Genomic DNA, 57,671 nt, shown 5'->3' with positions numbered 1-57,671 from the left:
GGAACCGGTGAGGCGATAGTTCTCCAATTCGCCGGCCACTCGGGTGTAGTAGGTCGAGTAGCACGCTCCTATGAACACTCCGGTGTCACTGCCGTGCAAGGAGGCCGGGTCAATACCCGCGTCTTCCAACGCTTCCCAGGACGTTTCCAGCAACTGACGTTGCTGCGGTTCCATTGCGGAGGCCTCCCGGGGTCCGATACCGAAGAAACCGGCATCGAAATCGCCTGCGTTGTCGAGGAATCCAGCGCGACGGGCGTAAACAGTGCCGGGTTTATCGGGATCCTCATCGAACAACCGTTCCAGATCCCAACCACGATCCGACGGATACTCACTGGTGGCATCAATTCCCGAAATGAGTAGATCCCACAGGTCGTTCGGCGATTTCACACCCCCGGGGAGCCGGCAACCCATTCCCACGATGGCGATCGGCTCGTCGGCTTGTCCCCGGCGCACCGTTTTCACGACCGGATCACCTACCGGCTTCGGGTCCGGCTCGACACGGGAGGCCACCAGTTGCGCCACTGCCGTGGGGGTCGGATAGTCGAACACCAGTGTGGAGGGCAACGGCACACCGGTGGCCTTGGCCAGCCGGTTGCGGAACTCCACCCCACCCAACGAGTCGAAACCGATCTCGTCGAAGCGCTGATCGGGCCGGATGTCAGCAACCGAGTCATGCCCCAACACCGCCGCCGCCTGCGCCAGCACTGCTTCCAATACCACCCCACCGCGTCGAGCTTGCGGCACCTGAGCCAACTGAGTACCCAACACCCCCGCCGCCAGACCCGCTGAAGGCTCTCCCGCAGCCCGCACTGGACGGGTCGAACGCGCCATGAACCCGCGCAACACGGCGGGGACCATATCGGGGTCGCAGGTGCGAGCCAGTTCGCTCGCGTCGAACCGGATCGGCGCCAGCTGTGCATCGGCACCGGCGAGGGCGTCGTCGAAAAGACGCACACCGTCGGCATTCTCCAGTCGGCCCAGTCCCAGCCGACCCCACCGCGCCATCGCCGCGTCTCCCAGACCGCTGGTCATCCCGCTGTCCTGGTTCCACGGCCCCCACGCCAGCGACGTCGCGGGCAGCCCCGCCGCGCGGCGCCGCTGCGCCAACGCGTCCAGGAAGCCGTTCGCCGCAGCGTAGTTGCCTTGCCCGGACGACCCGAGCACCCCCGCGATCGAGGAGAACACCACGAACGCCGACAGATCGCGGTCCCGGGTCAGCTCATCCAGATACCACGCTGCGTCGACTTTCGGCGCCAGCACCCGATCCACCTGCTCACCGGTCAACGACTCCACAAGGCCGTCGTCGAGCACCCCGGCGGTGTGCACAACAGCGGTCAACTCGCTGTCGGAATCGATGGCGTGCAACAGCTTGCGCACCGCGTCACGATCGGCGACATCACACGCGACCACCCACGCGTCGGCACCTGCCTGCGCCAGTTCGGCGACCAACTCGCCCGCACCGGCCGCCGCCGGTCCCCGCCGCGAAGCCAACACCAGCCGGCGCACACCGTGCTCGGCGACGAGATGGCGAGCGAACAACGCACCCAATCCACCCGTACCACCGGTGACCAACACCGTCCCATCACCCAACGACGACGGCACGCCGGTGTCGTCGGGCGCGGATGCGCGCCTCAACCGGGGAACCAGAATTTGCGGACTCCGCACCGCGACCTGCGGCTCACCCGTTGCCAGCACGGCCGCGATCCGGTCGGCATCCAGCGGCGCGGCCGGATCCTCATCCACGAGAAGGAACCGGCCCGGATGCTCGGACTGGGCACTACGCACCAACCCCCACACCGCGGCCGCAACCAAATCCACTGCAGCCGTGTCTGCGCAGCGACCCGACAACTCAGCGTCCCCAGGCAGCCCTGCACCACCCGTGGTGACCACCATCATTCGGACATCGGACAGATGTTCTTCGGCAAGAAAGGATTTCAGCGTGGCCAGCGTGGCATGCACGCTCGCGCGCACCACTGCTGGATCGTCGGGGGCCTGCTCGGTCGCTCGCCACACAACGACGTCCGGAACACCGTCGGCAGCAACGATTTCAGCGACCGACGCATGAGAGTCCTCGATCCCCGACACCGTCGTGTCCGCTAGCACTGCAATGCGGGGTGCGGGCTGAGCGGCGTCCACCGCCAGCGATTCCGCGGTGGGCTCCCAACCGACCTGATACAGGCCGGCTTCGTCAGTGGACAGCGTGCGCCGGAATTCCTCGACATCGTACGAACGCAGCAACACCGCATCGACCGACAGGATCGGGGTGCCGTCCTGATCGACAGCCGCGACGGCCACGGTGTCGGCTGCGGTCTTGACCGCGATGACCCGAAGCGATGTCACCCCCGCCGGCCAGCGTCCCTGCCCGCCGTCGGCCTCAGACATCGGTTTGTGGAAACGCGCGCCACCCCACCGGAACAGCAACCAGCCGGTGTCCGGATCGGTATCCACCTGGCGGAAAATCAGCCGGGACAGTCCCGCGTGCACCACCAGCTCCATCAAAGCTGGATGCACCTCGTGGCGGCCGGATTCCGCCACCGCGTCGGTGTCCAACACGACCTGCGAGAACACCGTGTCGTCGCGTTGCCACACGGCACGCACACCGATGAACGCCCGACCGTACTGCAGCCCGGTATCTTCTGTGATCTGCTCGGCAAGCCTAGTACTGTCGAGGTCGACGAGTTCGGCATCGACCGGCGGCCAGTCCTCAGCCTGCAGCCGCGACATCAATCCCGAATCACCAGCCCACCCATCGCCCGACCACTGCCCCACGGCAGGTTCCGCATTGTTACGGTGCGCCGCGAGCGCACCGGTCGCGTTGCGCACCCATTCGGTGGCGGAGGGCTTGCGGTAAAAGCACTCGAACGAACGTCGCCCGGACTCGTGCGCCGCTTGCACCAACACCTGCAGCTCGACCTCGTCGTCACTGGGCCGGATCGGTGACTGCACAATGAGTTCCTCGACCACCTCGCAACCGATCCGGCCACCTGCGACGAGAAGGAATTCCAGCAACAACACCCCCGGCACGACCACCACACCATGAGCCATGTGGTCGGCGATCCATGGGTGGGTGCGTAAGGAGAATCGGCCGGTGAACAACCATTCGTCGGTTCCTGCCAACCCGACCACACCGGTCAGGATGGGGTGGTCGGTTGATGACTGCGATGTGTCGCTGCTGGGCTGGAGCCAGTACCGGCGACGCTGGAAGGCATATGTCGGTAACGGAATTCGGCTCATTCCACGACCGGTGAGCAGCGGCCTCCAGTCCACCGGCACTCCCGCGACGTGGGTTTGTGCCAGGGATGTGATGAATTGTCTCACCTCATCGGCCGAACGCCGGGAGGCCGCCGCCACGGCCGCCACCGACTCGACCTCAGGGTTTTGTGCCAGGCACTGGCGGGTCATCGCGGCCAGCACCGCGTCTGGTCCCACCTCGACGAATTTGCGCACACCCTCTGTGATCAGTGTGTCCACACCGGGAGCGAACCGGACACAGTTCCGCACCTGCGTGATCCAATACTGTGGGTCGCACACCGCGTGACCAGCGAGCTGACCGGAGATGTTCGACACGATCGGCACGCTCGGCGGCTGGTAGGCGACACTTTCGGCTACCGCACGGAACTCGGTCAGCATCGGATCCATCCGAGCGGAATGGAAAGCGTGGCTGACCTGCAACCGACTCGTCTTCACTCCAGTGGCCGATAGTTGCCGCTGGATCTCCTCGATCGCATCGATATCCCCCGAGAGCACTGTCGAGGATGGGCTGTTCACCGCCGCGATCGACACCCGGTCACCGAAACCAGCGACGACATCCACCGCCCGTGCTTCGCCGATCGCCACGGCCAGCATCGCTCCACCCGCCGGCAATCCACCCATCAACCGGCCCCGCGCCGCCACCAGCACGCACGCATCCGGCAGCGACCACACACCGGCCGCATACGCCGCGGCCAACTCCCCGATCGAATGCCCGGCAACGACGTCCGGTGTGACACCGAATGATTCGATCAGCCGGAACATCGCCACCTCGAACGCGAACAACGCAGGCTGGGTGAACTCCGTGCGGTCCAACAACCCTTCGGTGTCGGCGAACATCAACTCTTTCAGCGACCGCCCCAACAGTGGGTCGAACTGGGCGCACACTTGGTCCAACGCCGCCGCGAACACCGGGAACACCCGATACAGGTCGGCACCCATCCCGGCGCGTTGGGCTCCTTGGCCGGTGAACAGGAACGCTGTTTTCCCGGAACCGGTGTATCCCTCGATCGCGGCTGGCGCACCGGCCGCCAACTCGGCCAGGCCGGCCAGCAGGTCGCCCCGGTCACCTCCCACGACCACACCACGCCAGTCCAGCAGTGCCCGCGACGACACCAACGAATGTGCGACATCCCACACATCCGCGTCGGGTTCACCGATCAACCACTGCCGCAACCGATCCGCCTGCGCACGCAAAGCTTCGCTCGACTTGGCCGATATCACCAGCGGCGCGACCCGCGACGCGATGGGCTCCGTAGCAGTCACCCGGTCGGCCTCGCCCAGGGTGGTCTTGTCCGGGGACTCGCCTCCGGACTCCGCCGCGGCGGTGACCGGTTCGGTGGGTGCTTCCTCGAGAATGAGGTGGGCGTTGGTGCCACTGGCCCCGAACGATGACACAGCCGCCCGTCGCGCCCGTTGCCCCGCCGGCCATGGCTCGCTGTCCTGCAGCAGCCGCACCGTACCGGCGGACCAATCCACGTGCGGGGTAGGCGTATCCACATGCAGGGTCTTCGGTAGCACGCCGTGTCGCATCGCTTGGACCATTTTGATCACGCCACCGACTCCCGCCGCTGCCGAGGTGTGACCGATATTCGATTTCAGCGAACCCACCCGCAGCGGCCCGTCCGCACGCCGCTTCCCGTAGACACTGATCAGTGCCGACGCCTCGATCGGATCCCCCAGCATCGTGCCTGTGCCGTGCGCCTCCACCGCGTCCACATCCGAGGGCTCCAGACCGGCGTTCGCCAACGCCGCCGCGATGACCCGTTCCTGGGACAGACCATTCGGCGCGGTCAAACCGTTGCTCGCACCGTCCTGGTTGACCGCGCTGCCACGCACCACCGCCAGCACGGTGTGGCCGAGGCGCCGCGCGTCCGACAACCGCTCCAACACCAGCATCCCCAGCCCCTCGGAGAAACCGGTCCCATCAGCCGCTGCCGCGAACGCCTTACACCGCGCATCCGGTGACAGTGCACGCTGACGCGCGAACGCGATCAGCAGCGACGGGTCCGACATCACCGTCACCCCGCCGGCCAACGCCACCGTCGCGTCACCCTGCCGCAACGCCTGGCACGCCAAATGCATAGCCACCAGCGACGACGAGCACGCGGTGTCGACCGAGATGGCTGGGCCGTTGAAACCGAAGGTGTAGGCGATCCGACCAGACAACACACTGTTCGAAACACCCAGATAGGCGTGCCCTTCGGTCTCCGCGGTGATAGCCGGGGACCCGATACGGGGACCGTAGTACTGGTGGATAACCCCAGCGAACACCCCGGTGTCGCTACCGCGCAGCGACACCGGGTTGATCCCGGCATCCTCCAACGCCTCCCACGACGCCTCCAACATCAACCGCTGCTGGGGATCCATCGCCGCCGCCTCACGAGGACCGATCCCGAAGAAACCGGCATCGAAATCACCGATAGCGTCCAGGAACCCGCCCGCACGGGTGTAAACAGTGCCCGCCACATCCGGATCCGGGTTGAACAACCGCTCCAAATCCCACCCCCGGTCCGACGGGTAGTCCCCCACAGCGTCCACACCGTTCGCGGTCACACGCCACAAATCCTCCGGTGACCGCACACCACCCGGGTACCGGCACGCCATACCGACAATCGCGATAGGCTCCTGCGACCGGTCGGTGAGCTCGCGAAGTTGCTGTTTGGTCTCATACAGCTCCTTCGCGGTCTTCTTCAGATACCGGCGTAACTCGTCGTTATCGGCCATCGGTGAAACTCCTGATCGTCTTACTTCAGCTGAGGTGGTCGATGAAATCGAAAAGCTCGCGGTCGTCTGCGTTTTCGAGGGTGTCGGCGTTGCCACCCGGATCGATCTCGCCGGCGTCCTTGCCCTCGAGCTTGCGCAACAACGCGGTCAACCTGCCTGCGATGTCCGAACGGTCCGCGGGCGACAGCTCGGCCGCGGCGCAACTACTTGTCAGCGATTCGATCTCGGCCGCGATCCGCTCCGCGGGGTCATCGACCGGAACGATCTCCTGGCGGATAAAGCCAGACAGCGCCTCCGTGTTCATGAATTCCGCAGTCGCCGTCGAAAAGAACGGAACTGGACCCGCTCTCAGCCGAATGGCCGCCAACTCGGCCAGCACCCGATCCCGAATCGGCGCCACCGCCACCGGCTCCACCCCACCGGCCCGCCACAACCGCGCCCACGACACCAACACCGCGAACAGTGCCGGCAGCACCACATCCATCAGCTTCAGCGACACGGCCTCAGCCGACTCCGCAACACCTCCGTCAACGACCAGTCCACAAACGGCGCAAAAGCCGCCTCGCACTCCGCCGTCGACTCCGCGAACACCCCACCCGACGCTAACAGCGCCGCACCCATCCCCACCCACTGATTGCTCTGCCCCGGAAACACGAATACCGCCCGCTAGGACGCGGCATGACCCCCGACTACAGCACCCCACCACTCCCACGGCATGCGGGAACGGATACGCCACCTCGGCGGCGCGGGCCCCCGGATGATAGGCCAACCACTCCCGCAAACGTACAGCCTGCTCCCGCAATGCCTCCGGACTTTGCCCGGACAACACCCACGCTAGGGGCGTGCCTGCGGTTGTGGCCGCGTCACGTGCCGCTGCCGCAGGTGCTTCCTCCAGGAGCACATACGCATTTGTGCGGCCCGTACGGAACGACGACACCTCCGGTCGGCGCGACCGCGCCTCATTCGGGGCGACACAGAAGAAGGCAGCATCGAATTCCGATGCCGTCTCATCGACTCCTGGACGGTTGTCGTGAGCGGAACCGATAGCATCACGACCCTCGCGCAGCAACTGCCAGAAACTCTCGAGATCGGTACCGCCCGGCATCCGGCACGATATTCCGACAATGGCGATCTTATTCGCTGATTCGACCATGATATTCCGGTATCGCGCCTTATTCGATGCCCAGAATTGCGATTTCGTGCTCATGGACTTCACGGCTCCGGGCTGCTGCGCTCGTCGAGCCAGCGGCGTATCTCGTCCGCCGCGGCCGACGACGCCGATTCAATGATCGAGAAGTGGTCCGCGTCGATCTCGACCGTCTCGCCCGTGTGCATCCACTCGGGCACCCGCTCGACGAGACCCAGCCCGGGCAACGGCGTCGAGGCGCGCAAATTGAACGTCGGCGCAGCAATCGACACGGGTTGCCGTTCATCGAATATCTCCGCGTATTTCGCCATGGCGACTAGGCCGTGATCACCGATTTGCGCCATCTCGTGCCCCAGGTCGAGCACCGAGCCGAGCGCGCTCACCAGTACCCGATGGCCTTGCTCCGCATCATCCGACGAATAGGGGTCGAGCAAAATCACCCCTGCGGGCCCACGCCCGCGATTCTCGAGTCGATGGGCCAGGGCGTGTGCGATCGCACCGCCGATCGAGTAGCCGACAAGCACGATCGGCTGCTGCTCCCCGACGACGGGAGCGGAGCCTGCGGCGCGACCCGACAGCTCTTCCACGCTCATCGCCAGGAAATCCAGCAGCGCATCCCATGATTCGGGCAGCAGTTCTCCGGGACGGGTTCCCGGCAAACGCAGCGCGGTTATCGCGGGGTCGGCGCCGAGCTCCCGCGCCAGCCGAGCGAACTGGTGCGGTCCGGTACCGACCAGAAACGACGGAACGCAGATGAGCGTGGGTTCGGACGTACCTCTACTCAGCGGCATCAGCGCCGGCGCGGCGGGCAACTCGTCGTCGATGGTGAAGGTCTCAGCGAGCTTGGCGCTCGCCATCAGCATCGGAATCGCCGCCCCCACCTGTCCACGCCGGTGGGCGGCCAAAACCAGATCCGTGAGCCCTCCCCGAGCTCCGGATTTCGCAGCCTGTACTGCGGGAGCGGTTTCCGTGAGCTGGGAGTAGAGGTAGTCGGCCAGTGCCCGAGCGTTGGGGTGGTCGAAGACGAGGGTGGAGGGCAGTGTTAGTCCGGTGGCTTTGGCGAGCCGGTTGCGGAACTCGACGCCCGTCAGTGAATCCAATCCCGACTCCGTGAACGGTGCCGCCGGATTGATCATGTCCACGGACTCGTGTCCCAGGACTGCCGCGGCGTGTTCCTGGATGATGGTGAGCACGACACTCTCACGGTCGGGTTCGGGTGTGGCGGCGAGCCGCTTGGCCAACGAACCTGCGCTGCTCGCGCGACGCGGCGCGGGAACGGTGACCAAGGAGCTGAGGACCCTGGGCAGCGATCCCGAAGCAGCCTTCGCCGTCAGTGCCATCATGTCCAGCCGCACCCCGGCGACCGTCGGTACACCGACCGCGAAGGCAGCATCCAGCAACGACATCCCATCGTTCTCGTCGAGCGGGATCAAACCCTCGCGCCGCATCCGCGCGAAATGAATTTCGGTGAGAGTACTCGTCATACCACTAGCCGGGCGCCACAGACCCCACGCCACCGACGTCGCGGGCAGCCCGGCGCGGTGCCGGGCGTGGGCCAACGCATCCAGGAAAACATTGGCCGCCGCGTAATTGGCCTGCCCCGCACTCTCCACCGTGCCAGCGATGGAGGAGTAGAGCACGAATATCGACAGATCCTGATCCTTGGTGGCCTCGTGCAGATTCCATGCCGCATCCACCTTCGGGCGCAACACCGTCGCGAACTGCTCCGGTGTCATGTCGGCCAACAAACCATCGGCTAATACCCCCGCGGTGTGCACGACACCGGTCAACGGATGCTCGGGTGGGATCGCCGACAACAGCCCATCGAGCGCTTCCCGGTCGGCCACGTCGCACGCGACCACGTCCACCTGCGCACCCAACGCGGTCAATTCGGCTGCTAGGTCCGCGGCACCGTCGGCGCCGAGACCACGCCGACTGGCCAACACCAGCCTCCGCACCCCGTGCTCGGTGACGAGATGTCGAGCCGTCACCGCACCCAACCCACCGGTACCACCGGTGATCAGCACTGTGCCCTCGGGTCGCAGCGGCGACGGGATGGTGAGCACGTTCTTGCCGATATGCAAGGCCTGACTCAAGTATCGGAGCGCTTCGGGCGCCTGCCGCACATCCCACCCGGTCACCGGCGGGGGCACCAACACCCCGGTGTCGAACAAACCGACCAGCACACTCAGAATCTCATGCAACCGGTCGGGACCGACCTCGTTGAGATGGTAACCCCGATAGTGCACGCCCGGATGCTGCTCGGCGACCTCGCGGGGGTCGCGGCGATCGATCAATCCCATCTCGAGGAACCGTCCACCGCGCGGCAACAGTCGCAGCGACGCGTCCACGAATTCACCCGCCAGCGAATCCAACACGATATCGACACCACGACCATCGGTGGCCTCGAGGAACTTCCGCTCGAAGTCCAGGGTTCGCGAATCACCGATGACCGCGTCGTCGAACCCCATAGCCCGCAACACATCCCATTTCGGCCGACTCGCCGTCACCAACAACCGCAAACCAAAGTGACGCGCCAGCTGCACCGTGGCCATACCCACACCGCCGGTAGCTGCATGCAACAACAACGTCTCCCCGGGTTTCGCCTCGGCTAGGTCGACCAAGCCGTAATACGCGGTGACGAACACTGCCGGCGCGGCGGCGGCCTGCGCGAACGACCAACCTCCCGGCACCCGAACCAACAATCTGCTGTCGGTCACCACGACCGAACCGATATCCGGAACGAACCCGAAAACCCGATCACCAGGGGCGAATCCGGTGACATCCGACGCCACCTCCAACACCACACCCGCACCCTCGCCGCCTATCGTGGCATCAACGTCCGGATACATGCCCAAGGCGATCAGCACGTCACGGAAGTTGAGGCCTGCCGCGCGCAGAGCTATCCGAACCTGCCCGGGCCCGAGCGGCCCCAGCGTGGCGGGCGTTTCGACCAGAGCGAGGTTGTCGCCGGTCAAAGTACCCTTACCGAGCTGGGCCAACGCCCACGCCGGGGTTCGGACCACATCACTCGCACCGACCACATCACCGCCGACACCACGGTTCAGCCGCGCTGCGTACGGCAGGCCGTGCCGCAGCGCCAGCTGAGGTTCGTCCGTGATGGCTACTGCGGCGGCGACGTCGGCACGGTAGTCCTGCCAACGGTCCACGTCGATGATCGCGATCCGGCCTGGATTCTCGTTCTGTCCGCTCCGCAGCAGACCCCACACCGCCGCGCCGACGAGATCTACCGGTTCGCCGGCCTCCACCGCCACCGCGCGCCTGGTCACGACGGCGATCCGTTCATACTCCGTGAGCAGTTCCCGCACCCGCGCCGCTATCTCGACAAGCCGACGGTGAACCGCACCCGGCACGTCCCCACCCGCACGCGCGTCGTCGACTCGTAACACGGCCACGGGCCTGTGGTCGACAATCACTGTTTCGCCGGCGTCCGTGCTTGCCCAATCCTGGTCCGTGACGAGGTCGCTGGGTTCGGGGGCGGGTAACGGGACCCAGCGTAGCTGGTGCAGGTCGCTGTTCGGATGTGAAGGGGCGCCGAGGGCGCGGAGAGGGATCGGACGCAGGGTCACCGCTCCGACTTCGGCGACCGGTGCGCCGTGAGAGTCGGTGAGTGTCAAAGTGATCCGCTGATTCTCCGCTTCGGGCGCAGCGGCCCGCAGCTGGACTCGCACCGATGCTGTTCCGACGGTGTGTAGGTCGATGTTCTCCCATGAATAGGGCACCAGAATCTCGCCTGGCGCGGCGGGTTCGGCCAACCCACCGAAAGCGATCGCGTGCAAAGCCGCGTCCAACAACGCTGGGTGTATCCCGAACCGGTCCGTCGATGACTGCGCCTGCTCCGGCAAAGCCACCTCCGCGAAAACCTCGTCACCGCGCCGCCACAGCGCGGTCAACCCTTGGAACAGTGGTCCGTAGCCGTAACCACGCTCAGCCAACTCCGCGTACACGTCACCGACCTCCACCGGCGACGCCCCAACCGGCGGCCAACTCGTCGTCAGCGACGGCCCGACCTGAGATGGTGACTGCGCAACAATAGTTCCGGTCGCGTGGCGAACCCACTCCGCCTGATCCGGTTCACCGCTACGTTGCGGGCGCGAATACACCGACACCACTCGCGAACCCGCGTCATCAGGTCCGGCCGTCATCACCCGCAGCTCGACCGCACCCACCGACGGCACAACCAACGGCGCGGTAACGACCAGCTCGGCCAGCCGCGGGTTGCCGACCATCGCCCCGACATACAGCGCCAACTCCACGAACGCCGTACCCGGCAACAGCACAGTCCCTCCGATCATGTGATCGGCCAACCACGGGTGACTCGACAACGACAACCGGCCGGTCAGCGCCACCTCGGAATCCGGCAACCACACCGCCGCGCTCAACAGCGGATGGTCCACACCATCCAGACCCGACGTCCGGACATCACCCCCACCAGCAGCGGCGGCCGCCAACCAATACCGTTGGTGCTGGAACGCATACGTCGGCAAAGTGACCCGTCGCACGTCACGGCCCACAAACAACGAGCCCCACTCGACCTTGATCCCCCCGTTATGGACTTGCGCGAGGAACGTCACGAACTGCGCCACATCATCGACATCACGCCGACCCGCAGCCGCCACCAACGACCTCGACTCAACATCCTCAGGCAGACATTGCCGAGTCAGCGCCGAGAGCACGCCATCAGGACCGATCTCGACAAACCGCCGCACGCCGGCGTTGACCAGGGTGTCTATTCCGGCTGCGAACTGGACACATCCACGGACCTGCTGCACCCAGTAATCCGGATCGGTCAACTCCGCGCCGACGACGCCACCGTGGAGGTTCGACACGACCGGAACGTTCGGCGGATGGTAGGTCACACTTTCGGCTACCGATCCGAACTCGGCCAGCATCGCATCCATCCGCGCGGAATGAAACGCGTGGCTGACGCGCAGTCGGTTGGTTTTGTGGCCGTTGGCGGTGGCGCGTAGTTCGACTTCGTCGATGGCGTCGATATCTCCGGACAACACCACCGATGATGGACCGTTCACCGACGCGACCGACAGCCTGTCCCCGTACCCGACGATGATTTCGGCTGCGTCGGCTTCCCCGACGGCGACTGCCAGCATCGCCCCGCCCTCCGGTAACGCTCCCATCAGCCGACCGCGCGCGGCGACCATGCGGCAGGCATCCGGCAGTGACCACACCCCGGCTGTATACGCGGCGGTCAGCTCACCGATCGAGTGTCCGATCAGCATGTCCGCTGTGATGTCGAACGATTGCATCAACCGGAACAGTGCCACCTCGAACGCGAACAAGGCGGGTTGGGTGAATTCCGTTCGGTCCAGCAACACTGCATCGTCGTCTCGGGCGAACACCAGATCTTTCAGCGACCGGCCGAGCAACGGGTCGAACGCAGCGCAGACCTCGTTGAATGCTGTCGCGAACACCTCGAACGAGTCGTAGAGGTCCGCGCCCATCCTGGCACGTTGCGCGCCCTGCCCGGTGAACAAGAACGCCGTCCTACCCGACCCCACAACCCCCTGTACGACTCCAAAAGACACCGCATCCGACGCCAAATCCGCGAGACCGGAAAGCAACTCCTCCCGATCCGCACCAACAACCACGCCCCGAAATTCCAGTTGGGCACGAAAACTCGCCAGCGAGTACGCAATGTCCCACACACCCGCATCAGGATTGCCGACCACCCACTCCCGCAACCGCTCCGCCTGCGCCCGCAAACCCGACTCGGATTTCGCCGATACCAGCAACGGAACGAAACCCGAGCCCGCATAAGCATGCCCCGGCGTTTCTTTGGCCGGGGCAGATGCGCTGGGCTCCGCAGACACCGTCTCCTCGGAATCGACCCGCGCCGTATTGCCCCCGAAAGCTCCGGACAACCCTACGGCGGGTGCTTCCTCGAGGATCAGGTGGGCGTTGGTACCGCTGACCCCGAAGGACGACACTCCCGCTCGCCGGACCCTTTCCCCCGCGGGCCATCGCTCGCTCTCCTGAAGCAGCTGCACCGTGCCCGCCGACCAATCCACGTGGGGAGTAGGGGCATCCACGTGCAGCGTCTTCGGTAAAACGCCGTGCCGCATAGCCTGGACCATCTTGATGACACCCCCGACGCCCGCCGCGGCCGAAGTATGGCCGATATTGGACTTGAGCGATCCCAGAAGCAACGGCGCATTCTCGGGCCGCGAACCGTAGACGCCGATCAGTGCCCGCGCCTCGATCGGATCTCCGAGAGTCGTGCCAGTACCATGCGCCTCCACCGCGTCGATATCCGACGGAGCCAGGCCGGCATTGGCCAACGCCTGCCTGATGACACGTTCCTGCGATGGACCATTCGGAGCGGTCAATCCCTTGCTCGCGCCGTCCTGATTCACCGCGCTCCCGCGCACGATCGCCAGCACGGTATGGCCGAGTCGTCGGGCATCCGACAACCGCTCCAACACCAGCATCCCGACGCCTTCGGAGAAACCGGTCCCGTCAGCGGCCGCCGCGAACGCCTTGCAACGCGCATCCGACGACAGCGCACGTTGGCGTGCTAGCCCGATCAGCACGGACGGATCCGACATCACGGTCACCCCACCGGCCAACGCGAGCGACGTATCCCCCTGCCGCAACACTTGACACGCCAGATGCAGCGCCACCAGGGACGACGAGCACGCGGTGTCGACCGAAATCGCCGGGCCCTTGACGGCGAGGGTGTACGCTATCCGACCGGACAGCACACTCATCGAAACGCCGAGGCCGGCATGGCCTTCCGCCTCCGCCGTCAACGTCGGGGAGCCGACGCGCGGACCGTAATACTGGTGGAAGACTCCGGCGAAAACGCCGGTATCACTGCCACGCAGCGACACCGGATCGATACCCGCATCCTCCAACGCCTCCCAGGACGCCTCCAACATCAGACGCTGCTGCGGATCCATCACCGCAGCCTCACGAGGACTGATTCCGAAGAAGCCCGCGTCGAAATCACCCGCCGAATAAAGAAACCCGCCCTCACGGGTGTAGACCGTGCCCGGCACATCCGGATCCGGGTTGTACAACCGCTCCAGGTCCCACCCCCGGTCGGTCGGAAACTCGCCGACCGCGTCGGTACCGGAGGTGACCAGATCCCATAGTTGCGCAGGGGATTCCACGCGACCCGGATAGCGACAGCTCATACCGACGATCGCGATCGGTTCCCGCGCGCGCTCCTCCAACTCCTGGATGTGACGGTTGGCAGCGCGCAGGTCTCCGGCGAGTTTCTGCAGAGACCGGGTGACTCGTTCCTCGATGCTCATGCTCGACCGAACTCCTCATCAATCAGATCCAATAGCTCGCTACCGGAATGCGCGGAGAAGTCGTCTCCTCCGCTCTGCCGTCGGTCGCCGAAGCGGGACCGAAGACGGTCGCTGATGCCGAGCAGTGCGGTGGCAGTCGCGTCGTCGTCGCCCGCCACAGCGAGAACGCGTTCGACCATCGCCTCCAAGCTAGCTAGATTGTCGGCCGCGGTCGCGACAGCGGACGGTTCAGCAGGCGTCCTCAGCGTCACTATCTGCTCGTGCAGATAGCCCGCCATGTCGACCGCATTGGGGTAGTCGAAAATCAGCGTGGAAGGCAGTTCGAGGCCGGTGGCTTTGACGAGCCGGTTCCGAAGTTCAACCCCGGCAAGCGAATCGAATCCGAGTTCATCGAATCCCTTCTCCTGTCTGATGTCGTCGGCGGACGAGTGGCCCAGCACCGCGGCAGCCTGTTCGAGGACGATGTTGAGCAGAGCGTGCTCCAACTCGGCCTCTGGTATCCGGTCCAGTCGCCGCGCCGGCGCTGTCACGCTGTCGGCGCGACGTGTCGTGGCGGTGACCAGGGAGCTGAGCGTTCTGGGTAACAACCCGGCGCCTGCCTGCGCAGTGAGCGCAGTGGTGTCGAAACGCACGCCTACGCTCGTCGGGCAACCGGCGGCCAACGCGATGTCGAACAGCGACATCCCGTGCTGGTCGTCGAGGGACACCAGGCCGTTTCGTCGCATTCGCGCGAAGTCGACGTCCCTGAGGGTGCTCATCATTCCGCTGCTGACGCGCCAGGGACCCCACGCGATGGACGTCGCGGGCAGACCGTTGCGGTTCCGGTGCTGAGCCAACGCGTCAAGGAAGGTGTTGGCGGCCGCGTAATTGGCTTGGCCCGGGCTGCCGATCGTGCCGGCGATGGAGGAATAGAGCACGAACATCGACAGGTCCAGATCCTTTGTCGCCTCATGCAAATTCCACGCGGCATCGACCTTGGGCCGCAACACTGTCTCGAACTGCTGCGAGGTCAGGTCGGTGAACAGGCAATCGGCCAACACCCCCGCCGCATGTATCACGCCGGTCAACGGATGCTCCGGCGGAATCTTCGACAACAACCCGTCGAGCGCCATTCGATCGGCCGCATCGCAGGCGACCACGTCCACTTCTGCACCGAGCGCGGTCAACTCGACCACCAAATCGTCGGTGCCGGGCGCGGCGGGGCCGCGCCTGCCCGCGAGCACAAGCCTCCGCACACCGTGCTCGACCACCAGATGCCGCGCCGTCACCGCACCCAACCCGCCGGTGCCGCCGGTAATCAACACCGTGCCCTCGGGCCGCAGCGACGACGGAATGGTGAGTACGTTCTTACCGATGTGGCGGGCCTGGCTGAAGTACCGGAAGGCTTCGGGCGCCTGCCGCAGATCCCATCCGGTAATCGGAAGCGGTGCCAACATACCGGTGTCGAACAGCTCGATGAGCACGCTCAGAATCTCACGCATCCGGTCGGGTTCGACCTCGCTGAGATGAAATCCGCGGTAATGCACGCCAGGATGCCGCTCAGCGACCTCGCCCGGGTCGCGACGATCGGTCGATCCTATTTCGAGGAACCGTCCACCACGTGGCAATAGTCGCAACGACGCGTCCACGAACTCACCCGCCGCCGAATCGAGAACAATATCGACCCCGTGACCGTTGGTCACTTCCAGGAACGTCCGCTCGAACTCGAGTGTGCGCGAATCCCCGATAACCCCGTCATCGAATCCCATCTGCCGCAGTACATCCCATTTCGGTCGACTCGCAGTCACCAACAGGCGCAAACGTAAGTGACGCGCCAGCTGCACCGCAGCCATACCCACACCCCCGGTCGCGGCATGCAATAGCAACGTCTCGCCGGGTCGCGCCTGCGCCAGGTCGACCAGGCCGTAATACGCCGTGACGAACGCCACCGGCACGGCGGCGGCCTGAGCGAACGACCAGCCTCGCGGCACCCGCGCCAGCAATCTCCGGTCCGTCACCACAACCGAACCGATATCGGCGACGAACCCGAAAACCCGGTCACCCGGCGAGAACTCGGTTACATCGGGTGCCACCTCCAGCACGACGCCCGCGCCCTCGGCGCCGATAGCGGCGTCCGCCTCCGGATACATTCCCAACGCGATCAACACATCGCGGAAGTTGATACCTGCCGCACGCAAACCGACCCGAACCTCACCAGGCCCCAACGTTCGCAACGCAGCCGACGTCGTCTCCATCAGGACAAGATTGTCCCCGGTCAAGGTGCCCTTCCCGAGCTGAGTCAACGCCCACGCCCGGGCACCCAACAGCTCACCGGCTCCCACGGTGTCCGTCTCCCCGCGACTCAACCGAGGCACAAACGGCACACCCTGCCGCAACGCCACTTGAGGCTCCTCCGCGATGGCCAAAGCCATGGCGACGCCGTCACGGTAGCCGTCCCAACGATCCACATCGACGATCGCGATGCGGCCGGGATTCTCGCTCTGACCACTACGCAACAAACCCCACACCGCCGCGCCGACCGGATCCACCGGCTCACCCGCATCCACAGCAACCGCATACCTGGTCACCACCACAACACATTCATGCCGCGCCAAAAGTTCGGCCACCCGCAAAGCCACATCGGCGAGCCGACTATGAACCGAAGCCGGCACATTCACCTCTTCAGACGCATCCTCGAGGCGAATCACGGCCACCGCCCGGCCGTCGACCGTCACCGTCTCCTCCGCCCCCGTGTCCGCCCACTGCGCATCCGCGACGAGATCGCCCGGCTTCGCCGCAGACGACGAGACCCAGCCGAGCCGGTGGACATCGCCAGCAGCCACGGAGGACCCCAATGCCCTCAGTGAGATCGGACGCAGAGTCAACACCGCGACCTCGGCCACCGGTACACCTTGCGAATCAGCGAGCGTCAACATGATCCGCCGACTCTCCGCCCCGGAAGAACCAGAGTCGGCCGTGGTCAGCCGAACCCGCACCGACCCCACACCGACAGCATGCAAGTCCACGTTCTCCCACGAATAGGGCGCCAGAACCTCACCCACGGCAGGCGGATCGGCCAACGCGCCAGGAGCGATCGCGTGCAAAGCCGCGTCCAACAACGCCGGATGTACCCCGAATCGATCCGCCGACGACTGCGCTTGCTCCGGTAGATCGACCTCCGCGAAAACTTCGCCGCCTCGCCGCCACAGCGCGGTCAATCCCCGGAACAAGGGCCCATAGCCGTAACCTCGCTCTGCCAGCTCCGCGTAAACGTCACCGATTTCCACCGGCACCGCACCCGCCGGCGGCCAACTCGCGTCGGTCGGCCCGACCTGGGCCGACTGTGATGACGCGACAATCCATCGCCGACGCCTCACGCGGACCGATCCCGAAAAACCCCGCATCGAAATCGCCGACATTTCGCAAAAATCCGCTCGCCCGTGTGTAAACCTTCCCGAACCGGTCAGGATCGGGATCGAACAATCCCTCCACGTCCCAACCCCGATCCACCGGAAACTCGCTCACGGCATCCGAACCGGATGCGACGAGATCCCACAAACCCTCTGGCGACTCGACGCCACCTGGATACCGACAACTCATACCGACGATCGCAATCGGCTCGTCGATCCGCTCGCGCAGCTTCGTCAGATCGTTGCGAGTCGCCATGAGCTCGACAGTGACCTTTTTCAGGTACTCCAACCTGAGTTCGGACGAATCGTCAGTGCTTGTGTCCACGTTTCACATCCAAGTCCAGCGTATTTCGGGTTGTCGAACAAGCCCGATGGCGCGAGCGGCGATCCGGGGCCATCGAGCTACAGATATCGTTCGATCAGGTGTCGGCTACGAGGCGGCGAGTTGGCCGGCGATTGCCATTCGACCGAGAAACCTTGTTGAGGAACAGGTGCTCGCCCACGCACTTCGACAGGAACAGGTGGCTCGACCGCCACCGAGATGCACGCCATGCGAACGTTAACTTTCTCTGCCAAGCAAGCAGCGACAGATTGGCCCACGTCGCCTGCTGGGCAGCAGCCTGCCAGCGGTATCGCGTTCTCGCAACTCGAGAATCGAGTCTTCTCATTCGAGCCGATCTTGTTGTGTCCATCATCGGAAGCCGACCTCGGAAACACCACGGCACTTCGGGTTTATCTGGCCCACTTGATGTCTCACTCCTGGAGTATGTGGTAAGCCTGGCGGTACGACATCGGAGCATCACCGAGCAGCGTTGATGACAGCCGAGCTGTCGGGGTAATCGTGGGCATGGCGGGCCAGCTCGATCGCCTCACCTCGCCGACCGCGCCGGCGCGCACGTGCGCGACCGCCGTGCCGCTCCACCGGCTGCGCAGTGCTCCGGAACCGTGCACCGCTCACCGATAGTGAGGCTGGCGAATGTCGTGCCGTTGACAGGATGCTCCGTACGCCCTTGGCGGCAGCTGGAGATAGTCCGTCAGCGCCGTCAAATCCATGCGCCCTGAGTCCTGGAACGACGAAGCACGGCCATGACAGGTGAAATGAGCATGCGCTCGGCTATGCACCAGCCTCCCACGACATCGGCAGGCCGCCGGCACCCGCAGCCGATCCAGCCTACGACCGAAAACCTGAAGGCGAATCGCCGCCCAGGATACTGAACCTACTGCAGCTCATCTCCTTTGCGGGCTTGTTTGTCGGTGTGGCGCGCTACGGTTGCTTCGTCACTTCGGGTGCCATCGAGTAGGGGGATACAAACGTGGCCAGACGGCGACGTCACCGCTCGGACCGCGCGGGTCTGGTGCTGATGGCCGCTATCGCCGGTGTCATCATCCTGGCGCCGCTGGCGCGATTCGTCCGCGACAACACCACGACAGTCGCCGCCATCGTGATCAGTGTCATCATCGCGGTGCTGCTGGCGCTGGTACTACGCGCGCGTCATCGACGTCGGCGCGCCGAGCACGAACAAGACCGTCTGCGTGCGGTTCTGGCGTTCCATGACATGAACGACAAACAGTTCGAGCATGCGCTGGCCGCACTGTGCCGGGCCGGGGGCTGCCGCGAGGTACAGGTCTGCGGCGGCGCCGGTGACCGCGGTGCCGACGTCACCGCGGTGACACCGGACGGGCGAAGACTCATCGTGCAGGCCAAGCGATACAACATCAGGCGCCCTGTCGGCGACCGGGAGATGCAACAGCTGGCGGGAGGATTGCTCACCTGGCACCAGTTCGACCTCGCGGTCCTCGTCGCGACATCCACGTTCACCAAAGCCGCCCGCGAAACCGCCGCCCGCAACGGCATCCGACTCGTTGACAACAAGACACTCGCAGCGTGGAACTCCGGCACCGGCCCCGCCCCCTGGAACTGACCCGATCCCGGGACCGAACCGAACATCGCGCGAACGCTATGCGTCGACCGCGTTCGGTCGAATGATCCGTCCTGTGGGTCGAGGGCTCGGTGTTGGGGACGACGAAGACGCCAGGTCTTGCCTGGACGACAGTGAGGTTGACGAGCCGCCGACACCGAGATCCGCGCCACAAGCGCGCCGCGGACGAAAGGCGAGACCTCCAGGACACGATTGCCCCTGACATGTGCGATGGCGGTATACAGTCGAAAGGCATTGCGTGCCGGTCAATTTCATCAGGAGTGCCCGTGTGGTCGTGGCGACATTGCTTGGATGCAGCAGGCGTGCGAAAGGGCGTGGTGCGTGCCGACTATTCCGCCGCAGCACGGTATCTCCAGCGCAGGGACTTCGTTGGCTGGGTGCCAGGGCGGGTCCTGGCTCCACCGCAGAGCCAGCCGCACATAGTCGCGGCAACGGCGTTGGCGCGCTATACCGATGACCTCATCGACCGCGGCCCTGTCGGAGAGCGGACACAACGGTTCGAGGAATGGGCCGGTCAGGTGGGGACGGCGCTGGATACCGGCAGTTCGGGGCATCCGCTGGTCCGTGCATATTTGCACTCCGCCGTTCTGCTGAACCTGTCCCGTGAGTGGATCGACACATATCTGGCCGGGACTCGCGTCGACCTGGAGTTCCCCGGATTTGCTCAGGAGGCGGACTACCAGCGTTACGTCGATACAGTTTCGCTGCCGTCTATGTTTGGCCTGAGGGTTGTACCGCGTCTGGTCTCGGAGCAATCCTTCACATCCTCCCTCCGCTTGTTTGCGGACGGGGCGCAGCGGACGGACTGCCTCACCGATTTGTTCGAGGACCTGCGGGACGGGCGGCTGTGCCTGCCGGTCTCCGACCTCGACCGACACGGCGTGGCACGTGCGGATCTGGAGCAGGGACTGGACACCCCCTGGAGTGCGGGCGTTGATATCGGCCACAGCGAGTTCCGCGCGTGCCTCACTCGTGGAAAGTGGACGGATCCTCGGTGAAATCGCCGCCGACTACCGCCCGGTGCTTCGTTTTCTGATCGGCGTGTTCCACATGCGGTTGGACGATGTCGGGACTCGTGGGGCTGCCATCATCCGTCGCCCCTATCAGGACCGCCCGGTGGCGTGCCTGTCCCTGATGATCCGTTCCCGTCATATGGGTGCATCGACCAAGGGTGCGGCTCCTTTGGAGGGACGGGCTGATCTGCTGAAATGTGGTCTGGGGCTGTCGTGGTGGCGGGGTGGGCGCTTATCGTTGGGGTGGGGGTTCGGTGGTGGAGGCGGCGATGGGCTCGTGGATGGAGGAGCTGGAGCGGCGGCAGGCTGCGGCCCAGGAGCGGGCTGAGGAGCTGCGTGGGCGGATCGTGGAGTTGTCGGAACAGCTTGCTGCCGAGGAGCAGCGGTTGTCGCGGCTGGAGATCACCCGGGAGACGATGATCGAGATCCTCGGCGCGGCAGGCGAAGCTGTTGTGGCGGTGCCGCAGGGCGGCATGGGTGAGAATGACATGGAAGCGGAAGGCGTGAATCGGGAGCCGGTTTCGCGTGGGAGTTCGCCGGTCGGGGTGATGCTGGTGCCGCAACGAGGTCCGGGTATGGATGTGTCGGTGCTGCCGCAGGATTATCGCGACATCCTGGAGGTGCTCGCCGATGCGGGGCGGGGGTTGCGGGCCGGGCATATCGCCGCCGCCTTGGGGCTTTCGGTCCGGTCGCGACGACCGCGATCGTGGTCCCGCCGCGGGCCAGGACCGCGCGGTGAGTGGCGGCATCGGCGCCGAACGCACCACCGCTGATGATGCGCCAGCCGCGATCGGTCAAGTCCGCGGCGATGTCGGTCGTGACGCGGATGCCATAGTCGCTGGTGGCGCGTGCCCCGACAACCGCGACGTGCAGTTGCGCGAACAGATTGACGCGAGCGGGTCCACGCACCCACAACGCGACCGGCCCCACATCAGCAACATTCGGCGCGTCGAGGTCGTACAACCTGATGCCGGGCCAGCCGCGTCATCCCGGGTCAGCAGCCGCGCACCGAGCTCGGCAGCACGGTCGAGGTCGCGGGCGGCTGATAGTCGCGGATCGTCCCTGTTCAAGGGGGGCGGCAGTCAGGGCGATGATGGGTGGTGGACCATGTCCCCGACCGGATGGGGTATGCGTCTCAGAGCAGTTTGTCGATGGTGATCGGCAAAGAGCGGATACGGCGCCCTGTCGCGTGGTGGACGGCGTTGGCGATGGCCGCCGCCACACCGACCAGGCCGATCTCCCCGATTCCCTTGGTGCCGACCGGCGTGGCCCGGTCGGGTCCGCCGACGAAGAGCACCTCCATGTCGGGAATGTCGGCGTTGACGGGCATCAGGTAGTCGCCGAAGGTGGCGTTGGCGATGCGCCCGGTCCCGCGATCGGTGGCAGTGTCCTCGAACATCGCCTGACTGATTCCTCCCACCGTGCCGCCGATGATTTGACTTGTGGCGGTCTTCTCGTTGAGGATGCGCCCGCCGTCGATCGCCGATACCACTCGTGCTACTCGCAGCAGGCCCAGGTCGGGATCCACGCGTATCTCGACGAACTTGGCTCCGAAGGCTCCCGCGGTGGCCATCCCCGCTCCACCGGGCTGAGGCGGCGTGCTCCGGCCGTCGGCGCTGAGCTCTTCGAGGCCGTGGCGGGCCAGGATGTCGATATACGACTCGCCCTGTTCGGGAGCGCCGACGCGGTGGATGCGCCCTTCGGCGACCGTGACATCGCCGAGTGCAGCTCCGCGCAGCGGCGAGTCGAGGTCGTCGCGGACCACGTCGAGGAATTCCTGCACGAGGTGTTGGCAGGTGGCATGGACTGCGTTGCCCAGTGCCCCGGTGAGGCCGGATCCGCCGGCCTGCGGTGAATAGGGCATGTCGGAGTCGCCGAGGTCGAAGCGTACCTGGGTGGTGGGCAGGCCGAGGAGTTCAGCCGACAGCTGTGTCATGACTGTGTAGGTGCCTGTGCCGATGTCGGTGGCTGCGCTGCGTACGTTGGCCGACCCGTCGCGGTGCACGGACGCACGGGCCTGGCACGGGACCTGGTAGTGCGGGTAGGAGACCCCGGCCATGCCGTAGCCGACCAGCCAGCGGCCGTCGCGCATCGAGCCCGGTTGCGGGCTGCGGCGTGACCAGCCGAACCGCTCGGCTCCCCGCAGATAGCATTCCCGCAGGGCCTTGCTGGACCAGGGGAGGCCGAGCAGCGGGTGCTCGTCCGCGTAGTTCCGCAGGCGCAGTTCGAGGGGGTCGATGCCCAGTTCGTGGGCGAGCTCGTCGAGGGCGGACTCCAAGGCGAAGTTGCCCTGTCCCTCGGCCGGAGCGCGCATGGAACCCGGACAAGGGATGTTCACTCGTACCTGCCGGTCCCGAGTTACGACGTTGGGGCAGGCATACGAGAAGGCCGAGCCGGCGGAAACGGGTTCGTAGTCGTCGTCTTCCATCGCCACTGTCGATACGCCCTCGTGCTCGATGGCGGTCAGCTCCCCGGCACGGGTGGCCCCGATTCTGAGGTGCTGGACGCTGTTGGGCCGATGCCCCACTGCGGTGAACATCTCGGGCCGGGTGAGTACCAGTTTGACTGGTCTGCCCACCAGGCGCGCGGCGAGCACGGTGAGGATCACATGTGGCCACACCCGCAGCCCGGCGCCGAAGCCACCGCCGACGTAGGGGGCAAGGACCCGGATCCGACTCTCCGGGATCTTGAAGACCGCGGCGAGTGAGGTGCGAACGTTGTGGGGCCACTGGGTGGAGTCGTGGACCGTGAGCGAGTCACCGTTCCAGGAGGCGATCGTGGCCATCAGACCGAGCGGGTTGTTGGTGTTGTCCGGGGTGGTGTAGTTGTCCCCGACAACGACGTCGGCCGCAGTGAATCCGGCGTTCACGTCGCCACGCTCGGAGTCCAGTCCCCATGGGTTGGTGAGGACCTCCGCCCGGGGGTCGTCGATGTCGAGCAGGGCCTCAGTCGGGTCGTACTCGGCTCGCACCAGTGTTGCGGCGTGGCGTGCCTGCTCCGCGGTGGTGGCCACCACGATGGCGACATGCTGTCCGTAGTGGAGGATGCGGTCGTCCTGGAGCGGGGCCGGTGGGGACGGGCCCAGCAGCGTCATCGGCGCGCGTTCCAGCCTCGGCGCGTTCAGAAAGGTGATGACGGCCAGCACACCCGGGGCGGCGTGAGCCGAGGAGGCATCGATGCTGCGGATGCGTCCGGCGGCGATGGTGCTGCGCACCAGGGCGGCGTGCACCAGGTCGGGGTAGCTGAAGTCATTGGGGTAGAGCGCCCTGCCGGTGACCTTCAGCGGCGCGTCCACTCGGTCCAGGCCTGGACCGACAACCCGGGGGACTTCGCGGGTTGTCATGATTGCGCTCCTGCCACGCTTTCGAGGGTGCGCACCAGGGTGCGCTGGGCCAGCTCCACCTTGAACGCGGTGCCGGGCAGCGGGCGGGCCCCCGCAAGGGCGGCCCGGGCCGCGGCGCGGAAGGTGTCGGTGCTCGCGGGCGCTTCGCGCAAGATGTCCTCGGCGTCCCACGCCCGCCAGGGAACGGTGCCGACTCCGCCCAGCGCGACCCGCGCCTCCTGGATGAAGCCGTCCTTCTGCACCAGGGCCACCCCCGCCGACGTCAACGCGAACTCGTACGACACCCGGTCGCGGACCTTGATGTAGAGCGAACGTGCCTCGCGGGGGAGCAGCGGGATCTCGACCGTAGTGATCAGCTCGCCATGCCTCAGCGTGTTCTCGATGTGCGGGGTGTCACCGGGTGGGAGGTAGAGCTCGGTCAGCGGGATGCTGCGTGCACCGCTCGCGCCCTGGATATGGACGAAGGCGTCGAGAGCGGTCAGCGGCACGGCGAGATCGGAAGCATGCAGCGCAATGCAGTGTTCACTGGTGCCCAGGATGGCGTGCATCCGGTGAATACCCGTGATGGCGGCGCACCCGGAACCGGGAGTGCGCTTGTTGCACGCCTCGACAGTTGGGTCTCTGAAGTAGCGGCACCGGGCCCGTTGCAGCAGATTGCCCCCGATGGTGGCCATGTTGCGAAGCTGGGTCGAGGCGCCGAGCAGGAGGGCATCCCGGACAAAGGGCAGCCGCTCTCTCACGACGGGATCGGCGGCGAGCTCCTCCATCGTCGTCAGCGCCCCGACTCGGACAGCCACGTCGGTGTGCGTGATGCCGCCCAGCGGCAGCCTGCTGATGTCGATGAGCCGGTCAGGACCCAGTACGCCGTCCTTCATAAGATCCAACTGAGTGGTGCCACCGGCGAGATACGAGGAGCCCGGATCGGCGCTCACGGCGGCCACGGCTTGGTCGGCGTCGGTGGCCCGAATGTATTCGAACGGGCGCATCGTCACTCCTCCCCTGCCACTTCGCGAATCGCCGCGCGAATGTTGGGATAAGCGCCGCAGCGGCATATGTTGCCGCTCATGAACTCGCAGATGTCCTCATCCGAACTCGCTCGTCCCTCGGCAAGAAGCGACATCGCCGACATGATCTGCCCTGGAGTGCAGTAACCGCACTGGAACGCGTCATGCCTGGCGAATGCGGCCTGGATGGGGTGCAGCTCGCCGTTCTCCGAGAGGGATTCGACGGTGACAACCTCCCGCCCCTCGTACTGAGCGGCCAGCGCCAGACACGACACCACACGCTTCCCGTCGACCACTACCGTGCAAGCTCCGCAGGCGCCCTGGTCGCATCCCTTCTTCGCCCCGGTCAGGCCCAAATGGTCACGCATTGCGTCGAGCAGGGTGACACGAGCGTCGAACCGTAACCGATGGTTCGTGCCGTTGACGTTGAGGGTGACCTCCACCTGAGGAACTTCGGGTGATACACCGGCGGACGGACTCACCGCGACCTCACCGGGGTTCATGGCGCCTCGATTCCGGGTTATCCGATCAGACCCTGCTCACCGAGCAAACTGTCCGACAACACTATCGTTCCAGGTCACCTAGCACAATGGCGGACTTCGGCGGGCACTTGGCAACACGCCGAATCGCCGGCAGAAGTAGCCACCACATTCCACTGTGGCGATCAGTGAGAGCCGAGACCGGCGGGAGTGTGAAACCCAGCCACGGCACGGACCGCGCAAACTCCTCGAGAACTGCACAGGTCGCAGCATTCACCGACACAGGGAAGCGGCGTCACGGTCAATGCCGCGGCGACAGTTGGAGACACTGAGCGAGCGCGATGCAATAGCCGCACACGGTGTTGGATGACCACAGGAGCCGGTGTGTCTCCACCCATTCCTCGGTCGGCCCGACGGTACGGTGCGAACAGTTGAGCAGCGTCCAGGTGCACAGCCCTGACGAGGGCCGTACCGCCAAGACATGCGCCACGCGCGATCCCTGTCTTGTCGAATAACCCGCTTGTCAGGATGGGCAACAACGAGGCGAAAGATTAACCAGCACGATCAGTGATTCAGGTCAGCGCCGAGCTGACAGCGAGTCGCGGCTCAGCGCATCACGCCGTCGGAGATGGTTCGCGGTAGCTGCTTGCCATAGGCGATGGGTGCAGCTTGTCTGTTGATCAGGCGGCCACCTGGTGGTCGTTCGGGTGGATGCGTTGGTGTTCTCGGGTGAGGTGGTATTGCCAGTAGGTTTCGAGGTCTCCGTTGTTGATGAGGGTGCGGAGGGTGAGGATGGCTTCGGCTCCGGTCAGTCCCCATCTAGCACCGGTGATTTCGAGGCGGTCGGCGACGATGTGGCGGGCTGCGCCCTCGATCACCCCGGTGGCGATCGGCCAGCCGCGGGCCAGAGCGATGTCGTAGCACAGGAATTCGGCGTGGCCGCGCAGGTAGCGGACGGCTGCGTCGGTGCCGCCGCGCCTGTCCGGGGCCAGGGCGGCAGCGTCGGTTTCGGTTTGGATGGTGTCGGCGGCTTGAAGGGCGTGCCCGGCGAGAATTTGTAGCGCGCGGGCGGCAACCCAGTCCTCGGCGGCAGGGTCGGCGGCGGTGTGCAAGCACCAGGCCGCGGTCCACAAATACTCCAGCACGTGTACCACGTCCAGCACGATATGGACAGCGGCCCGGCGGCGGGCGGCTTCGGCTCGGACGCGCTCGATCTGGTGGTGGTCACCGTCGACCAGCACGATCCAGGTCCGCTCGTGGCTGGGGTCGCGGGCGTCTGCCTGAGCGAACGCGGCCTCGATCACCGCACCGGGGTTCTTCACGATCGACCCGGTCAGCCAGGTGTTGACCGCCTGCGGGCCTGGGCGGGGTTTCCGGTCGCCGACGCGTCCGCCGGGGACAGCGATCACGTCGTGCGGTCGCCGGGGCGCGGGTTGCGCGTCGTAGACAGCGGCGAGGGTGGCCACTTGCGGTGCGGTTTCTCGCCCGGGGCGAGTCGGGTGCGGAACACCGGTGCCGCCCGGGCAGCTGCCTTGCGGGTGGATTCCCGCAGCGAATCCGGCCGCATCACAATGCCTTTGCCGTCGGCGCTGAGTACCAGCAGCGTGTGCGAGGTGGCAGGGGCGGGGATCCGCGCAGTGTAGAAGGCGTCGATGTCGACCGACGCCGCGGCGACGAGCTGTTCGAGCTGGCGTTTGCCTGCGACCGGGCCGCAGCGGCGCATGATCGCGTCTTTCGTGGTGTCGTAGGAGGAGCGCACCGCTTCGGTCACCGCCTGTCTGCGCAGCCCGTGGCTGTGCCGGCCAGCCGGCAGCGACAACACCGCATCGGCGGGATAGATGTTCGGCTCGCCCGGAGCGCGCAACGCGCAACAACGCACCGTGACCGGGCCCACCACCGTCGCCAGCAACCGGGAATGCCCGCGCTCCAACCGATTACGGCCCGAAGGGCGCTCGCCGCGACGCAACCGCGCGGCCAGGTCGGCCTCCTCGGTCGCAGCCGCTCCCGATTCACGCCTTCCGCTTCCATGTCATTCTCACCCATGCCGCCCTGCGGCACCGCCACAACAGCTTCGCCTGCCGCGCCGAGGATCTCGATCATCGTCTCCCGGGTGATCTCCAGCCGCGACAACCGCTGCTCCTCGGCAGCAAGCTGTTCCGACAACTCCACGATCCGCCCACGCAGCTCCTCAGCCCGCTCCTGGGCCGCAGCCTGCCGCCGCTCCAGCTCCTCCATCCACGAGCCCATCGCCGCCTCCACCACCGAACCCCCACCCCAACGATAAGCGCCCACCCCGCCACCACCTCAGCCCCAGACCACATTTCAGCAGATCAGCCCGTCCCTCCAAAGGAGCCGCACCCATCGACCAAAGCCCTGCCTGATCACGCGGGACCTGGCACCCGGCAGTGCGGCCGTGCTGAGTGGTCGGCAACCGCGACCGCTCCATCCTCGCGTTGGCTGAGGAAAAGGGGCCGCTGTGGACGGGGTTGCTTTGATAGGAACGGCCAGTGATTTCCGCGGCCGACACGACCTGACGGTCGGAAGCTTGGGAACGCGATACGGCACCGTGTTGCATAATGCGGGAAGTGGTATCAGCTGACCCGGAGCTTCTTGCTGGCCTTCCACACCACCTGTGTGAAATGTCCGGTCTTCGTGGAGAACCCGGGGTTGTCGAAGTCGTAGTCCTTGATCTCGTCGTACCACGCCTTGGTCGCTGCGACGCCGGTGGCCTGACCTCCCATAGTATGAAATAGGTTCTCCCCCGTAGCCGGAGCCTTGCGAGTACGCGAAATTGATCGTGCTCGCCAAATTGTCCGCCCGCTTCTGAGCGGTGTCTGTCACCGTCCGGTCGAGGACCAGTGGTGTCGCTTGAAGCCGCGACCGGAACTGGTTGTGGGCGGAGTGCAGATCGTTGACGAACGACGTACCGCAGCACGTCGTGCTCGGCTGTGCGGTGGCCCCGCCCACCCGGCTGACAGCCGCCGCCACCAAGCACGGCGGCACCAACCGACAAGAACCGTTCAGGATTCCTATCAATCTCCCGAATAGGTGGGCGGGACAACGCGAAACGGAGAAACACACCCACCAGCAAAGCCGCCGGGCATTGAGATGTTCGCGATCAACATACCTTGGCTGCCCTGCCCCGAGCCTGAACCAGCTCAGCGTGGCCGGCAGTAAACTGCGGCGGGCGGCTAGGGCACCAGCAGATACCATTCCGTGAACGTGCCTTGAATCGGCCAGGTATCCGCCATGATCTTGGCCGGACCCATCCCCACCCACAGGTCCACGGTCACGGTGTCGCCCGGCGCCGCATCGGTGTGCACATACACGTCTTGGGCCCGCCCACCCGCTGAGCCTACCCACCCCAGCATTACGTGATTGCCGCAAGGCCCTCGCTGATAACCCAGTGGTGTCACGTGTGCCAGCACGTGGCCGGGCATATGCGGCGCGGCCTCCAGCACCACGCCGATCGCCCCAGCACAGAAATTCGCATCGCCGAAGGTGTAGAGCGTGGTGCCCAACGGCGCCCATTGCGGTAGTGGATCCGCTTGCGCAAGCGGCGCCTGAATTCCGCACACCAACGCCCCGATTCCTGCCGACACCACGACACCCGCCGCCATTCGCCGCACTGTTATCAATCGATGTCCTTCCCGCGTAACGTCACTCGCAGCCGTACTACCTAATCCAGCAGTACGCCCGACAGATCCCCGACATCGCAGCAGCGTGTAGTGGGAGTCGTTCCGTCAGTTAGCGTATCGAACCGGCTCTGCCGCGGGGGACGTTCAGACGGTTCTCGCAGCCCCTCCGGGAGCACGGCAACCATCTTGCCGAGACCTTTTGGCCGGTATCGGTTCTGCCCGAGACCGGTGTCGTCGACGGACACGCAGCCATCTTGGCGCTGCTCTCAACGTGCTGGGCCGTTATAGGTTCCGTGCGTCCATCCCGGCTGGCGGCGGCCTGCGGCTCTGCGCGACCCGGCCGCCGCCGAAGATGACCGCTTCGGCGGGAGCTTGTCCGCCCACAGTGGACTAGAAAAGGTAAAGGCAAGGAGCTACCCACTCCCTGCCACTCTCAACATATAGCCCACCGGGGGCCTTGCCGCAAGACCCGGGTCGTGCCGCAGAATCTCCAGCCGAAGCCAGAACCTGCGCGAATCAGGGATTCGCAAAGTATGAGTGCTTGTCGCCGTATGGGTCTCGCGGGACGCCCAACCGCCGGTGGGACGCGCTCTGCGGTGGCACGCACTCGAGCCCGGAAATGCGAGTGCGCGCGCCGCCGGACTGTGCGGATCAGCTGGCCGAAATGCAACATTGTCGAATGAGGGGTTTTCATGATTGACGTGATCGTTTCCGGCGGAGGACCGACCGGCTTGATGCTGGCCAGCGAGCTGCGGCTGCACGGCGTGCAAACGCTCGTGCTGGAGAAGTTGGCCGAGCCGACCGAGCAGTCCCGCGGACAAGGCCTGCACGCGCGCAGCGTCGAGATAATGGACCAGCGCGGCCTGCTGGACCGGTTCCTCGCGGTCAGTGCGAAGTTCCAAGTCGGCGGTCTCTTCGGCGGCATCGTCAAGCCGTGGCCGGATCGCTTGGAAACAGCGCACCCCTACGGCCTCGCCACTCCACAGCCGATCACCGAACGGCTGCTCAACGAGCATGCCCTCGAACTCGGTGCCGAGATCCGGCGCGGCTGCGAAGTGGTCGGGTTGAGCCAGGACGAAGACGTGGTAACCGTCGCGTTGGCGGACGGCACGCACCTGCGCTCGCGCTACCTCGCCGGGTGCGACGGTGCCCGCAGTACGGTGCGCAAGCGGCTCGGCGTCGGCTTCCCCGGCGAGCCCGCCAGGGTCGAGACGCTGCTGGGTGAGATGGAGGTGACCGAGGACCCGGCAACGATTGCCGCCATCGTCGAGGAAGTCCACAAGACCCACAAGCGGTTCGGCGCCATTCGCAGCGGGGACGACGACGGGGTGTATCGCATCGTCGTGCCCGCCGACGGGGTGGCCGAGGACCGTGCGACCGCACCGACCCTCGAAGAGTTCAAACAGCAGCTTCAGGCGTTCGCCGGCACCGACTTCGGCGCGCACTCGCCGCGCTGGCTGTCCCGGTTCGGCGACGCCACCCGGCAGGCCGAGCGCTACCGGGTCGGCCGGGTGCTGCTGGCCGGCGACGCGGCGCACATCCACCCGCCGACCGGCGGTCAAGGGCTCAACCTCGGCATCCAGGACGCGTTCAATCTCGGTTGGAAACTGGCCGCCGAGGTCAACGGCTGGGCACCAGAGGGACTGCTGGACAGCTACCACGCCGAACGGCACCCGGTGGGCGCCCGCGTGTTGGAGAACACCCGTGCGCAGATCACGCTGATCGGAAACGATCCAGGTGCGACCGCACTGCGGGAGCTGTTCTCGAAGCTGATGGACTTCGAGGAGGTGAACCGGTACGTCACCGAGATCATCACCGCGGTCGGGGTCCGCTACGACTTCGGTGACGGCCATCAACTACTCGGCCGGCGGATGCGGGACGTGGTGCTGAAACAGGGCCGCCTCTACGAGCTGATGCGCGGCGGCCGAGGGCTGCTGCTCGACCAGACCAGCCGGCTTTCGGTGGCGGGCTGGGAGGATCGGGTCGACTACGTCGTTGACGTCAGCGAGGAATTGGATGTGTCGGCGGTGTTGCTGCGGCCGGACGGACACGTCGCGTGGGTCGGTGAAGATCAGCAGGATCTGCTCAGCCAGCTGCCCAAGTGGTTCGGCGCTGCCATCGGCTAGCGCTCGCAGGTGAGCCCATCGAGGTCCGCTCCGCTGGTAGTGCCTCTGCTCGGGTGGTCGCGGAGACCTGGCCGCTGTGTCGCGGCAGGATCTGGGTGAGCCGGTCGATCGCGGTTGGCGGGTGCGGCTTCAGACATCGCGGGCACTACGCCTTCCACCTGCCCGACCTCGGCGGAACCGGCAGCCCGCTGCGCGATCCCGACGCCCGCGACGACGACTGATCTCGCGTTTCAGGTATGGGGTACTCGTCCGGGGCGGGAGCGGAGCCCGTCGAGGATGAGCTTGGCGATATGCGCCGAGCGTGTCGGGCTGGTTTGAGCATTGGCGTGGTGGATCGCGGCGAAGGCTCCGGCAACCAGCGCCATCACCTCGTCGGCGGTGACGTCGTCGCGCGCGACACCGGCCGCGCGCGCACGATCGAGCAGGTCGGCGACATGACCGGTCAGATGTTCCGCCACACCCGGCGCGACGGTACGCAAGTCGAACTCCGCCGCGGTGAGCGCGATTTTCACCGCGGCGTTCTCGGCACCGTTGGCAATCATCCGAGACACCAGCGTGAACACTGCGGCGGGGTGGCCAGGTCATCCGTGGTTGGACTTGTTCGATCAACCAGGCGATGCCCTGGGAGGAGTCGCGTGAGGCATAACAGACATCCTCACCAGCAGAACCATCGAGGAGGGTTGTGGTCATCAAAGGCTCCTGTTCGAAATCCAAAATCACTGTCGCTATAGAATGCGACTCTTCGGCATCGGAGTCCGAAAGGTGGAAGTCGGCGGCTGATTTCGCGATCACCCTGGCCGATCGGCCTTAAGAAATTCTTCTCGTCAGCTAACCCCGGATCGGCCGACGAGCGCGACCTGATCACCTCCCAGCCGTAAACGACACGTTATCGAGACACCGCACGACGGCTCGTAGGAGAAGGACAGGTCGCGAACTTCGACTGTGCCGGTCGCAGCGGTGCGTGGTTACTCGGCGCAAGTTCGTGATGGTGAGGGGCGAAGTTGGGTGGTGCCGAGCTTGCGTCGGATCTGTCGATCGATGAGCTGCGCAAGCAGTGGGACAACAGCCCTGAAACGCGCCAGGACGCGTTGGCGGAGGTGGACGCGTGCGCGCGGTCGGTCCGCCACCGACCCTGAGGCGAGGCGGATCGAGGACCCGGAGCAGTGGAAGCGGATCGCGGCCGATGGCGACGGTCATGTGACCGGACGCGCACGCAGATCCGCGTAGGAGTTTGTACCCATCAGGCTCGCACGGGTAGTGCTTGTGTGGTGAACGGTCAGCCTCAGCTGCTCCCGGCCGGTCCGGGCCCGGTTTTCGACGTCAAGGTCATCTTGAATGGCACTGTCGACATGCGCACTTACCAACGGAAATATCTTGTCGTCTACTCACAGCCGCAGGGGGAGCTCCTGCTGGGTGAGCTGATCCAGGCCGACCCCCGAGGCACCTTGTCGGCCCTGACATCGTGCATCGAATGGTTGGACGAGCATTTCGGTTGGGAACCGGTGAATATCTTCACCCGCCAGGGCGAGCATTGGTACATCCACTACGCCATGCTTCGTCGGCGAGAGTGATCACGCGGTGCCGTCCTACTCCGACTGAGGCGGGCGCGACGGTGGCGAGCACTGGCGCGGCAGCCACCGCGAGCAGCCGGGGTGTGGTGATGATGCGCATGAAAGCTCCCCTCCTGAACGCGAACTGATTGCCCGGCCGTGCCGGTTGTAGACATTGGGACCGAGCCGTAGAAAATCTCCAGGTTGACCTGGATCATGATCATTCTCAGTGATGACGGCTGTCCGCCGGTCTCAACCCCGAACTCCTCCTCGGGGCCGGCTCCCCGAATGGTCATGCGGTGCCGGCCTCGTCAGTCGGCACCAGCCACATCAGTGCTGGAGCGATATCCATTAAGCCTTTCCCAGCCGCTCGCCAATTTCCCCTGATGCTGTTCAAGAAGCCGGCTTGGCCGCTGGACCTTGTGTACTCCGGATGATCCGGGCGATTTCCGGAGCGTGGGTAAAGACCAGTCCGTGATCGGCGTCGAGCCAGGACGTGGAGATGTGCGGCCGCTCGCGAACGAGCCGCTCGATGCCAGCACGCCAGTTCTGATTGCGCTGCGGCGCATGCCCTTCGCCGCTGCCGCCGGCCATCGAGGTCGACATGATCATGCTGATCGGACAGTCGATCTTCTCGTACCGGTCAAGGATTCCGGACCGAACCACATCGATCTCGAGATTCAGGTCGAGAATTTCCCGTGCGGTAAGCAACACCTGATGCGCGGTGCCCCGCTTTGCCTCGTGCTGCGTCGCAAGTTCCTCCCACATTGCGTGGAACTCCGGCAGGTCAGCCTCGGTGATGAACGGTTCGGGCACCGGGTTCGCGCCGTCGATGAGAACGAGCTCGGCAACGGCGTCAGGATGTTCGGAGGCATAGTGTACGACCAGGTCCGCGCCCAGCGAGTAGCCCACGAGTACGGGCGGCGAGGGCAGGTCGAGGCATCCCAGCTCCGTCAACACGGCGACGAGATCGCCGAGGAACGCCTCGAAGGAATACCGATCGGCGGCCGAGGCGAGGCCATGGCCCCTGAGGTCGAAGGTCACTACGTCGTGGTCGCGCCGCAGCAGCTCGGTCAGCTCCTGCAAATCGGCCTGTGTCGAGCTCAGCCCAGGACACATGACCAGCGGTCGTCCCCGGCCGCCGCGAGACACTGTGATCATGACGCCGTCGTGTTGAATCGTGAAGTGCTGCATCGCCCTTATTGCCCCTCTCGGCCCGCTACCCGTCGTCACCGGTCGGTGATCGGGTGAAGTCTCCGGTAGCTGGATCGACGAATCAAAATATCATCATCGGACCGCGAATTCCGTTGGTAAGACCATTGATTGGTGCCCGTAAGGACATGACAGGCCCCGACGAGGCAGGGTATCCGGCCGCACGACGAACATCGCGACCCGACGGGGCCCAGCACACGACGGACAACTCCGCAGGAAATTCGGGTGCAGCTCCTCGACCGGCTGGAAACCGCCGACGCCGACGTTGTCGAGCTCTGCGGCGCCGACCGGGTCGTCATTTCCTTCAGAGGCAGCCGACCAGCTCAAAGACCGCGAATACGTCTTGGACGTCGAGCCGAATACCCCTAGCGAGGCCTCGGCGTATACCGGTCGGGCGGTGTGGTGTGGGACAGGTTATCCGACGGCAGGGCGGGGTAGTCACGGTAGCGGTGCACCTACCTTGCACCGACCCGATGCCGTCAACGCCGAAGGGACGAGATCCGCATGAGCACACGCGACACCACTACCTTGCTGGCGCAGCTGCGCGCCGTCCTCGATCTGACCAACACCGAGATCCAGATCGCCGAAACCCGGATCGCGCAGGCCCGCACCGAGGCGGTGCGCCGCGAGTTGTCCGCGAATGCGGACAACGCCCGCGTCCGCACCGAGGCCGTCAAGGCCGCCATTCGCGAACTCGGCGGCGTCCCGGAGCTGATCGGTCCCTTCCTCGGACGGGCCGCCGCAGCGGTCAAGGCGATGGTCGACCAGGCCCAGCCGTTCGACGAAGCCCTGCTCGGCGACCTCGCCCTCGAACATCAGCTCCTCGACCGCGCCCGCTACATCAAGGTTCTCGCGACCACCGCCCAGCAACCCGACGTCGTGGCATTGGCGGAGCGGTTGATCACCGCGCACTCGGCGACTGTGGACTGGCTGACCACGGTCCTGGCCGAGGACGCCCTCGGCGGGCCGGCCGCCCTGCGCCGCACCCCACTCCAGGCGGCCACCGGTACCGCGGTGAAGCTGGTCAACATCCCAGTCACCTTGTCGGCCCGTGGTCTCGACCGGGCGCTGGACACCGTCCGCGCCACCTCCCCCGCGCTCGGCGAGCTGCTCGCCCAGGGCGCGCACGCGGGCGATGTCGTCGTCAAAACCCTCACAGCCTCTCGCGACGCCGCACTCGAGACCGCCGAGCAGGTCACCCGGCGCGAAGGCGCCGACGCCGCCGCCGATGCCTTGCATTCGATCCGCACCGCCACCGGCGTCCTCGAACCCGGCGAGCTGCCCATCGACGACTACGACGACCTGAACGTCACCCAAGCCGTCGCCATGGTCAAGGAACTGACCGAACCCGCCGACGTACGAGCGATCATCGCGTACGAGGAAGCGAACAAGAACCGGCACGGTGTCGTCTCGGCCGCCCAAACCCGGCTCGCGGCGATCGCCCAAGAAGTCGCCGGCCTCAGCTGACCCCTGCCCGGCCCGCCGGACGAGATGTCGCGGGTGAGTGCGCAGGCGGCAGCGACTGAACATCCCAGTCCTGGGCACCCTACATACCAATCGGACGCGATCCGATGCAAACAAAAACGGCGGTTTCCGCGCGGACAGTGCGGTGGTGTGGCGCGCTTGACTTGACGTGTAGCGCGCTACACACAAAGAGGCATGGCCACTTGACGATCCGGCGCCCTGGGCATATGCCCGAGGGCATCGTCCTGGTGTCGAAGCGGCAGGGCAAGCCGCCGACGCAAGTGGGGCGCCCTGGCGTCCGACGCACGCACAGTCGGTGCCGATGGGCTGGTGGAATCACTCTCGAGCAGCATGCTGAGGCTGGGCGCTGGCTGGGGGTTCCCTGTCAACCAGACTGCGCCGCATCGCAGCTGGGCGCGGGTGGCGTCGATCCCGATGCCGGCGGTGGGGTCGAGTCCATGTGGAAGTCTGGGCACTATGTCGCATCGACTCCGAAGCATCAGACTCCGCCGCGCGATCCGTCCGCGAGGCGCGGTAGCCGTCGCCGTCCTCGTCGTCGCCACGCTAGCAATGTCTGGGTGCGGCAAGTCGCAATCGGAATCCATGAAGATCGGCGACTGTGGCTTTTTCACGCGGGACCAAGCGAACCGTCCGTGGGACCTGCAGCACCGCAGCTGCACCGACCCCGAAGCCGCGCTGGTCGTCGTGCGCGAAGCCTCGACCGTGGAGTGCCCCGACCACTCGTTCAGCTGGTCCGCCCAGGGGAGGAGGCCGAGCAAGACGCGCTACGTCTGCACCCACCTCAACGCCCAGGTCGGTGACTGCTTCAACAACCCGAAGAACAAGTACGCGCACCTGTACCGGTTGCGGAAAGTGCCGTGCTCGATGGCGGGGGCCTACCAGGTGAACACCCGCGTCGAGAGCCACGATTACGGGGTCTGCCACACCGCGAACAGCAAATACAGCGAGACCGCCGGCGTCGAGCACAAGCAGCCGCCGGTGTCGTTCTGCCTGCATCGCATCGGTACCTGACGACATCGCCGGCGAAACAGCAAAACGGTCAGCCGATGGCACCGACTGCCTCCGTGACGCCGTCGACACGGTAGGCGCTGCGCCCGAGAGACGGTCCCGTACAAGCACTGGGTGTTGTCGGGGGCCATCGCCGAGGTGGATGGCAATCCTCTGTCGGTGATTCGGGAGATCGCGGCTGGCGGCGGCTGCCCCTGAATCGTCTTCCGTCCGTTCAGGACTGCGGCGGAAGTATCGGTGACGTGAACACTTCCTCCAGTGGTGTTGGGCCGGTGTAGCGGCGACAGGTGCAACCGACCCACTCCCGCAGGCCGTGAGTGCCTTTACGGGAGATCTCGGCGTGACAAGTACCTGTGGAACGGTCGTGCAGCGCCAGGTCGTGACCACAACCGCAGCGCGCGGGAAGTTTCTCCCTCGACCGGGCTCGCCGTCGATGCCCGAACCGACCACATGCCCAGCCGACACCGACCAGACCGGCACCGACCGCAAGGCTGAGGGGATCCAACATATTTGCAGTATACGTATACGCATAGCTACGGTCATCCTAATCGCGGCTTCCGACGGACCAGCGGTTCGATATGTCCGCGGACTGCGGAAATGCCGTGGTCCTCGGGGTACAGCTCGTGCTGCAGCACCTCCACCAAGAACTCGAGCCAAGCCGCGAGTGCTCGCGCGGCATCGAACAGAACGGCCCGCCGAGCAGGTCCGCCAAGCCGGAGCCATCCTCACATCCTCACCCGCCCCGCCGAGTTCCAATGGCCTGCGTCCCTTGCCCGGTCGTCACGGTTGGCCCGGGCTGAAGAGGTTATCTCCACCCCATGATGTTGATCCGTGGGCCAGGTGTGTACCGGCCGCAGGCCGATACATGGCTACTGGCCCAGGCGATGGCGCGGGCGGCCCTACCTAAGAACGCACACGTTCTCGACGCCTGTACCGGTACCGGGGCGCTGGCGATCGAGGCGGCTCGTGCAGGAGCGGCGTCGGTGACCGCGGTCGACGTCTCCCGTCGGGCGGTCGCCTCAGCGTGGCTCAACTGCCGGCTACGGGGTATCGGCGCGGAACTGCTGCATGGCGACTTCGCGGAAGTGTTGGCCGGACGCACCTTCGATGTGGTCTTGGCCAACCCGCCTTACGTACCGTCCCCGCGACCGGTACCTGCTCGCGGCGCCGCCCGCGCGTGGGAGGCCGGCAGCCGCGGGCGGGCGATACTGGACAAGCTGTGCGCTCTGCTCCCGGCCCTGCTGACCGCGCGCGGCATGGCGTTGCTGGTGCACTCAGCGCTATGCGACACTGATCTCACCGTGAACCAACTCCGCGAGGGTGGGCTCAAAGCCGCGATCGTAGCGCGTGACACCATCGTTCTCGGTCCGGTCATGCAGTCCAAGGCGCGATGGCTGACCGCGTCCGGGCTCATCCATCCGGGCCAGCAACATGAGGAGCTGGTGGTCGTTCGCGCCGACCAACCCGACCGGTGATCCCAGGTCCAGCCGGCGCTGTACTAGACGTCAGCCCACATAACGACGTGCGAGCGAACGGCGTTGGGATTCTTCCAACAGAACAAGGCCGGCCTCCACGGGTGGGGGCAGGACTTTTCGTTCGCGCAGCACCCAGGGCAGTCCACGCAGTGTCTCGAGGACGGCCGCGGCGGTTGTCAGGTCTGCTGGGGCTGACCTGAGCACGACGGCGGTCCGACGGGCCGCGCTGCCGGCCGGGCGGCGCAACCATAGCGTCCACAAAGTGTTCCGAATACCGAGTCCACGACGACGGGTCGCGTCACGGGTGTGTGAAGGCTCGTGATGGATCAGCATGTCCTCTACCCAGCACATCCACCAGCCATGCGCCGCGAGATCGAGCGCGAGCAGTTCCTCTTCGCCGCCGAACCACAGGCGTCGGGAGAAGCCACCGACTTGCCTGAATGCACTGACCCGGAAGGCGGACAGACCTGCCATGACGCCGAGCAGGGCGGGCCCCGGCAGCCAATCCGGCCAGGGAACCGGTGAATCGCGCAGTTCTGGTGTAATCGGGTCCTCGTTCAGGTCGGGCGCGACCAGGCATCGTCCGGTCACCGAACCCAGGCCGGGGTACTGGTCGAGCAGATCGGCGGTGCGGGTCAAGGCGCTCGGCTGCCATCGGGTGTCGTCATCACAGAAGGCCACATAAGGAGTGACTGCCCGCTCGACTGCGATGTTTCTGGCCACCGCACCCAGGTTGTCCGTCGAGCGGATGAGCTGCACCGTGGGGAACGCCGCGGTGACCGCTTCGGCCGTGCCGTCGGTGGACCCGTTGTCGACGAGGATGATCGGCGCCGCGTCGGCAAGCGTGGTCATGTGCGCGAGCGTTTCCAGCAGTTGTTCACGCCGGTCGCGGGTGATGATGACGACCGTTATTCGTTCCGTGGCCATCGGGTCACGTCCTTCCATCGGCGAGTTCCAGGGTCCGGGCCCAGCGTTCTACCCCCGGCGGCAGCCGCCGCCGCTGTGCCAACGCCCACGGCAGTCGACGAATGATCCCCGCGACCGCCAGCAATGTCCCGGGGTCACGTGCTGCTCGACGCAGCAGGCCGATGGACTCGGCCACGCATCGCCGTAGCGGTCGCCGCATCCAGACGATCAACGCGTTGTTGCGCTGTTCGACTCGTCTGCGCCATGCCTGAGGTCGTCGCCACGCCGACGGGTGGTGGTGGGCGCGCACGTCCGCCACGTAACAGAGGTGCCAGCCACAGGCCGCCAAGTCGAGTGACAGCAACCGTTCTTCGGCACCGAAATGCAACAGCGGACTGAACCCGGCGGCCTCCAGGTACGCCTCTTTCCTGACGATGGCCGCACAGGCGAGGAAGCCGAGAACCAACGGACCCGGCAGCTCAGGGGGTGCCCGAGGGGGCTGGTCGCCATCAGTTCATTGACGGGATCGTCACGGTGGTCGCTGCCGACGAGCGTGCGTCCCGCAACAAGGCCTAGCCGTGGATAGGAGTCCAGTACCCGCTCGGCTTCGGGGAGCGCGTCACCGGCCCACCACGAGTCGTCGTCACTGAAAGCAACATATGGTGTCCGGGCGATCGCGACATCGAGGTTGCGTGCCGCCGCTCCGGGGTTACGGGGCAGTCGGATGACTTTCACATCCGGGAATGCCTCTGCCTCGTCGACAGTGTTGTCGACGGAAGCGTTGTCCAGCACCACAATTGCAGGACGTGGGCGGAGTGCGCATAACTCGGTCAAGGTGCGGGCCAATTCGGGGGCGCGGTTACGAGTGGCTATGACGACAGTGGTCTTCGCCACGGTTCGAGGTCTCACCCCGACCGTCCTGTGAGCAGCTCATCGAGCAGGCCCCATTTTCCCGAATCGGCTGATCCGCCCAGGGCTCGCGCCGATCGTGCCCATCCCGCGGGGCCTGCGGTTCCAGGCAGTGCACAGTCATGACATCGGTCACGCGTACGCGCTGGCGGTCACGACCGACGCACACGGGCCGTTCAATCTGGCCGCCGAGCCGGTGATCGACCGATCCCATTTGGCCGAGCTGTTCGACGCCCGCGTGGTGGCGATGCCGCCCCCACTCGTACGCGCGGGGCTCGCAGTGGGATGGCACGCGCGGATGTTGCCCGCAGCACCGGAGTTGTTCGACGCGGTGATGCACCTGCCGCTTCTGGACACCGGACGAGCACGGGCCGAGCTGGGTTGGGCGCCGCGCTACACCGCGGTCGAAGCGCTCCGGCAGCTGCTGGCCGGCCTGCGCGCAGGCGCTGGCGAGGACACACCACCACTGGTCGCCGACGCGGGCGGGCCATGGCGATGGCGCGAATTCCTGTCCGGGGCGGGTGGTCGAGAGCTGCTCGACCAGCACAGCTGAGGGGCGCCTTCGGCTCGGCAAGCGTGCGGCGATTGCGATGCGCACTGCGACGAGTCACTTCAGGACAGCCCTCTCCTGCCGCCCGTCATCTACCCCGATACGGAGTTCGGACTCGGTGGCGCGAATGGGCGTGCCGAGCGCCACCGAGTCGTGTAAATGTCCTATTCAGTGGCGCGGCTTGGTGATCATGTCTTTGGCGCGATCCATCATCGCGGCGAACGGACCGGCCAGCATGTTGGCTGTGGCGGACTCGATGCCCGGATGCGGACGGGTCGGTGCCATCGATTCGGCGAGCTCGACGGTGCTGCGCATCCGCTGAAGAGCATCGGGATCCAGTTCCTGGCGCAGGCGGTTGAACTCCTCGCTCTCCTCGTGTTCGGCGTGCGCCAGCACGGCCCGGCGCAGCCCCTCGAGCTTGACCTCGAATTCGACCGAGTCGACATCCACCGCTTCGAGATCTGCCAGCTGCTTCTTCGCCTTGTTCTCCTCCTCGAGGCGTGCGTCGACGATGGCTGCGCCGTCCCCGATCTCACGGCGGGCACGCGGGTGGATGATCTCCTCCTCTGCGGTCTCATGCACTGCCAGTAGACGTCGCAGCTCGAAGAATTTATTCTCGCGCGCCTTGGCATCGGACGCCTGGGCAGTTTCCACGAACAGTTGCCGGATCCGTCCGTGTTGCTCGATCAGGAAGTCGACAGCGTCCGAGGTCGAGTTGATGATTGCAGGCGACATGCTTGCTCTCCTTTCCAGGATGGCGTGCCTCGTGGTGTCTGTGGGTCCAGATGCTTTCGCAGAGCGCATTCCCGCGTCACGGCACACGAAACCAAAGCCTCGATCGGCCCTCGACCGGGCAACGTGACCGCGGCCATGACAGCCGGTTCCTTGGCGGCATACCCCTTCTCAGCGGTGGGCCCTGAACTCCTGGCGCTGCCCGCGTCTCATCGTAAACACGCCCCTTCCGGCCCGGTGCGAGCCGAAGGGAAATCGGATCAGCGCGACTTCCGGACAGACTCTTGACTCATTCCAGAAAGCGGACAAGACTTGCGTGCGTGCCAACAACCTCGGAGTTCCAGCAGATGCTGCGGGGAGTTTCGCTGCGCGTGACCCGTCCCCGGGTCGCGGTGCTGAGCGCGGTGCACGACCACCCGCACGCCGACACGGATTCGATCATCCGCGCCGTGAGGTCCGATCTGCCCGAGGTGTCCCACCAGACGGTCTACGACTCGTTGAACGCGCTCACGGCCACCGGCCTGGTCCGGCGTATTCAGCCGTCCGGCTCCGTGGCACGTTACGAGTCGCGGGTCGGCGACAATCACCACCACGTCGTATGCCGGGCGTGCGGGGTGATCGCCGACGTCGACTGCGCCGTCGGCGGGACCCCGTGTTTGACCGCGTCCGATGACCACGGGTTCTCGATCGACGAGGCCGAGGTCATCTACTGGGGCCTGTGTCCCGACTGTGCGGAATCACAGCCTGTCCGATCACGTCCTTGATCGCAGCCAACATCACTCATTCAGGAAGGAATCCTGTGTCATCCGATAGCCGTCCGCCCAATCCTGACATCAAAACGCAGAGCGCAAGCGAGAGCGAGAACCCGGCGATCCCGTCCCCCACTCCGAAGACGGAGCATCGCCCCCGCTCCAACAAGGACTGGTGGCCGGAGCAGATCGATGTCTCGGTGCTACATGCCCACTCGTCCAAGGCCAACCCGCTAGGTGAGGACTTCGACTACGCCGAAGAGTTCAAGAAACTCGACGTCGATGCCCTCGAGGCCGACGTCACGGCAGTCCTGACGAATTCGCAGGACTGGTGGCCGGCCGACTACGGCCACTACGGCGGCCTGTTCATCCGGCTGAGCTGGCACGCGGCGGGTACCTACCGCATCGCCGACGGCCGCGGCGGCGGCGGTCAGGGCGCCCAGCGCTTCGCGCCGCTCAACAGCTGGCCGGACAACGCCAACCTGGACAAGGCTCGTCGACTGCTGTGGCCGGTCAAGCAGAAGTACGGCAACAAGATCTCGTGGGCCGACCTGCTGGTGTTCGCCGGCAATGTGGCCCTGGAGTCGATGGGGTTCAAGACCTTCGGCTTCGGTTTCGGTCGCCCCGATATCTGGGAGCCGGAAGAGGTCTTCTGGGGACCAGAGGACACCTGGCTCGGTGACGAGCGCTACAGCGGTGACCGTGAGCTATCGAGTCCTCTCGGCGCCGTCCAGATGGGCCTGATCTACGTGAACCCGGAAGGGCCCAATGGTCAGCCGGATCCGGTGGCCGCGGCACGGGATATCCGTGAGACGTTCGGCCGCATGGCGATGAACGACGAAGAGACCGCCGCACTGATCGTCGGCGGCCACAGCTTCGGCAAGACGCACGGTGCCGGCAACGCCGACCTGGTAGGTCCCGAACCTGAAGGCGCCCCGATCCAGCAGCAAGGTCTCGGCTGGAAGAGTGCCCACGGCACGGGCAAGGGTAAGGACGCCATCACCAGCGGCCTGGAGGTCGTCTGGACGTCCACCCCGACCAAGTGGGGGAACGGCTTCCTGCAAAACCTGTACGGCTATGAGTGGGAGCTGACCAAGAGCCCCGCCGGAGCATGGCAGTGGAAGGCGAAGGACGGCGCCGGCGAGGGCACCATTCCAGATCCGTACGGTGGGCCGGCGCGCACCCCGACGATGTTGACCACGGACCTGGCGCTGCGGGAAGACCCGATCTACCGGGAGATCACACGTCGCTGGTTGGATCACCCCGAGGAGCTGTCCGAGGCGTTCGCCAAGGCGTGGTACAAGCTGCTCCACCGCGACATGGGTCCGATCAGCCGCTACCTCGGGCCGTGGGTTCCCGAGCCGCAGCTGTGGCAGGATCCGGTTCCCGCCGTCGACCACGAGCTGATCGACGAGCAGGACATCGCGGCCCTGAAGAGCAAGGTCCTCGAGTCCGGCCTGTCGGTTGCGCAGCTGGTCAAGACCGCTTGGTCGTCGGCGGCCAGCTTCCGTAGCACCGACAAGCGCGGCGGTGCCAACGGCGCTCGGATTCGACTCGAGCCGCAGAAGGACTGGGAGGTCAACGAGCCGGACGAGCTGGCCAAGGTACTGCCGGTGCTAGAGCAGATCCAGCAGGACTTCAACAGCTCAGCCCCTGGCGGCAAGAAGGTCTCGTTTGCGGACTTGATCATCCTGGCCGGGTCCGCAGCGGTCGAGAAGGCGGCCAAAGATGCGGGGCACGACGTCGTTGTGCCGTTCGCGCCGGGGCGTACGGACGCATCGCAGGAGAACACCGATGTGGAGTCGTTCGCGGTGCTCGAACCGCGGGCCGACGGGTTCCGTAACTACGTGCGAGTCGGCGAGAAGGCTCCGCTGGAGCGCCTGCTGCTCGAGCGGGCGTACCTGCTGGACGTGACGGCTCCGGAGCTGACAGTGCTGATCGGCGGCCTACGCGCCTTGGGTACCAACTATGGCGGCACCAATCACGGCGTGTTCACCGACCAGCTGGGCGTGTTGACGAACGACTTCTTCGTCAACATCCTCGACCAGAACACGGAGTGGAAGGCGTCCGAGTCGGCGGAAAACGTCTACGAAGGTTTCGACCGGTCCTCCGGCCAGGCCAAGTGGACGGCCACCGCCAACGACCTCATCTTCGGGTCGCACTCGGTGCTACGTGCGGTAGCCGAGGTGTACGCGCAGCACGACGCAAAGACGAAGTTTGTAAAAGACTTCGTCGCCGCGTGGGTCAAGGTGGTCAACAACGATCGCTTCGACCTCGCCTGATCTGTATCGATGGTTCCAGGCCGGCCCTTTCCGGCCGGCCTGGAACAGTATCGCCGCCCATCTGGCCGCCCGATCACATGGCCGAGCCCTCGTCCCTGGCCCTCCCCGGTCATATCAACGCCCGGCTTGCCACCCGAACCGTCCGAAGGATGTTCTGATCAGAGCTGTCGGTCAGTTCTCGTGATGGTCGACGGTCGGGTGTGTGCCGGTGGCCAAGAACAGGGTGCGGCGCCCGACCTGGACGGTGTGGTCGGCGAAACGCTCGTAGTAGCGCCCCAGCAGAGCGAGGTCGACCGCGGCAGTGGTTCCGGCGTCCCAATCCTCGGCCAGGATGCTCGTCAGCAGGGCATGGTGCAGACGGTCCATGGTGTCGTCCTGACCATCGAGTGCGGCGGCGTCGCCAGGATCCCGGGACTTCAGCACCGCGGCGGCGGTGGTGGCCATCGCTATCGCGGCCGCACCCATCCGCGCCATTATCGGGCGCACCAGCTCCGGTACCGCGTGATCGGGGTGGCGTCGCCGCGCGATCTCAGCGATGTGGTCGGCCAAGGCACCCATTCGCGTCAGATCGCCGACGAGTTGGATAGCGGTGACCACTTGGCGCAGCTCGCTTGCCACAGGTGCTTGCAAAGCAAGCAAGGTGACTGCGGTGCGCTCGCAGCCATCGCGCATGGTGTCGATCTCACGGCAGATGTCGATCGCCTGCTCGGCCTGCGTCACGTCCGCGCTCAGCAGTGCGTTCGTCGCGGCGGCGATAGCGGCGCGGTCCCGCACGCACATTGCGTGTAGTTGCGCAGCGAGATCGTCGAGGCTTTCATGAAAGCGAGTCCGCATAACTCATCCTGACCCATCAGACGGTGGGAAGTCGGCGGGCCCGAAGCCATTGTGCGCGACGGCCAAGATTTTGGACCGCCACGAGCAGTCGGATCGTCGGCGCAACCGGAGGCAGTCAGCCAGATCGGTCGAGTTCGACCTGTCAGGCTCACGATCCTCGATCGAAGCCGCTTGTGCGCGTCGAACCCCTTCTTCGGAAGGCGGGCTCCGCCCCGTGGTTTGCTTTTACTCGTCTTTTGCCGGTTCCGGCGTGGATTATTCGACACTGATCGCAGTGTTTCAACAGATTGAAGGGGAGCCGCATGTCAGCACAACACCGTCAATACGTCCTCCTTCTGGACGCAGGGCGCAACGGTGGCACCACTCCGGAGGCGATTCGGGTGAAGTTCTTTGACTGGCTCGAAACTGCCGACGCCCACGTCGTTCAGGACGGCGGCGCGAATCGACTAGTCATTTCCACTTCGCCGGAAGTAGCCGAACAACTCTCACATCTCGAGTACATCCTTCACGTCGAGCCATATGCGTAGCAAGTGCGTGCGCATCCCTCGGAAAATTCACGTACCGGTGCGCCGGGCCACACGGTGGCGCTGCGCATATGGCCGCATTCCGGTGTCACGCAACCGAAACCGGGTACCTCGATGTGAGCCGGGTAGTGACCTCGGGATCGAAAGGAAATCGGATGGTAGGCAACCCCCCGATTCTCGCAGCCGTGGACGGCTCCACCAGCTCTTACCAGGCCGTCGCCTGGGCTGCCGTGGAAGCCGCACTGCATCACAGCCCATTGCACATCCTCACCTCGGTGGCAATCCCGACCGGCTTCGGTCCGGGAATGTCGCTGGCGGAGGCGGATCTGGAAAGGCTGCGTAGCGATGGCGACCGGATCCTGGCCGAGGCGACACGTGTGGTGCGCACGGCCGGGCTCGGGGCCGAGCCGACCATCACCACCGAGGTGACGTTCGAGTCGATAACGCCCACGCTTATCGAACGCTCCAAGCACACCAGAATGCTGGTCGTGGGCAGTCGCGGCATGGGCGCATTCCGGCGTGGGTTACTCGGTTCGGTCAGCACCGCCACCTCTCAGCATGCCCTGTGCCCGGTCGCGGTGATCCACGGCACGCCCGCGGTCGACGCTGCCTCCGCGACCCGGCCCGTCCTCGTCGGCGTCGACGGCACCGACAACAGTGTGCCAGCCATCGAACTGGCATTCGAGGAAGCCTCCCTGCGCGGCGTCGGCGTCGTCGCCCTGCACGCCTGGAGCGACGTGACAGGCCTGGATCTGCCGATCGGGGACTGGGCCGACTTACATCGCCAAGAGCAAGTCGTACTAGCCGAAAGCCTGGCGGGCTACAACGCCAAATACCCTGATGTCCCAGTCCACCGGATCGTCGTCGTCGATCGGCCTGTACGCTCGCTGCTCGAGGAATCCGCGAACGCCCAACTCGTCGTCGTCGGCAGCCACGGCCGCGGCGGCTTCGCCAGCATGGTCCTCGGCTCCACCAGCAACGCCCTGCTGCATTCCGCTGAAATCCCGATGATCGTCGTCCGCTCCAAGTAGTGGGGACCCATCATCAACGAACGGACAGGGGAACCAGCATCGGGATCGAAGCCATGGTTTGGCGACAATGATCGGGAGACAGTCGAGCAACTTCACCGAGGAAGTGGAAATTGACGGCCGCCGTGTTCCCCGATTCCGGTACCTGGGCACGGATGCCGGGCCCACCGCTCGTTAGCCAGCGGCCGTTTCCGTAGCCGTCGGTAAGACAGGACAAGATGCGTATTCCAGCCGGTGCCGCCCAGCGGCGGACCCTTGCGATAGACGAGGTTCTTCCGTTAGTTGATGTCCGCCCCTTTGTCGGCGGCGTCCATACCGACGTGGAAGCCGTTGCCACGCTCGAGATTACCGATCCAGGCACCGGTCGGGCGATTGCACGGCTGCCAGCAGCGCAGCAGGCGGACGTGCACCGTGCGGTCGGGGCGGCCCGGCGGGCGTTCGACGAGGGGCCCTGGCCCAGAATGACACCGGCCGAACGGGGGGCGTGCCTTATCCGGCTGGCAGGGTTCATTGAGCGCGACCAGGCAGAACTGGCATTGCTGGAATCGCTCGACACCGGCAAGCTCTTCGCTGGTGTCCAGAGCTGGGACATCGGCAACGCCGCCCAGACTTACCGTTATTACGCTGATCTGGTTACCCATGCCGTGGACGAGGCACTGCCCGCACCTGATGGTGTTCAGGTGACCCTGCGCCGCGAGCCGGTCGGCGTGTGCGCCGTCATTGTCGCGTGGAACTTCCCTTTCGCTTGTGCCGCATGGAAACTCGCCCCCGCACTGGCCGCCGGATGCACGGTCGTGGTCAAAGCACCCGAGCGAGCACCGTTGTCGCTGCATGCGCTGGCCGCCCGGATAGCCGAGGCGGGTTTCCCGCCGGGCGTGGTCAACATCGCCACGGGGATCGGCCAGGTGACAGGAACCGCGCTGGTGTCCGATCCGCGGATCGACATGATCAGCTTTACCGGCAGCACCGCCACCGCCCGCGCCATCGCCCGCCAGTCGGCGTGGCGTATCCCGCCGATTGTCACCGAACTAGGTGGCAAGGGTGCGAACGCAGTCTTCCCGGACGCGGACCTGGACCGGGCGCTGGCTGCCACGGTAGACGGTGCGTTCGGCCTGGCCGGGCAAAACTGTTGTGCCGCCAGCAGGCTGCTCGTCCACCGAGACATTTACGATGACTTCGTGAGCAGGCTCACCGCCCACGCCCAGCGGCGTCGGCTCGGTGACCAGTTCGACGATGCCACCGAGCAAGGGCCGCAAATCGACCAGGCGCACCTGAAGGCAATCGACTCGATGGTTCAAGACGCACTCACTGACGGCGCCCACGCCGAAACTGGTGCGGCGCTTGGCCTACCCGGCCCCTTGCACTATCAGCCTACTGTCCTGACCAATGTGAGCACCCAGGCAAAGATCTCCCACGATGAGGTTTTCGGCCCGGTGGTGTGCATCTACCCGTTCCGCGATCTCGACGAGGCCATCACCATCGCCAATAACTCCAGTTACGGGCTGTCAGCCTCGGTATGGACCACCAGCACCGGCACCGCTGACCGGTTCACCGACTCCGTCCGGGTAGGCACCGTCTGGGTGAACTGCTTCGGATACTTCATGCCCCACATCCCCTGGGGTGGGGTAAAACTCTCCGGCAATGGCCGTGAACTCGGGCCTTTCGGAATCAGCGAATACCTTGTCACGAAAACCGTCTGCCGCGGACTCTGATCCACACCAGGTCATTCGGTGCGACGACGGCGTTGGTGCTGGTCCAGATCGTGGCCCGCACCACGGCGGGGCCGACCAGCGCGATGACTACAGGAATGTGGGTTGCCGAAGTTCTTCCAGATGTGTTGCCCTGAGCGGGCCAGGTCTTCCTTGCCTGCCTCGGTCGGCATCAGGCGGACGGCGCGGCGGTCCTCGCCTTCCCCCTCGCTCGCGGGCGACGAAACCGAGTTGTTCGGTGCGATCCCACACTGTGGCCAGGAGATGACATGGACCATCGAGCCGATGAGCTACCCGCCCAACGCTTTCGGAGCGGAGACCGATTGGTCGGGTTGGCACCATAGATCACTCGGTGCTGAAACTTGCTCGATGGCAGACCAACTCACGACCAGATTGAGGACCGCATCGCGCAGATGCCCCCAGCAGTGGCGAACCGTCGGGTCGCGGTGATCGTATCATTGAGGGTGCGCGTGGCTGGAATCGAGGTTTCATCGTCGACATGCGGCGCACCCGAGGGAGACGGACAGCACTGGGCGGGCTGATGCAGTCGCCCAGCAAACGCTAGCGGAACAAGACTTTTTGGCCACGAAACATGTGATGTGTCGTCGCAAAGGAGGTTGAGCTTTCGACTGGGATCTGCCCTGAAGTAAACGCATCGACGGTAGCTATAACGTCGGAAGAAGATCCGGTCATATTCTGAGCTGATTCATTAATGGGTCAGCATCTTATGCAAGTCAAACGAAGTGGGGATTGACGAACATGGTATCCATGGCAGTAGAAGAGATCTCTCGAACCGAGTTCGAGGTCGCTGGAAATCTCAACGAAGAGGTGGCGGAATTCATCCGACTGCAGGATATGCAAGATGCATACCTGGCTTCAATAAACACCGCCTTCAGTTCCTTCCCGACATGCTGTTCGTGATGGCCTCGGTGCCGGCTCGCCGTGACATTTGACCGCATCGGGCCAGAGCAGGCTGCTGCCCGATTGGCGCGCTGGCGCAATGCGGTGCCGTTCGAGGCGGACAGCTCGAACGGCACCGCTATACCTGGCGCCGTGCTACACGGTGATGAGCTGTGGCGGCTTCGGCTCGCGACAGGCGGGCTGGACGAGGACCGCTTACTGACCCTGCTCGCAAACCCGGGTCCGAAGCACGACACCGCTGAGTCGATGGATACCTTATGCTGCGCAGGCCCCGCGCGAATTGATGCGGAGAGACCGTTTCTGGTAGCGACGGGCAACCTGGTAGAAGGAGTGTTTCATAAACTTTGCGCGCGACTGCATGCCCTGTTGACCGACACCGACGAGAATATTGTGCGACTGTTCGGCGACCCAGACCTGCTGGTTACCGAGCTGGTGCGGGGAGGACTCTCCGCAACATTGGACACCATGCTCCACCGCAGTATGGTGTCAGAATTGGCTGCGGAGCGTGCGGCAAACATCCTGACGGGAACTACCGCGGCCCAGCGATTCGAATGCTTCATAGAGCGTTTTACCGAGCCTGATCGGCGACGAGCCCTCTATAGTAATTATCCGCTATTGGCGAACCGGCTCATTGTCGTCGCTGAACTATGGCAAGAATACGCAGAAGAGTTTCTGGAAAGACTCGTGACTGATCTGCCTGAACTACTCGAAAGGTTCGGGGCAGCCCCCGATAACGGCCCCTTGGTCGCCCTCAGGGCAGGGCTCGGTGATCCACACCGGGGTTCCCGATCGGTCGCGCTGATCGAGTTCACTTCCGGCTGGAAGGTTGTGTACAAGCCGCGGCCGTTCGGGGTCGACGCACACTTCCAGGATCTGGTGATGTGGATCAACGACCGTGTCGACGGACTCGGACTTCGAACTGTCCGATGCCTCAACCGCGGTGCGTACGGCTGGATGGAGTTCATCGAGTCGCGAGCGTGTACGAGTGAACGCGAGCTGCACACCTTCTACCGAAGGCAAGGCGCGCTACTGGCGGTGCTGTACGTGATGCACGCCAACGACATCAGCGCCGAAAACCTGATCGCCGCGGGCGACCAACCGGTGCTTGTCGACCTGGAAACCCTTCTTCAACCGCGCCTCGAGGTGCTGCGCCGCGCCGACCAGTCGACGGCGGAGGCCACCGCGGCCGATCTCGTCGCCAGCTCGGTCATCCATGCGGGGCTGTTGCCTTCGGGCAAGTCCGGATGGGCCGAACTCTCCGGTATGAGCATCAACGACGGATCGGCGTCGAGCTCGGTACGAATCCCGCACGTCGAGTCTGCCGGCACCGACCTGATGCGCATTCGACTGCAGAAAGCGGTTGTGCCGCGTAGCCACAACCAGCCGAATCGGGCAGTGGGCACCGTGCGATTGCGGGACTATGCAGACCCAGTGGTGGACGGGTTCAGCGAGGTGTACAACGTCCTGCGCCGTCATCGCGTCGAATTGACAGCACCGGACGGTCCGCTCGCGGCGTTCCGCGATGACGAAGTACGCGTGCTTCTCCGTGACACCAGCACCTATGGGATGATTCTCGGGATGTCGTTTCACCCGCAGTTGTTACGAGACCGGTGGGACTTGGAACAACATTTCGACCTGCTATGGCGAGAGGTCGCCACCAAGCCCGGTCTGGCCACAGCGACCGAGGGTGAACGGTACGCGTTGTGGCGTGGGGATATTCCCGCATTCGCCGCACGGGCCGAGAGCGCCGCTGTCGTGGACGACCGAGGCGCGGTCGTCCTCGAGACCGGCGTGACTTCCGGTTGGCAGATGGTCAACGAATTACTCGACCGCCTCGATGACGACGATCTCGCGCGGCAGATTTGGCTCATTCGTGCCTGCCTGCTGACCAACGGCGTGCGATGGGACCAACCGGTCGTACTCGCCAGGGACGCCCATGACCCATCGACAATGCCGGTTGACGTCGGACCACTGCTCTCGGTGGCGCAGGCTGTGGCCGAACGGCTTGCCGAACTGGCAGTAGAAGACTCGCAAGGCGCGGTATGGCTCGGAGTGCACACCAGCGCTGGTTCGAACTGGCAGGTCGGCGTGGCCGGGCCCGATTTCTATGCCGGCGGTCTCGGGATCGCGCTATTCCTTGCCCACTACGCCGAGATCAGCGGGGAAACCGCGCATCGGGACCGCGCGCGACGGGCGGTCACCTCGGCACTACGGCAGATCGAGCGCGGTCAACTCACGCATGGCGGTGGCGAATTGGGGCTGCTCGGTATCGGCGGAGCGGTCTATGCGCTGTCGGAGCTAGGCACGCTGTGGGCGGACGATGGACTGATTTCGGCTGCACGAAAACTCGCGGCCACGATGCCGCGCTTGATCGAACGTGACGAGGAATTCGCGGTAATGGACGGCACCGCTGGAGCACTCCTCGGTGTGGCCGCGTTGGCGCGGACCGGGCGTGGCGATGGGATCAGCGGCATCGTACGGATCGCGGCCGACCGACTGCTGGCAGCGCAGGGCGCCACGGCGAGTCACGCAGCGTGGCTGCCCCGGCGGATGCAAGAGCTCGGGATCATTCGGCAACCTCTCGCCGGCTACGGGCACGGCGCCTCCGGTATCGCGTCGGCGCTCGTCCGCGCGACGGAAGTGCTTGGCGACGAACGCTATATCGAAGCCGCGCTACGGGCCGTGGACTACGAACGAGAGCTGTTCGACGCGGAGCGAAACAATTGGCGCGACATACGTGAGCTTTCCGCTTCCGACGGGCTTGCGGTCGAGAAGCACGGTGATTGGACGGCAACCGAGGGTAATTCCATTGCCTGGTGCCACGGTGCCGCAGGCATCGGTCTCACTCGACTCCACATTCTGCGGCACTACGACAGTGAGCAAATTCGTGCGGATTTGGATGCGGCGCTGGAAACGACACTGCGTGGCGGCTTTGGAAATGGGCACTCCCTGTGCCATGGCGATTTCGGCAGCTTGGAGCTGGCCGTCGCCGTAGCCACTGAGCGGGCGGATGACCAATTGTGGACCCGCCTTCGACGGCACGCAGCCACGGTCGTCGAGGCCATCACTCACCGCGGGTGGCGTTGCGGCCTCTATCGCGATCTCGAGATACCAGGGCTATATACCGGGCTGGCCGGCATCGGCTTCGGCGCACTTCGTGTGTGCGCGTTACCGGGTGGACCCGCGTCACTCACCGGAGGGCCGCGCCTGCCGGGATAGGCGGTATGCGGCCCGGATTCGCCGAATGCGGTGATGTAGGCAGCCGCCAGATTCCGGAGCTGCGCCACCCGCACCCCAGTGCACGGAATACGAGGTAGAGCCGAGCGCCCGCACGGCCATGGTTATGTACGCGTCGAGGGCGACGAAGGAGAACGCGATGATCCGCAGGGCAATCTTCTCCCGAGCTTGCGGATCGCGGCCAGCGAACTGCCACGCCACCGCCGCTGCGGAGGACACCTCGATCATCGAGTCCAAACCGAAACCGATCAACGCCGTCGAGGACACCCGGGTGCCCTCGGTGAGAGCGATGATCGCCTCCAGCACGTTGTAGCTGATCGTCGCGGCCACCAACCGGCCGGCGGGTTCGGCGTCATCCCCTCCGAACGAGCCCCCATACAGACTGACCAGCCCGGCGATTCCCCGTCCGGGCCTCGTCCACCACCGGATCAGCGACGCCATGCGGAGCAAATCATGAGTTCCGCTCCCGTCGCCGCGGCTTATGATCGACTTGTCGGAGCCAGCGGGTTTCGCCTCAAGAGGTGAGTACATGAGTCGCTCATGGTGCGGTTGGGGTGGCATGTCGGAACAGACGCGCGAATTTTCCAGGAAGTTCGCGCGAGTGATCGGGTGAGCGGTCGGTGTCCGAGGGTAATGCCCAGGGGACGCAACGCGACCTGACATTCGGCATCGCAGCGGAACTGGCTGCGGCCGGGTTCGCCGACGCCCAGGAGATCGGCCGCGGCGCATTCGGCATCGTGTACCAGTGCACCGAGTCCGCACTGGATCGTCCCGTAGCGGTCAAGGTTCTCGACTCCACGGTCGACGATCAGGACCGGACCCGCTTCCTGCGCGAACAACGTGCGTTGGGGAAGTTCTCGACCCACCCGAACATCGTTCAGGTGCTGACGACCGATATCACCGCGACCGGGCGGCCGTTCATCGTGATGCCCCTCCACGCCCGAGGTTCACTCGCAGCACGGATTCGCGCCGACGGGCCATTGCCCTGGCAGGAGGTGCTGTCTGTGGGAGTGAAGCTGGCTGGCGCGCTGGCGACCGCGCACGCCTGCGGCGTCATCCATCGCGACGTCAATCCCGCCAATGTCCTGATCACCGACTACGGTGAACCTCAGCTGGCGGACTTCGGTATTGCGCGCGTCGGCGGTGCATTCGAGACAGCGACAGGCTTCGCCGCGGGGACCCCGGCCTACATGGCTCCGGAGGTGCTACGCGGCGAACCTCCCACGGTTTCCTCGGATATCTACGGTCTGGGCGCCACGCTGTTCGCGGTTCTCACCGGCCACGCCGCGTTCGAGCGCCAAGCGGGTGAATCGATGGTGGCGCAGTTCTTGCGCATCACGGCAGAACCCGTCCCCGACCTGCGATCCGCCGGTGTACCGGCGATGGTGTGCACCGTCCTCGAAGCCGCGATGGCCACCGACCCCGTCGACCGGCCGGCTACCCCCCAGGATTTCGGCGACCGGTTGCGCACCGTGCAGTTCTCCTGCGGGCTGCCGGTGGACACGATGGCTGCCCCGACGCACGACGGCTCGGCGGAAACCATGTCCGCCGTCGGCGGCCAACCGATCCCGTCGACGACGACAACTGCGGCGACCGCGTTGCACCCGCAACCGACGCCGAAGACCCGATACCGTCCGCCGACGACGCTGCGCCGGCTGGTTGACCGCCCGCGATTGCTGGAGACCCTGCAGGAAGGACAATCCAGGCGCCTGGTCCTCATTCATGGCCCGGCCGGTTTCGGCAAGAGCACGCTGGCCGCGCAGTGGGCGCACGCCCTCGACGCTGACGGCGTCCACGTCGCCTGGTTAGCGATCGCGGAGGACGACAACAATGTGGTGTGGTTCCTGAGCCACTTGGTGGAGGCGATTCGGCAGGTTCGTCCCGCGCTGGCGATCGAGCTGACGCAGATTCTCGAGGAGCGTTCCACCCCCGCGGCGCGGCAGGTGATGACCGCCCTGATCAATGAGATCCACGACAGCGGAGAGCCCGTCGCCGTCGTGATCGACGACTGGCACCAAGTGTCCAGTCCTGCGGCCCTCGGCGCAATGGAGTTCCTGCTCGACAACGGGTGCCATCACCTGCGATTGATCGTCACCAGCCGCACTCGCACCGGTCTGCCTTTAGGGCGTATGAGTGTTCAGGACGAGCTGGTGGAAATCGACGAGAGCGCACTGCGCTTCGATGCCGGGGAAGCCGCGGATTTCCTGGTCGGTGTCAAGAGACTGCACCTTTCCGACGCCGACATCGACCGGCTGCGGGAGTCGACGGAGGGCTGGGTGGCGGCGCTCCAGCTCGCCTCGCTGTCGCTGCGTGGCAAGGAGAACCCCGGGGTCTACCTGGACCAGATCTCGGGGCAGCACTACGCCATCGGCGAATACTTGATGGAAAACGTCGTCGGCGCGCTCGAACCCACGATGCTCGACTTCGTAAGTCGGACCGCTGTCACCGACACTATCTGCGGAGATCTCGCTCAGACGCTGACCGGAGTGCAATCAGGGCAGGAACGGCTCGAGGACGTGCGGCGCCGAGACCTGTTCCTGCGCAGTGTCGACGACGAACTGCGATGGTTCCGTTATCACGGACTCTTCGCGGACTTCTTGCGCCGCAAACTGGTCCGGCAGCATCCTGGCCTGCTCGAACAGCTCCACCTGACCGCGTCCACCTGGTTCGCCGGGCACGAAATGCTCACCGAAGCCGTGGACCACGCACTCGCGGCCGGCGCCGCCCAGCAGGCGAAACAACTGGTGCAGGAACACGCCGACACGCTGATCGAAGATTCCCGCATGGCAACCTTCCTAGGGCTGGTGGCGAAACTGCCTGCCGCGATCACGGATGCCGATCCACGGCTGCAACTGTCGGTCGCCTGGGCCAATATCTCGCTCCAGCGCCCCACCGCCATCCGAACCGCGCTGGATCGCGTCGACGCGGCGCTGGCAACCGCCGCACCGGACGATCCCGTGACCGCAGACCTTCGCATCCAGGCCGATGTGGCGCGAGCCGCAGAACACCTCGTGACGGATCGGTTCAAGGATTTCCCGGAGGCCGCCGCGGCGCGGCTGCAGCAGCCGGTTCGACCGTTTTTCGCCAACGTTGCGGCCACCACTGCGGCCGCGGCCGCATTTTATCGTTTCGACTTCGCCGGTGCCCGCCACTGGCACGCATGGGCCACGCCTTACCGGACCCGCGCCAACGGCCCGGCCGGCGTGGTGTACGGCGCCTGCATCGCCGGCGAGGCCGCCGCCGAACAGCTCGACATCGCCGAGGCCGAGGCGATTTTCCGCTCCGCGCTCACCCTCGCCCGGAATACCGGCAGCCGGTCCCACGCGACCAGGCTGGCCAGCGGCCTACTCGGCGAATTGCTCTACCAGAAAGGGCAATGCACCGAAGCCGCCGAGCTGCTGGCACCTGGTCCCGGAGTCGAGGCCGGCGCCATGGAATTCCTGGTCGCCGCCTACGGAACCGGTGCCAGGCTGGCGGCAGTGCGAGGCGACCTCGATGCCGCACGACAAAGGTTGGACGAGGGCCAAATGGTCGCAGATAAACTCGCCCTGCCACGGCTGACCGCCCGCATTTTGAACGAGCGGGTACGACTGGGTCTTCCGATCACCGATGAGGACCGACACACGCTCGAGCACTTACCCGCGTACCACCGGCAACCAAACCACACACTCGCGGTCACCGCCGAGCTCCTCCACGACTCCGCCATTCGCCTCCTACTCTCCCAACAGTCATCGGGCGCAGCCGAGCGCGCAGCCACCGACGCCGAACGGATCGTTGCCGAAATCTGTACACAACCTCGCCCCCGGGCCCTATTGCAGGCTCAATTGCTGTACGGCGGTTGCCTTTGCGCCGCCGGGCGAACCGATCAGGCGATCGACTGCCTGGCACCGGCACTTTCTCGGTGTGCCGAACTCGGTCTAGTCCGAGTGGTCGTGGACAGCGGACCCGCGATCACGCCGGTGGTGGAAACCCTGCTCGATGCCCCGGAGGGGCCCGGTCGGCCACCCAGACCCTTCCTGCGACAGGTCCTGAACGAGATTGATGAGACCGACGAACTGAGGTATCCCGAATGAACGAGCGGGTGTCGCCTCACCGGTGCCGAATGGGACCACGATGTCCTCATGGTCACCAGACGCCTCCTGCGGCCTCGGCGCAATGCGCGTACGCTTATGTTTTTACGCCGGTCAGTGAGATGTGCCACCGGTTCGCCGGGAGGTGGAGGTGCTCAGCGCCACCGAGCAGTTCAGCAGGGAACGCGCCCCATGCGGAAAACTGAGGGGCGGGGCTCGCCACCGCGAAGACGACGAAGCGGGCCTGATCATTGACGATCTGCGTTACGACTGTGGCTGCCGCCGGATTAAGCACGAATTCCACGACGGCAGCGTTCGGATCAGAATCGTCCGCCATGACGGCAAGGTTCTGATGGACGAGCACAGCGCCGACCACGAGGTCTGACACACGCAACACCTTGGTGGTGCCACCATGACCGCTTTTCACCACGTTGTGATCGTTGGCGGGGGCGGTGCGGGCCTGCGTGCGGCCATCGCCATCGCAGAACACAACCCGCGGTTGAGTATCGCGATCGTTTCCAAGGTATATCCCATGCGTAGCCACACCGTCTCCGCTGAGGGTGGTGCCGCCGCAGTAGCCCGGCGCGACGACAGCTTCGAAGAACACGCATACGACACGGTCTCCGGCAGCGATTGGCTCTGTGACCAAGATGCGGTCGAGGTCTTCGTCGAGGAAGCACCGCTGGAGTTGCTCCAGCTGGAGCACTGGGGCTGCCCATGGAGCCGCCGACCGGACGGCCACATCGCGGTGCGGGCGTTTGGCGGCATGACGAACAACCGCACGTGGTTCGCAGCCGACAAGACCGGTTTTCACTTGCTGCATACCCTGTTCCAGACCACACTGTCCTATCAGGACATCGTCAGGTACGACGAGTGGTTCGCCACAACGTTGCTGGTCGACGACGGCAAGGTGTGTGGCATCGTGGCCATAGAACTGGCCACCGGACGCGTCGAAACCATTCTCGCCAGCGCCGTCATCGTCTGCACTGGTGGCTGTGGGCGAGTCTATCCGTTCACCACGAACGCCAATATCAAGACCGGTGACGGTATGGCGTTGGCCTACCGGGCCGGTGCGCCGCTCGAGGACATGGAGTTCGTCCAGTACCACCCGACCGGCCTTCCGTTCACAGGCATCTTGAT

The 57,671-nt window shown here is 65.4% G+C and carries 34 protein-coding genes and 8 pseudogenes (2 of these 42 cut by a window edge); 17 read left to right on the top strand and 25 right to left on the bottom strand.

Annotation, left to right across the window (positions count from 1 at the left end; translation table 11 throughout):
• From OH799_RS05375 to OH799_RS05340, 8 genes and pseudogenes are all read right to left on the bottom strand, one after another.
• A protein-coding gene (locus OH799_RS05375) for an SDR family NAD(P)-dependent oxidoreductase (protein WP_406276345.1) crosses the window boundary here: on the bottom strand, positions 1–5,976 show its beginning. It extends 10,497 nt beyond the left edge of the window; only the first 5,976 of its 16,473 coding nucleotides appear in the window; its start codon is at positions 5,974–5,976; its stop codon lies off the left edge, out of view.
• A 25-nt stretch (positions 5,977–6,001) separates the two neighbouring features.
• On the bottom strand, positions 6,002–6,475 hold the full coding sequence (locus OH799_RS05370) for a hypothetical protein (RefSeq protein WP_406282955.1): 474 nt from the start codon (positions 6,473–6,475) through the stop codon (positions 6,002–6,004).
• Entirely contained in the window at positions 6,466–6,630 is a 165-nt protein-coding gene (locus OH799_RS05365; protein WP_406281822.1) for an acyltransferase domain-containing protein, read from the bottom strand. The genes OH799_RS05370 and OH799_RS05365 overlap by 10 nt, the downstream gene beginning before the upstream one ends.
• 298 nt (positions 6,631–6,928) lie before the next feature.
• Positions 6,929–7,129: pseudogene (locus OH799_RS05360) on the bottom strand (beta-ketoacyl synthase N-terminal-like domain-containing protein); the annotation flags it as partial.
• 101 nt (positions 7,130–7,230) lie between these two features.
• Positions 7,231–14,418 (bottom strand): annotated as a pseudogene (locus OH799_RS05355) (SDR family NAD(P)-dependent oxidoreductase); the annotation flags it as partial.
• 260 nt (positions 14,419–14,678) lie between these two features.
• A pseudogene (locus OH799_RS05350) lies at positions 14,679–14,819 on the bottom strand (acyl carrier protein); the annotation flags it as partial.
• Positions 14,820–15,203: 384 nt separating this feature from the next.
• A pseudogene (locus OH799_RS05345) lies at positions 15,204–17,801 on the bottom strand (SDR family NAD(P)-dependent oxidoreductase); the annotation flags it as partial.
• Positions 17,755–18,132: pseudogene (locus tag OH799_RS05340) on the bottom strand (beta-ketoacyl synthase N-terminal-like domain-containing protein); the annotation flags it as partial. The pseudogenes OH799_RS05340 and OH799_RS05345, both read right to left, overlap by 47 nt.
• Positions 18,133–19,120: 988 nt before the next feature.
• Between OH799_RS05340 and OH799_RS05335 the strand changes: the two are divergent.
• Complete coding sequence (locus OH799_RS05335; protein ID WP_406276343.1) at positions 19,121–19,729, top strand: restriction endonuclease; 609 nt, start codon at positions 19,121–19,123, stop codon at positions 19,727–19,729.
• A 320-nt stretch (positions 19,730–20,049) separates the two neighbouring features.
• Positions 20,050–20,745 carry a squalene/phytoene synthase family protein gene (locus OH799_RS05330; protein WP_406276341.1) on the top strand — a complete coding sequence of 232 codons (696 nt, stop codon included), beginning with the start codon at positions 20,050–20,052 and terminating at the stop codon, positions 20,743–20,745.
• Positions 20,746–21,162: 417 nt separating this feature from the next.
• Here OH799_RS05330 and OH799_RS05325 read toward each other — a convergent pair whose 3' ends face one another.
• The 8 genes and pseudogenes from OH799_RS05325 to OH799_RS05290 all read right to left on the bottom strand — a co-directional run bounded on the left by OH799_RS05325 (position 21,163) and on the right by OH799_RS05290 (position 29,206).
• A complete protein-coding gene (locus tag OH799_RS05325) occupies positions 21,163–21,669 on the bottom strand; it encodes a DNA-processing protein DprA (protein ID WP_406281819.1) in 507 nt (168 codons plus the stop codon).
• Positions 21,670–21,895: 226 nt separating this feature from the next.
• Positions 21,896–24,103, bottom strand: a complete 2,208-nt coding sequence (locus OH799_RS05320; protein WP_406276339.1) for a xanthine dehydrogenase family protein molybdopterin-binding subunit — start codon at positions 24,101–24,103, stop codon at positions 21,896–21,898.
• Entirely contained in the window at positions 24,100–25,089 is a 990-nt protein-coding gene (locus OH799_RS05315; protein ID WP_406276337.1) for an FAD binding domain-containing protein, read from the bottom strand. Before OH799_RS05315 ends, OH799_RS05320 begins: the two co-directional genes overlap by 4 nt.
• Positions 25,090–25,091: 2 nt before the next feature.
• A complete protein-coding gene (locus OH799_RS05310) occupies positions 25,092–25,610 on the bottom strand; it encodes a (2Fe-2S)-binding protein (RefSeq protein WP_406276335.1) in 519 nt (172 codons plus the stop codon).
• Positions 25,611–26,266: 656 nt separating this feature from the next.
• A complete protein-coding gene (locus OH799_RS05305; RefSeq protein WP_406276333.1) occupies positions 26,267–27,052 on the bottom strand; it encodes a hypothetical protein in 786 nt (261 codons plus the stop codon).
• Positions 26,992–27,516 carry a hypothetical protein gene (locus OH799_RS05300; protein ID WP_406276331.1) on the bottom strand — a complete coding sequence of 175 codons (525 nt, stop codon included), beginning with the start codon at positions 27,514–27,516 and terminating at the stop codon, positions 26,992–26,994. The genes OH799_RS05305 and OH799_RS05300 overlap by 61 nt, the downstream gene beginning before the upstream one ends.
• Before the next feature lie 661 nt (positions 27,517–28,177).
• Positions 28,178–28,799 (bottom strand): annotated as a pseudogene (locus tag OH799_RS05295) (CAP family protein).
• A complete protein-coding gene (locus OH799_RS05290; protein WP_406276329.1) occupies positions 28,778–29,206 on the bottom strand; it encodes a hypothetical protein in 429 nt (142 codons plus the stop codon). The pseudogene OH799_RS05295 and the gene OH799_RS05290 overlap by 22 nt, the downstream one beginning before the upstream one ends.
• Before the next feature lie 710 nt (positions 29,207–29,916).
• Between OH799_RS05290 and rox the strand changes: the two genes are divergently transcribed.
• Both rox and OH799_RS05280 read left to right on the top strand, forming a co-directional pair.
• Positions 29,917–31,350: a rifampin monooxygenase gene (gene rox, locus OH799_RS05285; protein ID WP_406276327.1), complete on the top strand. Its 1,434-nt coding sequence runs from the start codon at positions 29,917–29,919 to the stop codon at positions 31,348–31,350.
• 95 nt (positions 31,351–31,445) lie between these two features.
• Positions 31,446–31,571, top strand: coding sequence for a hypothetical protein (locus OH799_RS05280; protein ID WP_406276325.1), 126 nt, complete (start codon positions 31,446–31,448; stop codon positions 31,569–31,571).
• Between the two features lie 9 nt (positions 31,572–31,580).
• Here OH799_RS05280 and OH799_RS05275 read toward each other — a convergent pair whose 3' ends face one another.
• Complete coding sequence (locus OH799_RS05275) at positions 31,581–31,913, bottom strand: hypothetical protein (protein ID WP_406276323.1); 333 nt, start codon at positions 31,911–31,913, stop codon at positions 31,581–31,583.
• A gap of 438 nt (positions 31,914–32,351) precedes the next feature.
• Between OH799_RS05275 and OH799_RS05270 the strand changes: the two genes are divergently transcribed.
• Together OH799_RS05270 and OH799_RS05265 are read left to right on the top strand one after the other, a co-directional pair.
• Positions 32,352–32,486, top strand: coding sequence for a hypothetical protein (locus OH799_RS05270; RefSeq protein WP_406276321.1), 135 nt, complete (start codon positions 32,352–32,354; stop codon positions 32,484–32,486).
• A 132-nt stretch (positions 32,487–32,618) separates the two neighbouring features.
• Complete coding sequence (locus OH799_RS05265) at positions 32,619–32,921, top strand: hypothetical protein (RefSeq protein WP_406276319.1); 303 nt, start codon at positions 32,619–32,621, stop codon at positions 32,919–32,921.
• Positions 32,922–33,293: 372 nt separating this feature from the next.
• Here the strand turns inward: OH799_RS05265 and OH799_RS05260 are convergent, their stop codons facing one another.
• Positions 33,294–34,061 carry an alpha/beta fold hydrolase gene (locus tag OH799_RS05260; RefSeq protein WP_406276317.1) on the bottom strand — a complete coding sequence of 256 codons (768 nt, stop codon included), beginning with the start codon at positions 34,059–34,061 and terminating at the stop codon, positions 33,294–33,296.
• Positions 34,062–34,616: 555 nt separating this feature from the next.
• On the opposite strand from OH799_RS05260, the gene OH799_RS05255 reads away from it, so the two are divergent.
• From OH799_RS05255 to OH799_RS05245, 3 genes are all read left to right on the top strand, one after another.
• Positions 34,617–35,579 (top strand): ferritin-like domain-containing protein, encoded by a 963-nt coding sequence (locus OH799_RS05255; protein WP_406276315.1) that lies wholly within the window; start codon positions 34,617–34,619, stop codon positions 35,577–35,579.
• A gap of 600 nt (positions 35,580–36,179) precedes the next feature.
• Complete coding sequence (locus OH799_RS05250; protein ID WP_406276313.1) at positions 36,180–36,608, top strand: hypothetical protein; 429 nt, start codon at positions 36,180–36,182, stop codon at positions 36,606–36,608.
• 815 nt (positions 36,609–37,423) lie between these two features.
• Positions 37,424–38,080, top strand: a complete 657-nt coding sequence (locus OH799_RS05245) for a HemK2/MTQ2 family protein methyltransferase (protein WP_406276311.1) — start codon at positions 37,424–37,426, stop codon at positions 38,078–38,080.
• A 30-nt stretch (positions 38,081–38,110) separates the two neighbouring features.
• Here OH799_RS05245 and OH799_RS05240 read toward each other — a convergent pair whose 3' ends face one another.
• The 3 genes and pseudogenes from OH799_RS05240 to OH799_RS05230 all read right to left on the bottom strand — a co-directional run.
• Positions 38,111–39,007, bottom strand: coding sequence for a glycosyltransferase family 2 protein (locus tag OH799_RS05240; RefSeq protein WP_406276309.1), 897 nt, complete (start codon positions 39,005–39,007; stop codon positions 38,111–38,113).
• 4 nt (positions 39,008–39,011) lie between these two features.
• Entirely contained in the window at positions 39,012–39,452 is a 441-nt protein-coding gene (locus tag OH799_RS05235; RefSeq protein ID WP_406282952.1) for a glycosyltransferase family 2 protein, read from the bottom strand.
• Positions 39,453–39,550: 98 nt separating this feature from the next.
• Positions 39,551–39,880, bottom strand: a pseudogene (locus tag OH799_RS05230) (glycosyltransferase family 2 protein); the annotation flags it as partial.
• A 94-nt stretch (positions 39,881–39,974) separates the two neighbouring features.
• Between OH799_RS05230 and OH799_RS05225 the strand changes: the two are divergent.
• Complete coding sequence (locus OH799_RS05225) at positions 39,975–40,448, top strand: hypothetical protein (protein WP_406276307.1); 474 nt, start codon at positions 39,975–39,977, stop codon at positions 40,446–40,448.
• A 165-nt stretch (positions 40,449–40,613) separates the two neighbouring features.
• Here OH799_RS05225 and OH799_RS05220 read toward each other — a convergent pair whose 3' ends face one another.
• Positions 40,614–41,180 (bottom strand): hemerythrin domain-containing protein, encoded by a 567-nt coding sequence (locus OH799_RS05220; RefSeq protein ID WP_406276305.1) that lies wholly within the window; start codon positions 41,178–41,180, stop codon positions 40,614–40,616.
• A 344-nt stretch (positions 41,181–41,524) separates the two neighbouring features.
• Here OH799_RS05220 and OH799_RS05215 point away from each other — a divergent pair, with 344 nt between their 5' ends.
• Positions 41,525–41,941, top strand: a complete 417-nt coding sequence (locus OH799_RS05215) for a Fur family transcriptional regulator (protein ID WP_406281816.1) — start codon at positions 41,525–41,527, stop codon at positions 41,939–41,941.
• A 35-nt stretch (positions 41,942–41,976) separates the two neighbouring features.
• On the top strand, positions 41,977–44,208 hold the full coding sequence (katG, locus tag OH799_RS05210; protein ID WP_406276303.1) for a catalase/peroxidase HPI: 2,232 nt from the start codon (positions 41,977–41,979) through the stop codon (positions 44,206–44,208).
• Positions 44,209–44,379: 171 nt separating this feature from the next.
• On the opposite strand, the gene phoU is transcribed toward katG, so the two are convergent.
• The gene (gene phoU / locus OH799_RS05205; protein ID WP_406276301.1) at positions 44,380–45,042 is read right to left on the bottom strand and encodes a phosphate signaling complex protein PhoU; all 663 of its coding nucleotides are present in this window, start codon (positions 45,040–45,042) and stop codon (positions 44,380–44,382) included.
• A 679-nt stretch (positions 45,043–45,721) separates the two neighbouring features.
• Here phoU and OH799_RS05200 point away from each other — a divergent pair.
• The 3 genes from OH799_RS05200 to OH799_RS05190 all read left to right on the top strand — a co-directional run bounded on the left by OH799_RS05200 (position 45,722) and on the right by OH799_RS05190 (position 52,443).
• Positions 45,722–46,597 carry a universal stress protein gene (locus OH799_RS05200; protein ID WP_406276299.1) on the top strand — a complete coding sequence of 292 codons (876 nt, stop codon included), beginning with the start codon at positions 45,722–45,724 and terminating at the stop codon, positions 46,595–46,597.
• Between the two features lie 215 nt (positions 46,598–46,812).
• On the top strand, positions 46,813–48,306 hold the full coding sequence (locus OH799_RS05195; protein ID WP_406276297.1) for an aldehyde dehydrogenase family protein: 1,494 nt from the start codon (positions 46,813–46,815) through the stop codon (positions 48,304–48,306).
• Between the two features lie 1,164 nt (positions 48,307–49,470).
• A complete protein-coding gene (locus OH799_RS05190; RefSeq protein ID WP_406281814.1) occupies positions 49,471–52,443 on the top strand; it encodes a type 2 lanthipeptide synthetase LanM family protein in 2,973 nt (990 codons plus the stop codon).
• Positions 52,444–52,509: 66 nt separating this feature from the next.
• On the opposite strand, the pseudogene OH799_RS05185 reads toward OH799_RS05190, so the two are convergent.
• Positions 52,510–52,851: pseudogene (locus OH799_RS05185) on the bottom strand (hypothetical protein); the annotation flags it as partial.
• 230 nt (positions 52,852–53,081) lie between these two features.
• On the opposite strand from OH799_RS05185, the gene OH799_RS05180 reads away from it, so the two are divergent.
• Positions 53,082–56,534 carry a protein kinase domain-containing protein gene (locus OH799_RS05180; protein WP_406276296.1) on the top strand — a complete coding sequence of 1,151 codons (3,453 nt, stop codon included), beginning with the start codon at positions 53,082–53,084 and terminating at the stop codon, positions 56,532–56,534.
• 94 nt (positions 56,535–56,628) lie between these two features.
• Here the strand turns inward: OH799_RS05180 and OH799_RS05175 are convergent, their stop codons facing one another.
• The gene (locus tag OH799_RS05175; protein WP_406282949.1) at positions 56,629–57,075 is read right to left on the bottom strand and encodes a hypothetical protein; all 447 of its coding nucleotides are present in this window, start codon (positions 57,073–57,075) and stop codon (positions 56,629–56,631) included.
• On the opposite strand from OH799_RS05175, the gene frdA reads away from it, so the two are divergent.
• Positions 56,965–57,671, top strand: partial view of a fumarate reductase (quinol) flavoprotein subunit gene (gene frdA, locus OH799_RS05170; protein ID WP_406281811.1) — the 5' portion only. 1,015 nt of this gene lie beyond the right edge of the window; only the first 707 of its 1,722 coding nucleotides appear in the window; the start codon lies at positions 56,965–56,967; the stop codon falls past the right edge of the window. The two genes, OH799_RS05175 and frdA, sit on opposite strands and share 111 nt — an antisense overlap.

The sequence above is a fragment of the Nocardia sp. NBC_00881 genome, assembly GCF_045207455.1.
In the GTDB taxonomy this organism is placed as follows: Bacteria; Actinomycetota; Actinomycetes; order Mycobacteriales; family Mycobacteriaceae; genus Nocardia.
The sequence above is the reverse complement of the archived record's forward strand: the minus strand, read 5'-3'. Positions and strand labels throughout refer to the sequence as shown.

Bases quoted from the DNA above. Each gene is read 5' to 3' on its own strand.
- OH799_RS05320 (WP_406276339.1), bottom strand. From the start codon at position 24,103: ATGACAACCCGCGAAGTCCCCCGGGTTGTCGGTCCAGGCCTGGACCGA.
- OH799_RS05315 (WP_406276337.1), bottom strand. From the start codon at position 25,089: ATGCGCCCGTTCGAATACATTCGGGCCACCGACGCCGACCAAGCCGTG.
- OH799_RS05310 (WP_406276335.1), bottom strand. From the start codon at position 25,610: ATGAACCCCGGTGAGGTCGCGGTGAGTCCGTCCGCCGGTGTATCACCC.
- OH799_RS05290 (WP_406276329.1), bottom strand. From the start codon at position 29,206: ATGGCGGCGGGTGTCGTGGTGTCGGCAGGAATCGGGGCGTTGGTGTGC.
- rox (WP_406276327.1), top strand. From the start codon at position 29,917: ATGATTGACGTGATCGTTTCCGGCGGAGGACCGACCGGCTTGATGCTG.
- OH799_RS05260 (WP_406276317.1), bottom strand. From the start codon at position 34,061: ATGATCACAGTGTCTCGCGGCGGCCGGGGACGACCGCTGGTCATGTGT.
- OH799_RS05255 (WP_406276315.1), top strand. From the start codon at position 34,617: ATGAGCACACGCGACACCACTACCTTGCTGGCGCAGCTGCGCGCCGTC.
- OH799_RS05250 (WP_406276313.1), top strand. From the start codon at position 36,180: ATGAAGATCGGCGACTGTGGCTTTTTCACGCGGGACCAAGCGAACCGT.
- OH799_RS05245 (WP_406276311.1), top strand. From the start codon at position 37,424: ATGATGTTGATCCGTGGGCCAGGTGTGTACCGGCCGCAGGCCGATACA.
- OH799_RS05240 (WP_406276309.1), bottom strand. From the start codon at position 39,007: ATGGCCACGGAACGAATAACGGTCGTCATCATCACCCGCGACCGGCGT.
- OH799_RS05220 (WP_406276305.1), bottom strand. From the start codon at position 41,180: ATGTCGCCTGCAATCATCAACTCGACCTCGGACGCTGTCGACTTCCTG.
- OH799_RS05215 (WP_406281816.1), top strand. From the start codon at position 41,525: ATGCTGCGGGGAGTTTCGCTGCGCGTGACCCGTCCCCGGGTCGCGGTG.
- phoU (WP_406276301.1), bottom strand. From the start codon at position 45,042: ATGCGGACTCGCTTTCATGAAAGCCTCGACGATCTCGCTGCGCAACTA.
- OH799_RS05200 (WP_406276299.1), top strand. From the start codon at position 45,722: ATGGTAGGCAACCCCCCGATTCTCGCAGCCGTGGACGGCTCCACCAGC.
- OH799_RS05195 (WP_406276297.1), top strand. From the start codon at position 46,813: ATGCGTATTCCAGCCGGTGCCGCCCAGCGGCGGACCCTTGCGATAGAC.
- OH799_RS05190 (WP_406281814.1), top strand. From the start codon at position 49,471: ATGGATACCTTATGCTGCGCAGGCCCCGCGCGAATTGATGCGGAGAGA.